The sequence below is a fragment of the Streptomyces sp. B5E4 genome, from assembly GCF_039871555.1.
In the GTDB taxonomy this organism is placed as follows: Bacteria; Actinomycetota; Actinomycetes; order Streptomycetales; family Streptomycetaceae; genus Streptomyces.
In genome coordinates this window covers 115,343-166,040 of sequence record NZ_JBDPMI010000016.1, presented here as the reverse complement: position 1 = coordinate 166,040, position 50,698 = coordinate 115,343, and the positions used below count along the sequence as shown (strand labels likewise).

At 75.9% G+C, this 50,698-nt stretch carries 25 protein-coding genes and 2 pseudogenes (1 of these 27 only partly in view); 7 read left to right on the top strand and 20 right to left on the bottom strand.

Features of this window, described 5'->3' with window-relative positions; translation table 11 throughout:
- The 8 genes and pseudogenes from ABGA99_RS21445 to pdhA all read right to left on the bottom strand — a co-directional run.
- A pseudogene (locus tag ABGA99_RS21445) lies at positions 1 to 608 on the bottom strand (hypothetical protein); the annotation flags it as partial.
- Between the two features lie 117 nt (positions 609 to 725).
- Complete coding sequence (locus tag ABGA99_RS21440) at positions 726 to 1,703, bottom strand: NAD(P)H-quinone oxidoreductase (protein ID WP_347581581.1); 978 nt, start codon at positions 1,701 to 1,703, stop codon at positions 726 to 728.
- Between the two features lie 271 nt (positions 1,704 to 1,974).
- A pseudogene (locus ABGA99_RS21435) lies at positions 1,975 to 2,979 on the bottom strand (potassium channel family protein); the annotation flags it as partial.
- Positions 2,976 to 4,751, bottom strand: a complete 1,776-nt coding sequence (locus ABGA99_RS21430) for a molybdopterin molybdotransferase MoeA (protein ID WP_347583225.1) — start codon at positions 4,749 to 4,751, stop codon at positions 2,976 to 2,978. The gene ABGA99_RS21430 and the pseudogene ABGA99_RS21435, both read right to left, overlap by 4 nt.
- The gene (locus ABGA99_RS21425; RefSeq protein ID WP_347581583.1) at positions 4,748 to 5,674 is read right to left on the bottom strand and encodes a DUF6457 domain-containing protein; all 927 of its coding nucleotides are present in this window, start codon (positions 5,672 to 5,674) and stop codon (positions 4,748 to 4,750) included. The genes ABGA99_RS21430 and ABGA99_RS21425 overlap by 4 nt, the downstream gene beginning before the upstream one ends.
- A 33-nt stretch (positions 5,675 to 5,707) precedes the next feature.
- Entirely contained in the window at positions 5,708 to 7,210 is a 1,503-nt protein-coding gene (locus tag ABGA99_RS21420) for a dihydrolipoamide acetyltransferase family protein (protein WP_347583224.1), read from the bottom strand.
- Positions 7,210 to 8,247 carry an alpha-ketoacid dehydrogenase subunit beta gene (locus ABGA99_RS21415; RefSeq protein WP_347581585.1) on the bottom strand — a complete coding sequence of 346 codons (1,038 nt, stop codon included), beginning with the start codon at positions 8,245 to 8,247 and terminating at the stop codon, positions 7,210 to 7,212. Before ABGA99_RS21415 ends, ABGA99_RS21420 begins: the two co-directional genes overlap by 1 nt.
- Complete coding sequence (gene pdhA, locus ABGA99_RS21410) at positions 8,244 to 9,389, bottom strand: pyruvate dehydrogenase (acetyl-transferring) E1 component subunit alpha (protein WP_347583223.1); 1,146 nt, start codon at positions 9,387 to 9,389, stop codon at positions 8,244 to 8,246. Before pdhA ends, ABGA99_RS21415 begins: the two co-directional genes overlap by 4 nt.
- Before the next feature lie 161 nt (positions 9,390 to 9,550).
- Between pdhA and ABGA99_RS21405 the strand changes: the two genes are divergently transcribed.
- Positions 9,551 to 10,081 (top strand): Lrp/AsnC family transcriptional regulator, encoded by a 531-nt coding sequence (locus tag ABGA99_RS21405; protein ID WP_347581587.1) that lies wholly within the window; start codon positions 9,551 to 9,553, stop codon positions 10,079 to 10,081.
- A 66-nt stretch (positions 10,082 to 10,147) separates the two neighbouring features.
- Here the strand turns inward: ABGA99_RS21405 and ABGA99_RS21400 are convergent, their stop codons facing one another.
- Positions 10,148 to 10,762, bottom strand: coding sequence for a TetR/AcrR family transcriptional regulator (locus ABGA99_RS21400; RefSeq protein WP_347581588.1), 615 nt, complete (start codon positions 10,760 to 10,762; stop codon positions 10,148 to 10,150).
- Positions 10,763 to 10,854: 92 nt separating this feature from the next.
- Here ABGA99_RS21400 and paaN point away from each other — a divergent pair, with 92 nt between their 5' ends.
- Positions 10,855 to 12,537, top strand: coding sequence for a phenylacetic acid degradation protein PaaN (gene paaN, locus ABGA99_RS21395; protein ID WP_347583222.1), 1,683 nt, complete (start codon positions 10,855 to 10,857; stop codon positions 12,535 to 12,537).
- 2 nt (positions 12,538 to 12,539) lie between these two features.
- Here the strand turns inward: paaN and ABGA99_RS21390 are convergent, their stop codons facing one another.
- Genes ABGA99_RS21390 through ABGA99_RS21380 form a run of 3 tightly spaced genes read right to left on the bottom strand, consistent with a single transcriptional unit; the run spans position 12,540 to position 15,543 of the window.
- Positions 12,540 to 13,331: an RNA methyltransferase gene (locus tag ABGA99_RS21390; RefSeq protein WP_347581590.1), complete on the bottom strand. Its 792-nt coding sequence runs from the start codon at positions 13,329 to 13,331 to the stop codon at positions 12,540 to 12,542.
- A gap of 32 nt (positions 13,332 to 13,363) precedes the next feature.
- Positions 13,364 to 14,716: an HTTM domain-containing protein gene (locus ABGA99_RS21385; RefSeq protein ID WP_347583221.1), complete on the bottom strand. Its 1,353-nt coding sequence runs from the start codon at positions 14,714 to 14,716 to the stop codon at positions 13,364 to 13,366.
- Positions 14,717 to 14,766: 50 nt separating this feature from the next.
- Entirely contained in the window at positions 14,767 to 15,543 is a 777-nt protein-coding gene (locus ABGA99_RS21380; protein ID WP_347583220.1) for a DUF5819 family protein, read from the bottom strand.
- A 163-nt stretch (positions 15,544 to 15,706) separates the two neighbouring features.
- Between ABGA99_RS21380 and paaA the strand changes: the two genes are divergently transcribed.
- Genes paaA through ABGA99_RS21355 form a run of 5 tightly spaced genes read left to right on the top strand, consistent with a single transcriptional unit; the run spans position 15,707 to position 19,626 of the window.
- Positions 15,707 to 16,741 (top strand): 1,2-phenylacetyl-CoA epoxidase subunit PaaA, encoded by a 1,035-nt coding sequence (paaA, locus tag ABGA99_RS21375; RefSeq protein WP_347581593.1) that lies wholly within the window; start codon positions 15,707 to 15,709, stop codon positions 16,739 to 16,741.
- Positions 16,738 to 17,118 (top strand): 1,2-phenylacetyl-CoA epoxidase subunit PaaB, encoded by a 381-nt coding sequence (paaB, locus tag ABGA99_RS21370; protein ID WP_347581594.1) that lies wholly within the window; start codon positions 16,738 to 16,740, stop codon positions 17,116 to 17,118. The genes paaA and paaB overlap by 4 nt, the downstream gene beginning before the upstream one ends.
- Complete coding sequence (gene paaC / locus ABGA99_RS21365) at positions 17,115 to 17,894, top strand: 1,2-phenylacetyl-CoA epoxidase subunit PaaC (RefSeq protein WP_347583219.1); 780 nt, start codon at positions 17,115 to 17,117, stop codon at positions 17,892 to 17,894. Before paaB ends, paaC begins: the two co-directional genes overlap by 4 nt.
- On the top strand, positions 17,888 to 18,532 hold the full coding sequence (locus ABGA99_RS21360) for an iron-sulfur cluster assembly protein (protein ID WP_347581596.1): 645 nt from the start codon (positions 17,888 to 17,890) through the stop codon (positions 18,530 to 18,532). Before paaC ends, ABGA99_RS21360 begins: the two co-directional genes overlap by 7 nt.
- Positions 18,529 to 19,626 (top strand): 2Fe-2S iron-sulfur cluster-binding protein, encoded by a 1,098-nt coding sequence (locus ABGA99_RS21355; RefSeq protein ID WP_347583218.1) that lies wholly within the window; start codon positions 18,529 to 18,531, stop codon positions 19,624 to 19,626. The genes ABGA99_RS21360 and ABGA99_RS21355 overlap by 4 nt, the downstream gene beginning before the upstream one ends.
- A gap of 22 nt (positions 19,627 to 19,648) precedes the next feature.
- Here the strand turns inward: ABGA99_RS21355 and ABGA99_RS21350 are convergent, their stop codons facing one another.
- The 8 genes from ABGA99_RS21350 to ABGA99_RS21315 form a co-directional block, all read right to left on the bottom strand.
- Positions 19,649 to 19,993 carry a rhodanese-like domain-containing protein gene (locus ABGA99_RS21350; protein WP_347581598.1) on the bottom strand — a complete coding sequence of 115 codons (345 nt, stop codon included), beginning with the start codon at positions 19,991 to 19,993 and terminating at the stop codon, positions 19,649 to 19,651.
- Positions 19,994 to 20,060: 67 nt separating this feature from the next.
- A complete protein-coding gene (locus ABGA99_RS21345) occupies positions 20,061 to 20,957 on the bottom strand; it encodes a hypothetical protein (protein WP_347581599.1) in 897 nt (298 codons plus the stop codon).
- 227 nt (positions 20,958 to 21,184) lie between these two features.
- Complete coding sequence (locus tag ABGA99_RS21340; protein ID WP_018840686.1) at positions 21,185 to 21,760, bottom strand: TerD family protein; 576 nt, start codon at positions 21,758 to 21,760, stop codon at positions 21,185 to 21,187.
- Positions 21,761 to 22,077: 317 nt separating this feature from the next.
- Positions 22,078 to 23,592: an FAD-dependent monooxygenase gene (locus tag ABGA99_RS21335; RefSeq protein ID WP_347581608.1), complete on the bottom strand. Its 1,515-nt coding sequence runs from the start codon at positions 23,590 to 23,592 to the stop codon at positions 22,078 to 22,080.
- Positions 23,585 to 29,266, bottom strand: coding sequence for a type I polyketide synthase (locus ABGA99_RS21330; RefSeq protein ID WP_347583217.1), 5,682 nt, complete (start codon positions 29,264 to 29,266; stop codon positions 23,585 to 23,587). The genes ABGA99_RS21335 and ABGA99_RS21330 overlap by 8 nt, the downstream gene beginning before the upstream one ends.
- Before the next feature lie 11 nt (positions 29,267 to 29,277).
- Positions 29,278 to 39,096 carry a type I polyketide synthase gene (locus ABGA99_RS21325; protein WP_347583216.1) on the bottom strand — a complete coding sequence of 3,273 codons (9,819 nt, stop codon included), beginning with the start codon at positions 39,094 to 39,096 and terminating at the stop codon, positions 29,278 to 29,280.
- Positions 39,093 to 45,581: a type I polyketide synthase gene (locus ABGA99_RS21320; protein WP_347583215.1), complete on the bottom strand. Its 6,489-nt coding sequence runs from the start codon at positions 45,579 to 45,581 to the stop codon at positions 39,093 to 39,095. The genes ABGA99_RS21325 and ABGA99_RS21320 overlap by 4 nt, the downstream gene beginning before the upstream one ends.
- A gap of 1 nt (position 45,582) precedes the next feature.
- Positions 45,583 to 50,698, bottom strand: the 3' portion of a protein-coding gene (locus tag ABGA99_RS21315) for a type I polyketide synthase (RefSeq protein WP_347583214.1). It continues 5,552 nt past the right edge of the window; 5,116 of the gene's 10,668 nt are visible here — the last part of the coding sequence; the start codon falls outside the window, past its right edge — the gene reads right to left on this strand; its stop codon occupies positions 45,583 to 45,585.

Here is a 50,698-nt window from a genome sequence, read left to right as displayed (position 1 = left end):
GGGCGGGGGCGACCGGGGTGGCGCCTGCCTTCACCCGCGCCGCTGCCGGCGAGGTCGCCGGGGCGGGGGCGGTCCGGGTCGGGGGCGCGGGTGGCGTCCGGGGAGCGGGCCGCCGTCCGGCGTGCGGCGTCGGCGGCGCGGAGTCCAGCGGCTGCCGCGCCGGGTCGGCCGTCCGCGGCGCCGGGTCGGGTGGCTGCGGTGCGGGAGTGGCCGGCCGCCGGGCGGGGGTGGCCGTCCGCGGGCCCGGGGCGGGTGTATGCGGCGCCGCGGCGGCCGCCTGTCGCGCGGGGCCGTCCGTCCGTCGCGCCGGGGTGGCCGGCCGTCGCGCCGGGGTGGGCGGCCGCGGGACCGCGACGGGCGGCCGTCGCATCGGGACGGTGGGCCGCCGCGGCGTTCGCCGGAGGGTCGGCGATGCGGGCGGGCTTCGCCGCCGCGCCCGGCCGGGTCGCCTCGTGCCGGGTTCCGGCCGGTGCCGCGGTCTTCACCCCGTACGCCGCCGGCCGCCCCGTGCCGGCGCCCGCCGCATCGCTCCCGTACACGACCCCCTGCCACAGCACCACCGCCACCACCCCGGCCGCGAGGCGCAGTCGACGTGCGGGAGCAGCCACGGCGGGGACCCTTCCGTGCCGGCAGTGCTGACGTGAACAGAGTCACATAAACCAACAAAGCCGACATTCGGGACTACGCCGTACGGGTGCCCACCCGCACGGCGTACCGCCCGCCCCTCACGTCGTCAGCAGCAGCTTCCCCACGTGCGCGCTCGACTCCATCACCCGGTGCGCCTCCGCCGCCTGCTGCACCGGCAGCGTCCGGTCCACGATCGGCCGCACCCGGTCCGCCTCCACCAGTGGCCACACGTGCTCCCGTACCGCCGCCACGATCGCCGCCTTCTCGCCAGGCGGGCGACCGCGCAGCGACGTCGCCGTGATCGCGCCGCGCTTGGCCAGCAGCGCGCCGAGGTTCAGCTCCCCCTTCGCGCCGCCCTGCAGCCCGATCACCGCGATCCGGCCGTTGACCGCCAGCGCCTTCACGTTCTGCGCCAGATACGCCGCCCCGACGATGTCCAGGATCACGTCCGCGCCCGCGCCCCCCGTGGCGGCCCGCACCTCCTTGACGAAGTCCTGCTCCCGGTAGTTGATGAGCACGTCCGCGCCCAGCTCGCGGCAGTACTCCAGCTTCTCCACGCTGCCCGCCGTCACCGCCACCCGGGCACCGACCGCCTTGGCCAGTTGCACGGCCATCGTGCCGATGCCGCTGCCGCCGCCGTGCACGAGCAGCGTCTCGCCGGGGCGCAGGTGGGCGATCATGAACACGTTCGACCAGACCGTGCACGCCACTTCGGGCAGCGCGGCGGCGGTCACGGCGTCGTGCCCGCGCGGTACGGGCAGCAGTTGCCCGGCCGGCACCGCGACCCGCTCCGCGTACCCGCCGCCGGCGAGCAGCGCGCACACCTCGTCGCCGACCTGCCAGCCGGTCACCCCCGCGCCGAGTTCGGCGATCCGCCCCGCGCACTCCAGTCCGGGGTACGGGGAGGCGCCGGCGGGCGGTTCGTAGAACCCCTGGCGCTGCAGCACGTCCGCGCGGTTCACACCGGCGGCAGCCACCTCGATCAGCACTTCGCCTTCCGCCGGCACGGGGTCGGGGACCTCGGTCCAGACGAGCGAATCGGGGCCGCCTGGCTCTGAGATGGTGATGGCATGCATGGAGTGGACGCTACTACTCCGCGTCGTCCGTGCCGCCCCCGTCCTCCCCGGGACCGCCGTCGCGGGGCCGGTTCCGGTCCCGGTCGCGGTCCCGGTCCGCGCCGCCCAACTCCCCGTAGGCGCCGTAGCCCCTGGCGCCGCGGGAGTCGCGGGAATCGCGGGAATCGCGGACGTCCTCGTAGTCCCGGTGACTGCGGTCCCGGCGTCCGCCCAGGTCCCAGCCACCCTCGCGGGTGACTATGCGTTCCTTCTCCGGCGTCGTCGCGGGTCCCGCGGCCCGGCTGATCGTGATCAGACGGTCCGTCATCTCCAGTCGGCCGACGTCCGGATCGTCGTACGCCATCAGCCGGTGCCCGCGCTTGACCGCCACCACCAAGTCGTCGGTCTCACGCGGCTGGAGACCCGCCTCCGCCTTGGTCGCCGGGCGCTCGATGAGATCCAGCCCCGAGCCCTGCACGATCAGGTCCTCCAGCACCGTGCCCGCGCTCGGGCTCAGCACCGACAGGCCGAGCAGCCGTCCCGCCGCGCTGGAGCTGGTGATCACCGCGTCCGCGCCGGACTGGCGCAGCAGCGGCGCGTTCTCCTCCTCACGCACCGCCGTCACGATCTTGGCCCGCGGGTTCAACTGCCGGACCGTCAGCGTCACCAGCACCGCCGTGTCGTCGCGCTGCGGCGAGATGACGAACTGCGCCGCCCGCTGCCCCTCGGCGCGCAGCAGCACCGCGGAGCGCGTCGCGTCGCCGACGACACCGGCGTAGCCGTCGGCGTTGGCCGCCTCGACGACCTTGCTGCTCGGGTCGATGATCACGACCTGGCTCTTGTCGAGCCCCTTGGCGCGCAGCGTCTGCAGCGCGGAGCGGCCCTTCGTGCCGTAGCCGACGATGACGGTGTGATCGCGCAATGTGGACCTCCAGCGATCGAGCCGCCACTGCTGGCGGGTGCGCTCGGTGAGCACCTCAAGGGTGGTGCCGACGAGGATGATCAGGAAGAGCACGCGCAGCGGCGTCACCACGAGGACGGTGCTGAGCCGGGTGCCCGGGGTGGCCGGGACGATGTCGCCGTAGCCGGTGGTGGAGAGCGAGACGGTGGCGTAGTACGCGGCGTCCAGCAGGCCGACCTTGCCGCCGGCGTTGTCGTGGTAGCCGTCGCGGCCGAGGTAGACGACGAACACCGCGAGGGCGAGGACGAAGAGCGCGGCCAGGATGCGGCCGCCGACCTGGCGCAGCGGGGCGCGGCGGCGGCGGGGCAGGGCGACGCGTTGGTCGGGGTACTTCACGCGGGGCCTGCCGGGGTGGTCGCGGCCGCGGAGGCGGCGGCCCAGGGGAGGCGGAGGACGCGCACGGGGGCGCCGGCGGGGGCGCCGCCGGGCGGGACGACGGCCAGGGCGTCGGCGACGGCGAGGCCGCGGAGCATGGCGGGTCCGGTGAAGTGCAGGGGGCGTGCGGCGGGGTACGAACCGGCGGCTGCGGCGCGGGCGGGCGCGGCGGGGGCGCCGGGCGCGGGGGTACGCGCCGGGCGCTGGGCGCCCGGGATCGGCGCTGAGGGCGCGGGCGGGTGCGCCACGGAAGCATGCGCGCCGTGCTCTGTCGCGACCGGCACCAGCCGGGTGTCCGTCGGGTGTCCCTTCACGTCCGCGGTGAGCACCGCCTCCGGCGGCTCCGGCACGGCCGCGCCGCCGAGGACACGCACCAGCGGCTCGGCGAGCGTGAGCAGCCCGGAGACGGCCGCCAGCGGGTTGCCGGGCAGCCCGACGACGTGGGCGCCGGTCGGCAGCACCGCGAGCAGCATCGGGTGGCCTGGACGTACCGCGACGCCGTCGACGACCAGGTCCGCCTTGAGGCGGCGCAGGGTGCCGTGGACGTGGTCGACGGGGCCCGCGGCGGTGCCGCCGGTGGTCACGACGACGTCCGCGGTGGACGTGGCGACGGCCTCGTACAGCAGCTCCGCGTCGTCCCCGAGGCGGCGGGTGACGAACGGCTCCGCGCCGCACGCGCGCAGCCACGGCTCCAGCATCGGGCCGAGCGCGTCGCGGATCCGGCCCTCGCGGGGCAGGCCGCGGTGCAGCAACTCGGCGCCGAGGACGAGGACCTCGACGCGGGGTCGGCGGACGACGCGCAGTTCGTCGTGGCCCGCGGCGGCGGCGAGCCCGAGGACGGCGGGGGTGACGCGCTCCCCGGCGGCCAGCAACTCCACGCCGGCGCGGCACTCCTGGCCGCGCGGGCGGATGTCCTGGCCGGTACGGACGTCCTGGGCGGCGGTGGCGCCGGTGGCGTAGAGGCTGCCGTCGTCGCGGAGTTCCGCGTGCTCGGAGCGGAGGACGCCGGTGGCGCCGGGCGGGACGCGGGCGCCGGTGGCGATGCGTACGGCGTGGCCGTCGGGCAGCGGGGGGTGGGCGGCGTGGCCGGCGAGGATGCCCTGCCCGGCGGAGTCGAGCCGCCAGGGCCCGGGGCCCGCGACGGCGTAGCCGTCCATGGCGGAGGTGTCGAAGGGGGGCAGGTCGACGAGCGCCCTGAGCGGATCGGCGAGCACCTGCCCGTACGCCCCGGCCACCGGCACCGCGACGGCGCCCAGCCGCCGCCCGGACCGTACGGCGGCCCGGCGGGCGGCGTCCCAGGACAGCCCGCGCGGATCGCGGGGCTCGCGCCCGGCGCGCGCATCGAGCCCGAGCGCGACGTCCAGCGGATCCCCACCGCGCCCGGAGCCGGTACGCGCCGACGGCCCGTCGCCCTCCGCCGCGGGTTCGGCCCCGCGACGTGCACGGCTGCGGCCCGTCACCCCGCGCGCGGCGGCGCCGGCCGTGGCGTCCCGGTTCGTGCGTGCCGGCTCACCGGACGTACCCGACCGTGCGGGAGCCGCGGGCGGCGGGGGGCCGGCGGGGGTGAAGGCCTCGCCGTAGGCGGCGGCCAGGTCGCGGCGGTCGTTCGCCAGCGCCAGCGCGTCCGCGAACTCGTCGCCGCGGGGCCCGGTTTCGCCGTCGCTCCCGTTCCCGCTCCCGGCTCCGGCGCCCGTCCCGGGAGTGCGCCGGTCGCCGCGCCGATCCGACGTCATGTGTCCGACCGGCCCTCCTCGGCCGCCTCCTCCGCCCACCGCTCCGTCAGCGCCGTGATCTTGCGCGCCGCCTCCGCGACCGCCTCCGGGCCGCCGCCGGCCCGCCCCGCCGCGTAGCCGACGAGGAACGTCGTCAACGGCGCCGCGGGGCGCGCCACTCCGTGCGCGGCGTCGCGCGCGAGGTCGAGCAGGACGCGGGTGTCCACCTCGGTGTCGAGACCGAGTTCTTCCTTGACCGCTGCGAGCCATTCATCCAGCACGTGCCCATGCTCCCTGATCCGGTCCCTGGCCGTGGCCAGATCTTCCCAGGTGTCGCAGTCGAACGTGGCACCGGATGCCGACCGGACGAGCTTCAGCTCCCCGGTGAGCAGCCGCAGCGGCAGCCCGGCGAGCCCTCCGTACTCGACGGCGAGCAGCGCGAGGCCGCGCCGCAGCGACTCGCCGCGGTAGGCCGCGACCAGCGGCTGGTCCCGCCCGGTGCCGTCCACGAACATCGCCCCGTCCACGCCGTCCCCGGCCACCTCTAGCGATTCGCGGAGGGTACGGACCGTGCCGTCGTCCAGGAACGGCAGGTCGGCGGAGAGCAGCACGACGGTGTCGGCCGAGGTCAGCGGCAGCGCGGCGGCCAGCGCGGCGACGGGTCCGCCGCCGGGCGGCGCCTCGCGGGTCCAGGTCACCGGGCGGACCGTGGGGCGCCGCGGCCCCACGACGACCGTCTGCCCGGCGCCGCGGCAGGCGCGCAGCACCCGGTCCAGGAGGGTCCGCCCGCCGACGCGCAGGGCCATCTTGTCGATCCCGCCGAGCCGCCGCGCGGCTCCTCCGGCGAGCACGACGGCGGCGTACGCCCCGGCCGCGCCGGCGCCCGCACCCGCGTGCGCCGCGCCGGACCCCGCCTCGGACCCCGTACCGCCGGACTCCTCCATGGCACGGGACCCTACCCGCCACGCGCCGTTGCGCTAGAGGGCCCTGAGCAGCACCGCGGGATGCTCGACGCAGTCGGCCACGTACCGCAGGAAGCCGCCCGCCGTGCCGCCGTCGCACACCCGGTGGTCGAACGTGAACGACAACTCCACCACGCGCCGCACCGCCAACTCGCCGTCGTGCACCCACGGCTTCTCCGCTATCCGCCCCACGCCGAGCATGCCGGCCTCGGGGTGATTGAGGATCGGGGTCGAGCCGTCGACGCCGAAGACGCCGTAGTTGTTCAGCGTGAACGTGCCTCCGGTCAGCTCCGCGGGCGTCAGCGTGCCGGCCCGCGCCGCTTCGGTCAGCCGCGCCATCTCGGCGGAGAGCCGCTCGGCGGAGAGCGCGTGCGCGTCGCGTACGACCGGGACGACGAGCCCGCGGTCCGTCTGCGCGGCGAACCCGAGGTGGACGGCGGGCAGCCGGACGATCTCGCGGCCCTGCACCCTGGAGTTCAGCTCGGGGAAGCGCGCGAGCGCGGCGGTGCAGACGCGGCCGAGCAGCGCGAGCAGCGACACCGCGGGGCGGTCCCCCGCCGCGGCGTTCATCGCCCGCCGGGCCGCCAGCAGCTCCGTCGCGTCGGCGTCCACCCAGCACGTGACATCGGGAATCTCCCGCCGGCTACGCGACAGCTTGTCGGCGATGGCCCCCCGCACTCCCCGCAACGGCACCCGCTCACCCCCGGCGAGCCCGCCACCGGCGGCGGACCCCACCGTGGCGGCGCCTGCGGTCCGTGCCGCGGCACCGACTGCCGCGTCACCGACCGCCGTACGTCCCGCAGCCGCGGCCTCGACGTCGGCGCGCAGGATCAGCCCGTGCGGCCCACTGCCGGTGAGAGTGCGCAGATCGAGCCCGGACTCCCGGGCGATCCGCCGCACCAGCGGCGAAATGACGGCCACCGGTCCGTCCGCCGGAACCTCCGGCGGCGCCTCAGTCTGCGGAGACGGCCCGCCGGCTCCGGGACGAACCGGGCCGCCGGCATGCGCCGTTCGCGCGGCGCCGGCACTCCGCCGCCGGCGGCGCGTGCCGCCGGTGCTCGTGCCGTAGCCGACGAGGACGTTGCCCGAGCCGCCCGTCTCCTCCCCGGCGAACTCCGCCGCGGCCCGCGCGTCGACCGCCGCGCCGTCGACCGCGCCCGCCGGGCCGCCGCCCGCCGAAGCGCCGTCCGCCGCACCGGCACCCGCACCGCGGATCCGGTCCTCGATCCGGTCCCGGTATCCGCCACCGGCCCCGGATCCGCCTCCGGCCCCGGTCTCCACCGCCACCGTGACCAGCACCGACCCCACCGGCACCTCCGTGCCCGGGTCGCCGTGGCGGGCGGTGACCACGCCGCCGTACGGGCACGGCACCTCGACCATCGCCTTGGCCGTCTCCACCTCCACCACCGGCTGATCGACGGCGATGACGTCGCCGACGTCCACCAGCCAGGTGACGATCTCCGCCTCCGTCAGGCCCTCCCCCAGGTCGGGCAGCGCGAACTCGCGGACCTCCGGCATCAGCCGCCCTCCGTCCACTCGGCCTCCCACTGCAGCCGCGACACCGCGTCCAGCACGCGGTCCACGCCCGGCAGGTGGTGCTTCTCCAGCATCGGCGGCGGGTACGGGATGTCGAGGCCGGCGACGCGCAGCACGGGCGCCTCCAGATGGTGGAAGCACCGCTCGCCGATGCGGGCGGCGATCTCGCCGCCGGGGCCGGCGAAGCCGGGCGACTCGTGGACGACGACGGCCCGGCCGGTGCGCCGTACGGACGCCGCGACCGTCTCCTCGTCGAACGGCACCAGGGAGCGCAGGTCGACGACCTCCAGGTCCCAGCCCTCCTCCCGCGCGGCCTCGGCGGCCTCCAGGCACACCGGCACCGACGGGCCGTATGTCACGAGCGTGGCCGTCGTGCCCGGCCGGCGCACCACCGCGCGCCCGATGCCCGGCACCTCCTCGGGCCGCTCGGCGTCCCAGCCGGCCTTCGACCAGTAGAGCCGCTTGGGCTCCATGAAGACCACGGGGTCGTCGGAGGCGATGGCCGCGCGCAGCAGCCCGTAGGCGTCGGCGACGGTGCCGGGCGTGAGCACGTGCAGCCCGGGGGTGGCCATGTAGTACGCCTCGGAGGAGTCGCCGTGGTGCTCGACGCCGCCGATGCCGCCGCCGTACGGGACGCGGATGGTCAGCGGCATCGGGGTGGCCCCCCGGGTGCGGTTGCGCATCCGGGAGACGTGGCTGACGAGCTGCTCGAACGCCGGGTAGCCGAAGGCGTCGAACTGCATCTCCACCACGGGGCGCAGCCCGTACATCGCCATCCCCACCGCCGTGCCGAGGATGCCGGCCTCGGCCAGCGGGGTGTCCGTGCAGCGGTCCTCGCCGAACTCCTCGGCCAGGCCCTGCGTGATGCGGAAGACGCCGCCCAGCCGGCCCACGTCCTCGCCCATGACGTGCACGGTGGGATCGGCGGCCATCGCGTCGCGCATCGCGCGCGTGAGGGCCTGCGCCATCGTGGCGGGCTTGCGCCCGGCGGCGGTGCCGGCGACGGCGGTCGTCGTCATCGCTCTTCCTCCCCTGCCTGCAGGTCCGCCTCCAGCTCGGCGCGCAGCATGCTCTCCTGCGCGCGGAGCTGCTGGGTCGGCTCGGCGTAGACGTGCGCGAAGAGGTCCATCGGGTCCAGCTCGGCGTCGGCGTGCAGCCGCTCGCGCATGCCCGCCGCCAGCTCCTCCGCCGCCGCGCGGGCCGCGGCCGCGCCCGCCTCGTCGAGCAGCCCGCGGCCGGTCAGCTCGGCCTCCAGCAGCGCGATGGGGTCGTGGCCGCGCCAGGGCTCGACCTCGCTGTCCGTGCGGTACCGCGTGGCGTCGTCGGCGTTGGTGTGCGCGTCCATGCGGTACGTGACGGCCTCGACGAGGGTGGGGCCGCCGCCGCCGGCGGCCCGCTCGACGGCCTCGGTGAGGACCTCGTACGCGGCGACCGCGTCGTTGCCGTCGATGAGGCGGCCCGGCATCCCGTACCCCACGGCCTTGTGGGCGAGGGAGGGGGCGGCGGTCTGCTTGGCGAGGGGGACGGAGATCGCGAAGCCGTTGTTCTGCACGAGGAAGACCACGGGGGCGCGCCAGACGGCGGCGAAGTTCAGCGCCTCGTGGAAGTCGCCCTCGCTGGTGCCGCCGTCGCCGACCATGGCGAGGGCGACGACGTCGTCGCCCTTGAGCCGGGCGGCGTGGGCCAGGCCGACCGCATGCGGGAGCTGGGTGGCGAGCGGGGTGCACAGGGGGGCGATGCGGTGCTCCGCGGGGTCGTACCCGGTGTGCCAGTCGCCGCGGAGCAGGGTGAGGGCCTGCACGGGGTCGAGGCCGCGGGCGACGGCGGCGAGCGTGTCCCGGTAGCTGGGGAAGAGCCAGTCCTGCGGGCGCAGGGCGCGGGCGGCGGCGACCTGGCAGGCTTCCTGGCCGGTCGTGGACGGATAGACGGCCAGGCGGCCCTGCTTGGTCAGGGTGGTGGCCTGTTCGTTGTACCGCCGGCCGGTGACCAGCGCGCCGTACAGCTCGCGGAGCAGTCCGGTGTCTGTCTTCTCGGCGGCGGAGGTGCCGAGCACGCGGTACGGCTCGGGATCGGGCAGCAGGGGGGCCGCGTCGGTACGCGGCTTCCAGGCCGGCGGGGGCGCCGGGTGGTAGGCGCGGCCGGGCTGCTCAAGAACCGTCATGACGTCCACCTCCTTGTGGGCGTGGCTGAGTCCTCTTGCACTCCCTACCGATTGTTCGGTTGACGGCACATTTTGGCTACAGGGAACCCCAGCCTGTGGACAAACGGTTCTGCACAGCTTCCAATGGCAGCAGGTCGTCCAGGAAGGGGAGGCGGTACGGCATGGCGGAAGAACAGTTGGCCGACGACACCCCCGACCTGCCCGCCACCGCCCCGGCGGTGCCCGCGCCGCGCCCGCCGGCCCGCCGCCCGGACTCCGTCGACCGCGAGATCATCCGCATCCTGCGCGCCGACGGCCGCACCTCCGTACGCTCCGTCGCCGAGCAGGTGCACGTCTCCCGCGCCAACGCCTACGCCCGCATCAACCGCCTCATCGACGACGGCGTGATCCGCGGCTTCGCCGCCCGTATCGACCAGGAGCGGGCGGGGCAGGGGACGTCCGCGTACATCACGCTGAAGATCGTCCAGAACACCTGGCGCACGGCCCGCCGCCAGCTCGAACAACTGCCGGGCGCGGCGCACATCGCGCTCGTCGGCGGGGACTTCGACGTGCTGCTGCTGGTGCACACGGAGGACAACCGCGCGCTGCGCGACCTGGTGCTGACCCGGATCCAGTCGATCCCGGAGGTGCTGTCGACGCGCACGCTGCTGGTCTTCGAGGAGACGGACGTGCAGAACGACCTGCTGAGCTGAGTACGCGCCCGGGGCCCCGACCGTCGCGTACGCCCCCGGGGCCCGCCCCGCGCGGGCCGCCCGCCGTCAGGTCCGCAGGCCCGCGAAGGCCAGCGTCACCACGGCCGCCGCGACCTCGGCGTCGTCGTGGGCGTTGCCCGCACGCGGGCGGTACCACTCCGCGATCGAGTTGATCATGCCGAAGAGCAGCCGCGTGGCCAGCCGGACGTCCACGTCGGCCCGCAGGTCGCCGTCCGCCACCGCCTCCTTGAGCAGCGCCGCCACCCGCGCGTCGAACTCGCGCCGGCGCTCCATGGCCCAGCGCTCCGTCTCCGTGTTGCCGCGGACGCGCAGCAGCAGCGTCACGTACGGCAGCTCCGCCATCAGCACCGTGGTCGTGCCCCGGGCGACGGCCTCCAGCCGGTCCACGGCACGGCCGGTGCGCGCGGCGGGCTCGTCGAGGACGCCGAAGAGGCCGTCGAGCGCGCGGCTGACCGCGCGGTGCAGCAACTCCTCCTTGCCGCGCACGTGGTGGTATATCGAGGACTTGGAGATGCCCGCGGCGCGCGAGAGGTGCTCCATCGAGGTGCCGTCGTACCCCCGTTCCAGGAAGACCTCGACGGCCACGGCGAGCAGCGTCTCGGGGGTGTACGTGTCCCGTTTCGCGCCGCTCTGCGCGTCTATCCGCCTGCTCTCGGCCACTTATCCACAGCCTCTCTTGCCCCGACCGATCATTCGGTTACTCTAGCCGCGAAGCCCGATTTCCGCCCAGCTCGACGAGGAGTTGGTTCCGCATGCCCGCCCCCCTCACGCCCGACGCGCTCGCCGAGAAGCACCGCCCGATCCTGGACCAGGCGCTGGACGCAATCCGCACGCGCGCCTTCTGGTCGCCGCACCCCGAGCACCCGAAGGCGTACGGCGAGAGCGCCCCCGCGGACGGCCAGGCGGCCTTCGAGGCGCTGCGCGGCACCCGCGTCGACCTCGGCCAGCCCGGCACGGACGGCTGGGCCGGGGACGAGGTCTCGCCGTTCGGGCTGGAGCTGGGGATCACGTATCCGCATGCGGACCCGGACGTGCTGCTGCCCGTGATGCGGGCGGCGACGGAGGCGTGGCGGCAGGCCGGGCCCGAGCTGCGGGCCCTGGTGTGCCTGGAGATCCTGGCCCGGATCAGCGCCCGCACCCACGAGTTCGCGCATGCGGTGATGCACACGTCGGGCCAGGCGTTCATGATGGCGTTCCAGGCCGGCGGGCCGCATGCGCAGGACCGCGGCCTGGAGGCCGTCGCGTACGCGTATGCGGAGCAGAGCCGCACGCCGCTGGTCGCCGAGTGGTCCAAGCCGCAGGGCAAGCGGGACCCGCTGCACCTGCGCAAGACGTTCACGGCCGTGCCGCGCGGCGTCGCGCTGCTCGTCGGGTGCAACACGTTCCCGACGTGGAACGGCTATCCGGGCCTCTTCGCCTCCCTGGCGACGGGAAACGCGGTGCTGGTCAAGCCCCACCCGCGGGCGGTGCTGCCGCTGGCGCTGACGGTGCAGGCCGCCCGCGAGGTGCTGGCGGAGGCCGGCTTCGATGCGAACCTGGTGTGTCTGACCGCCGAGCGCGAGGGCGAGGGCGTGGCCAAGTCGCTGGCCCTGCGCCCCGAGATCCGGATCGTGGACTACACCGGCTCGTCCGCCTTCGGCGAGTGGCTGGAGGACAACGCCCGCCAGGCGCAGGTCTACACGGAGAAGGCCGGGGTCAACACGGTCGTCGTCGACTCCACCGACGACTGGCGCGGCATGCTCGCCAACCTCGCCTTCTCCCTCTCGCTCTACAGCGGCCAGATGTGCACCACCCCGCAGAACCTGCTGATCCCCCGCGACGGCATCGACACCGACCAGGGCCGCAAGTCGTACGACGAGGTGGTCGCCGGCCTCGCCGCCGCGGTCGACAAGCTCCTCGGTGACGACGAGCGGGCCGCGGCGCTGCTCGGCGCGATCGTCAACCCGGGGGTGCGGGAGCGGCTGGAGGCGGCCCCGGGGCTCGGCGAAGTCGCCCTGGCCACACGCGCGGTGGTCCACCCGGAGTTCCCCGGCGCCACGGTGCGTACGCCGGTGATCGTCAAGCTCGACGGCGCGAAGCCGGAGGCCGAGGCGGCGTACATGGCGGAGTGCTTCGGCCCGGTGTCGTTCGCGGTCGCGGTCGACTCGACGGGGGACGCGGTGGAGCTGCTGCGGCGCACGATCCGCGAGAAGGGCGCCATGACGGTCGGTGCGTACACGACCTCGACGGAGGTGGAGCGGCAGATCGAGGAGGCGTGCATGGAGGAGCCGGCGCAGTTGTCCTTCAACCTCACCGGCGGGGTGTACGTGAACCAGACCGCCGCCTTCTCCGACTTCCACGGCTCGGGCGGCAACCCGGCGGCGAACGCGGCGCTCACGGACGGCGCGTTCGTGGCGAACCGCTTCCGGATGGTGGAGGTCCGCCGCCCCGCGTAGCGCTACCGGACCGGCGGGCCGCCGGGCGCCGGGGTGTCCGGGCCGGCGGTCTGGGACCAGTGGTAGAGCGCCATGGCGACGCTGGTGGCGAGGTTGTAGCTGGAGACCTGCGGGCGCATCGGGAGCGAGACGAGCCGGTCCGCGCGCGCCCGCAGGGCCGGGGAGATCCCGTGCCGTTCGGAGCCGAAGGCCAGGAGTACGCCGGCCGGCAGGTGCAGGGTGCGCAGGTCGTCGCCGGCGGGGTCGAGGGCGTAGAGCGGGCCGGGGGCGGCGTCGGGGATGCCGGCGAGCGGGAGGCGGGCGACGGCGGTGGCGTAGTGCAGCCCGGCGGCCCCGCGGACCGCGTGGGGGTGCCAGGGGTCGGCGTCGCCGGTGGTGACGACGCCGGCCGCGCCCATGCCGGCGGCGAGGCGGACGACGGCGCCGACGTTGCCGAGGTTGCGCGGGTTGTCGAGGACGACGACGGGCGCGGAGCGCGGCGCGCGCAGCGCGGCGCGGACGGCGGCCGGTTCCGGCCGGTCGGCCAGGGCGGCGACGCCGGTGGGGTGCCGCCGGGGCACCAGCTCGCGCAGCTCCCTGTCGGGCACCTCGGCGAGCAGGGCGTCGAGGCGGGCGGCGAGGTCGGGAGCCAGCTCGTCGGCGAGGGCGCGGGCGTCGGCGCGGGAGGCGGTGACGGCGATCCGGACGCGGGCGCCGAAGCGCAGGGCGTGCTTGAGCGCGTGGAAGCCGTCGAGCAGCACGGCGCGGTCGTCCGCGACGGCCTCGCGCCACTGCCGTACGACGTCCCCGCTCATGCGCCGAGCCTACGCGTCCCGGCCCGCGGCCCTCAGGCCCGGCCGGCGTCCGCGTGCGCTTCCGGGGAGCCCGCCTGGGCCGGGATCGCGGGGTCCGGCCCTTCCGCCTCCGGCCGCTGCGGCGGGTGCTTGGCCGGCGGGGCCGTGCCCGGCACCCGGCCGAGGAGCAGGTTTTTCAGCCCCGTGACCTTGGCGCCCGTCCACACCAGGAAGATCGTCGGCAGGAACACCAGGTCCGCCGAGATCATCGCCGCCGAGAAGAACGGCAGCCCCATGATCACGGCGATCGACGCGTGGTCGATGATCATGATGGTCAGCAGCACGTTCTTCAGCCGCCGGTTGAACAGCGTGAACGGGAAGGCGACCTGCACGATGACCGTGCCGTAGCCGAGCAGCATGATCATGGTCCCGTTGCTCGCCATCATGTCCGCGAGCCCCGGCCAGGGCGTGAAGTAGTCCAGCTTGAGCGGGTAGTAGACGGCGGTGCCGTCCTGCCAGCGGGTGCCCTGGACCTTGTACCAGCCGGCGGTCGCGTAGATGAAGCAGACCTGGGCCATGATGACGAGCAGCCCGGCGTTGTGGGCGAGGTTCGCCAGCACGTCGCAGACCGTCCGCGGCTCGGCGGACCTGGCGCGCTGCGCCGCCCACCAGACCGCGTGCGCGACCCACAGCCCCCAGAAGATCAGCGCCCAGCCCCAGGTCAGATGCCCGAGCACGGTGACGACGGCCAGCGCGACGCCGGTCACCGCCCACAGCACCGTCCCGACCCGGTCTTGCGCCGGACCGGCCGCACCGCGCTCCGCCTGCCGCCGCGCCCGCCGGGCGTCGAGCGACCACACCTGGCCGCAGCGCGTGACCACCAGGTACGTGGCCATGAGGTGGATGACGTTGTCGCCGCCGTCGCCCATGAAGATGCTGCGGTTCTGCAGCGACAGCACGCCCACCATGAACAGCACGGACGCCGTCCGCGTCCGCCACCCCAGCAGCAGCATCACGCTGGCGACGACGGCGAGCAGGTAGACGATCTCGAACCAGAACTCGCTGCGCGACCACATCAGCAGCGTGAAGGCGTCGGTCTCGCCGATCAGCCGCTTGCCGAGGTCGAAGCTCCACGGCCCGTCGGGACCGTACAGCTCGTGCCGGTGCGGCAGTTCGCGCAGCAGGAAGCAGAGCCAGGTGAACGCGAAGCCGATGCGCACGACGGCCGTCTGGTACGGGCCGAGCGCGCGCGTCGTGATATGGCCGAGGCCGCGGGTGAGGGCGTCCTCGAAGCGCCGGCGCAGCTCGCGCGCCGAGGGGACCTTCGGGGGTACGGGCGGTCCGCCGGGCGCCGGGGGCGTGGCGGACGCGGTGGGTGCGGGGGGTGCGGGGGGCGACGGAGGCATGGCGGTCGGGGGAGGCTCCGGGGGCGTGGGGGGTGTGTGCGGTGCCGAGGTCACTGGGCGCTCTCCTCCCACACCTCACGGTCGCTCTCCATCAGGTCCTCCCCCGTGACGATCCACCAGGGCAGCTCGCGGTAGACCGGCGCGGTGTCCCACTGCTCGCTGCTCCACGGCGGCGGAGCGATCCGGCGGCTGGTCTGGCGGAGCTGGATCTTCTCGACCCGGCCGTCGTTCAGGACGGGCCCCAGGCGCCGCATCACGATGCGCTTGACGTAGTCCTCGGCGAGGTCGGCGCGGTCGGAGATGGCGCGGTTGTCCTCGTCGTGGGTGTCGGTCCAGTAGTCCCAGCCGCGGCGCAGTTCGTTCTGCACGGTGTGGCTGGGGGCCGGGTTGCCCTTGATGTTCTCGTGGTCCATGGCCGTGAGGTCGACCCAGCCGGTCTCCTCGGTGCCGCCGTCGGGCGTCTGCAACTGGGCGCGTACCTCGACGTGGATGTTGGTCTGCAGCGGGTTGGGCGCGAAGAGCCGCCAGTTCTGCTCGAACTCGGGGAAGACGATGCGGTCGATCGTCTCGTCGTGCTTGTTGCTGAGCGTGTTGGCCGGGGCGACGTGCAGGAAGCCGGCGCCCAGGTGCACGGTGACGACGCCGACCAGCACTGCGAGGGCGAGCGCGACGACGATCCGCGACAGCGGCGACAGCCCGTCGACGCCGAGCACCGGCCGCGGCGCGGCCTCCGGCGCGGGCTCCGCCGACGCCTCTTCCTCCGCCCCCGTGGCGCCCCCGCCGTCGGGTATGCCGGCGCGGCTCTCGTCCGGCTGGCGCGATTCCATAACCCCCGGGCTCCCGTCTCCTCCGGTCCTTAGGACCGGCACGCTACCCACCCCGACCGCCTCCGCGCAGCGTGCGGGGGCAGAAACCGACCTTGACAGGGTAAGGCCGGGCAAGGAGCATGGAACCGAACGATCGGTCGGTAGGGAAGGCACGGGAGCCGCGATGCCGGAGACGATCACCGAAAGAGGCCGCCGGTCCGGAGCCGAGTCAGGTTCCGGATCTCGTACGGGCAGGGGGGCGCCCGACGCCGCACCGCAGGCCACCGCCGCCTTCGAGGCGAAGATCGCCGCGGATGAGCGCATCGAGCCGCGCGACTGGATGCCCGATGCCTACCGCGCGACGCTCGTGCGCCAGATCGCCCAGCACGCGCACTCCGAGATCATCGGTATGCAGCCGGAGGCGAACTGGCTGACGCGCGCCCCCTCCCTGCGGCGCAAGGCGATCCTGCTCGCCAAGGTGCAGGACGAGGCGGGTCACGGCCTGTATCTCTACAGCGCCGCCGAGACCCTGGGCACCGGCCGGGACGAGCTGCTGGACAAGCTGCACGCCGGCCGCCAGAAGTACTCCTCGATCTTCAACTACCCCACGCTCACCTGGGCCGACGTCGGCGCCATCGGCTGGCTCGTGGACGGCGCCGCGATCATCAACCAGGTGCCGCTGTGCCGCTGCTCCTACGGCCCGTACGCGCGCGCGATGGTCCGCATCTGCAAGGAGGAGTCCTTCCACCAGCGCCAGGGGTACGAGCTGCTGCACGCTCTCGCGCACGGCACCCCCGAGCAGCACGCGATGGCGCAGGACGCCGTCGACCGCTGGTGGTGGCCGTCGCTGATGATGTTCGGCCCGCCCGACGACGAGTCGGCGCACTCGGCGCAGTCCATGGCCTGGAAGATCAAGCGCCACTCGAACGACGAGCTGCGCCGGCGCTTCGTCGACATCTGCGTGCCGCAGGCCGAGATCCTGGGCCTGACGCTCCCGGACCCGGACCTGCGGTGGAACGAGGAGCGGGGGCAGCACGACTTCGGCGCCATCGACTGGACGGAGTTCAAGGAAGTGCTCCGGGGGAACGGGCCGTGCAACGAGCAGCGGATAGGCCGCAGGCGGCAGGCGCACGAGGACGGCGCATGGGTACGCGACGCCGCCTCGGCGTACGCCGCGAAGCAGGCGCGTGCCGCGGAGTCCGCGGAGGCGGCGGCATGACCGCGGCGGCCCCCGGCTCCGGTGCGGACCCGGGCGCGGACCCGGGTCGTACGGACGCGGAGAAGCGCCCCGGGTCCGACGACGCGGAGGCGACGGCGGCGGACTGGCCGCTGTGGGAGGTGTTCGTCCGCAGCAGGCGCGGCCTGTCGCACGTGCACGCCGGCTCGCTGCACGCCCCGGACGCCGCCATGGCCCTGCGCAACGCCCGCGATCTCTACACCCGGCGCCAGGAGGGCGTCTCGGTGTGGGTCGTGCCGTCCGCGGCGGTCACGGCCTCCTCGCCCGACGAGAAGGACCCGTTCTTCGCGCCCGCCGCCGACAAGCCCTACCGGCACCCCACGTTCTACGAGCTGCCGGAGGGGGTGCGGAACCTGTGAGCACCGCCCCGGACCCGGCCGCCACCGACCCGGCCGCCCTCGATCCGGCCACCCTCGATCCGGCCGCCGCCGCGGGTGCGCTGGCGCTGGGGGACGACGCGCTCGTGCTGTCCCACCGGCTCGCCGAGTGGACCGGCCACGCGCCGGTCCTGGAGGAGGAGGTCGCCCTCGCGAACATCGCGCTCGACCTGCTCGGCCAGGCGCGCGTGCTGCTGTCCCTCGTCGGCGACGAGGACGAGCTGGCCTTCCTCCGCGAGGAACGTGCCTTCCGCAACGTCCAGTTGGTCGAGCAGCCGAACGGCGACTTCGCACACACGATCGCCCGCCAATTGTACTTCTCCGTCTACCAGGAGCTGCTCTACGGGCAGTTGGCCGCCGGCGGTGAGCCCTCGCCCCTGGCGCCGCTCGCCGCGAAGGCGGTCAAGGAGGTCGCGTACCACCGCGACCACGCCGAGCAGTGGACCCTGCGCCTCGGCGACGGCACCGAGACCTCGCACGCCCGGATGCGGGCCGGCCTCGGCGCGCTCTGGCGGTACACGGGCGAGCTGTTCCGGCCCGTCGAGGGCCTGGCGGTGGACTGGGCCGGGCTGGAGGCGGCGTGGCTGGAGACCGTGGGCGACGTGCTGAAGCGCGCCACGCTCACGCTGCCCGAGGGCCCGCGCGGCACGGGCTGGTCGGCCGGGGCCGGGCGCGAGGGCGTGCACACGGAGCCGTTCGGCCGGATGCTCGCGGAGATGCAGCATCTGCACCGCAGCCACCCGGGGGCGTCATGGTGACGGACACCCCGCCGGACACCCCGCTGGAGGAGCGGCTGCGGGAGCTGGCCGGCAGCGTGCCGGACCCGGAGCTGCCGATGCTGACGCTCGCGGAGCTGGGCGTGGTTCGCGGGGTGCGCAGGACCGGGGCGGCGGCGGTGGAGGTCGAGCTGACGCCGACGTACACGGGCTGCCCGGCCGTGGAGTCCATGGCCGAGGACATCGAGCGGGTGCTGCGCGAGCGCGGCGGGATGGCGGAGGTACGGGTGCGGCGCGTGCTGGCGCCGGCGTGGACGACGGACGACATCACGCCGGAAGGCCGCCGCAAGCTCGCCGAGTCGGGCATCGCCCCACCCCGTACGACGCGCCCCGCCGGGCCGGTCCCGGTCACGCTGGGCCCCCGGCGCGCCCCGGCGCCGGGCCACGCCGGCTCCACGACGCCGGGGACCGCCGTACCCTCCGCGCTACCCCCCGTGGCTGCCGCGGGCACCTCCGGCAGCCGGGCCGCCGCCCCCGACCCCGCCGCGGGCGTCCCGTGTCCCCGCTGCGGCTCCGCCGCGACCGAGTTGCTGTCCCCGTTCTCCTCCACCGCCTGCAAGGCCCTCCGCCGCTGCACCGCCTGCCTGGAGCCCTTCGACCACTTCAAGGAGCTGACGTGACCTCCGCCGCCGCACCCCGGGGGCACGCCGTCTTCCACGACCTCAAGGTCGCCGACATCCGCCGCCTCACGGACGACGCCGTCGCCGTCACCTTCGCCGTGCCGCCCGAGCTGCGCGCGGCGTACGGCTTCCGGGCCGGGCAGCACGTCGCCCTGCGGATCCCCACCGGCACCGACGGCGGCGCCAGCGACCGGCGGACGTACTCGATCTGCTCCCCCGAGGACCCCGAGCCCGCCGAGCTGACGGTCGGCGTCCGCGAGGTCGCCGACGGCGCCTGCTCGCCGTACGTCAACCGGCGGCTCGCGCCGGGGGAGACCCTGCCCGTGCTCACCCCCGCCGGCCGCTTCGGGCTGCGCGGCGCCGCCGTCCCCGGCGGGCGCTACGGCGCGGTGGTCGGCGGCAGCGGCATCACGCCCGTGCTCTCGATCGCCTCGACCCTCCTCGGGCGCGACCCGCGGGCCCGCTTCTGCCTCGTCCGCAGCGACCGGTCCACCGACTCCGCGATGTTCCTGGAGGAGGTCGCCGACCTCAAGGACCGCTATCCCGACCGGCTCCAGGTCGTGCAGTCGCTCAGCCGCGAGGAACAGCAGGCCGGGCTGCCCGCCGGGCGGCTGGACGCGGCGCGGCTGGCGGAGCTGCTGCCCGCGCTGCTGCCGGTGGCGGAGGTCGCGGGCTGGTTCCTGTGCGGGCCCTTCGGGCTCATCCAGCAGGCGGAGCGCGGGCTGCGCACCCTCGGCGTGCCGCGCCGCCGGATCCACGAGGAGATCTTCCACGTCGACGACGCCCCGGCCCCCGAGCCCGCGGGCGCCGGGCCCGAGCACAGCACGCTGACGGCCACCCTCGCGGGCCGCTCCGGCAGTTGGCCGCTGCGGCCGGGCGAGAAGCTGCTCGACGCGGTGCTGCGGGCCCGCCCGGACGCCCCGTACGCGTGCAAGGGCGGCGTCTGCGGTACGTGCCGGGCGTTCCTGGTCCGCGGCGAGGTCCGGATGGACCGCAGCTATGCGCTGGAGCCCGACGAGCTGGCCGCCGGATACGTGCTGGCCTGCCAGTCGCACCCGGTGACCCAGCAGGTGGAGCTGGACTTCGACCGCTGACCCGGGGCGGGCCGCGGCCGCGTCAGAGCACGTGCCCCGGGGCGCCCTTGTCGTCCACGACCGGCCGCCCGGCGGCGGCCCACGCCTCCATGCCCCCGGCGACGTTGACGGCGTCCATCCCCTGCTGCACGAGATACATCGCCACCTGCGCCGAGCGCCCGCCGGAGCGGCAGATCACGTTGATCCGGCCGTCCTGCGGCGCCGCCTCGGTCACCTCGCCGTAGCGCGCGGCGAACTGGCTCATCGGGACATGCAGTGCGCCCTCGGCGTGACCGGCCTGCCACTCGTCGTCCTCGCGGACGTCCAGCAGGAAGGCGGCCTCCGCCAGCTCGTCGATGCCGACCGTGGGTACGTGACCAAAGCTCATGCCCCGACGCTACCGGACCGCCGTCCGGTGCTCCCGCGCCGCCGCCGGTCCCGTCGCCGTGCCCGCGTCAGCCGCGGGCCAGCTCCGCGAGTGCCGCTTCCTTCTCCGACACCCGTGCCAGCAGCTCCTCGGCGATCTCCTCCAGCAGCCGGTCCGGGTCGTCGGGCGCCAGCTTCAGCATCTGGCCGATCGCGCCCTCCTCCAGCTGCTTCGCGACCGACACCAGCAGCTCTTTGCGCTGCGCCAGCCACTCCAGCCGCGCGTAGAGCTCCTCGGCGCGGCTGCGCCGGGGCTCCTCGGGCGCGGGCCCGGCCTCCCACTCCGCCTTGAGCGCGGTCAGCGCCTCGACGTCCCCGGAGGCGTACGCGGTGTTCACACGGGCGATGAACGCGCTGCGCCGGTCCGACTCGTGCTCCTCCTGGGCGAGGTCGGGGTGCGCCATGCGGGCCAGCTCGCGGTAGAGCCGGCGGGCCTCCTCGCTGGGCCGCACCCGCGGCGGGGGCGACACGGGCCGGCCGGTGAGCATGTCGGCGGCCTCCGGCGAGAGCCCGTCGGAATCGAGCCAGCCGCCGAACAGCTCCTCGACACCGGGCATCGGCATCACCAGCGCCCGCGCCTCGTCGGCCAGGCGCTTGTCCTCCGGGTCGCCGGTCCGCTCGGCCTTGGCCTCGGCGAGGAGGGCGTCCAGTTCGTCGAGGCGGCTGTACATGGGGCCGAGGCGCTGGTGGTGCAGCCGGGAGAAGTTGTCGACCTCGATACGGAACGTCTCGACGGCCACCTCGAACTCGATGAGGGCCTGCTCCGCGGCCCGTACGGCGCGCTCCAGCCGCTCGGCGCCCGTGTCGGGACCGGTGTCGCCGCCGTCCGCTTCCTTGGCGTGCTCGCCGCCGCTTCCTGTCCCGTCGGCGCGCGCGTGCTCGTCGTCGGGGGGCGTCTGCTCGTCGGGTTCCGCGGGTTCCGTCACCCCGCCAGCGTACGGGGTGGGCCCCGGGGCGAGACGGCCAGTTCCGCGAGGAGTGGCCCGCCGCATACGAACCGCGCCGGGCGGCGGCCGTGACCGGCCCCGGAGACGGCGAGACCGGCGACGGCTCTGCCGTCGCCGGTCCGCTGATCGGGCAGGGCGGGAGGACCCCGGGCCCGGGGGTCCGCGGGTCCACCGCCTCAAGAGCCGTTACCGGCTCGGACGTTGACTCAGACGTTGACGCCGAAGTCCTGCGCGATGCCGCGCAGCCCCGAGGCGTAGCCCTGGCCCACGGCGCGGAACTTCCACTCGGCCCCGTTGCGGTACAGCTCGCCGAAGACCATGGCGGTCTCGGTCGAGGCGTCCTCGCTGAGGTCGTAGCGGGCGATCTCGTTGTTGTCGGCCTGGTTGACGACGCGGATGAACGCGTTGCGCACCTGGCCGAAGCTCTGCTGGCGGCTCTCGGCCTCGTAGATCGACACCGGGAAGCTGATCTTCTCGATCTCGGCGGGCACGCCCGCGAGGTTCACCTTCACCTGCTCGTCGTCACCCTCGCCCTCACCGGTGAGGTTGTCACCGGTGTGCTCGACGGAGCCGTCGGGGCTCTTGAGGTTGTTGAAGAAGATGAAGTGCTGGTCCGAGAGGACCTTCCCGTCGGCGCCGAGCAGCAGTGCGCTGGCGTCGAGGTCGAAGTCCGAGCCGGTGGTGGTCCGCACGTCCCAGCCGAGGCCGACGATGACGGCCGTAAGACCCGGCGCCTCCTTCGTCAGTGAGACGTTTCCACCCTTAGCGAGGCTGACACCCATGACTTACCCTGCCCCAATCCGGCGCGGGCCGCGCCGCTTGACGAACATTGCTGGGCCCGGCTGACCGTGGCACCCATTGGTGCAACGAGCACCCCGGGACCCCGGTTCCCGCCAGCGTACGGCGACGAATCGGACCTCGTGCCCTCGGGTCTACCACCTTCGCCGATCGCCCCGGAACCCCCCGGGCGGCGCGTTACGCCGTCCGGGCGTTTCACGTGAAACAAGACCCCGGCCACCCGGCCGGGACCCGTCGCTCACCGCAATCGTTTCACAGCTCGCTGACCAGCGCTTCGGATCCCACCAGGTCGCGGCCCCGGTCAGGGTCCCGGGACGACCCGCGCGAGCAGCCCCTCGATCCCGGCGAGCTGCGGTGCGCCCTTGCCGGACGCGGCGACGAACCCGTCCGGACGCAGGAGCAGCCAGCCCGTCCGGCGGTGGGTGACATGCGCGTACGTGAGCACGTCCGGGTGGCGGGCCGCCAGGCGCTCGGCGGCCGGCCGCAGGGCGCCGGCGTCGCCGGGGCCCAGCGTGAGGAGACGGAAGCCCTCCTGCCCGGGGCCGGCCGCCGGGACCCACGCGGGCGTACGGCTGCCGGGGGCCGGCAGCCCGCGGGGCGGCTTGGGCGTGGGAGCGCCGAAGAGCACGTCGGGGTAGCGGGTGAGCCGGCCGGCCAGCATGGGCGCGTACCAGCGCCGCAGCGTGCCCGTGGCCTGCATCAGGGCCCACACGCCGTTGCGTACGCGGGAGGCGAACGGCCCGGCGGCGGCCTGCCGGATCATGCGGCCCGTGGTCTGCACGACCTCCTCGGCGATGGCGCGCCGCTCGGGGCCGTAGCTGTCGAGCACGGCGGGGGACAGGGTGCCCTGGATCACGCCGGCGAGCTTCCAGGCCAGGTTGCGGCCGTCCTGGATGCCGAGGTTGAGCCCCTGCCCGCCGACGACGGAGTGGACGTGGGCGGCGTCGCCGGCGAGGAACGCGCGGCCGGAGCGCAGCGTCTTGGCGATCCGCTCCTGGCTGGTGAACGAGTCGATGGAGGTGGCGGAGACGTAGCGCAGCCCGGCGGGGGCGCGCTCGTCGAGCATCTGCTGCACCGCCTCGCGCGTCATCGGCATGTCGGGCGGGACCGGGCCGGAGATGCGGACCAGACCGCCCGGCAGCGGCGACAGCAGCACCGCGCCCTTGTGGCCCAGGAAGTACTGCACCGCGTCCCGGCCGAAGTCGCCGGTCACCTCCCCCTCGGCCAGCACGAACGTCATCGGCACGCTGCCGCCCTCGAAGGGGATGCCGAGCTTCTGCCGCACCGTGCTGCCGACGCCGTCGGCGCCGATGAGCCAGGGCGCGGTGACGGTCCCGGTCGCGCCGTCGGGGCCCTCGGTGGCGAGGGTGACCGTGTCGTCGGCGGTGGTGACGTCGGTGACGCGGACCCCGTACTCGACCCGGCCGCCGAGCTTTTCGAGCACGCCCAGCAGCAGTTGGGTGGTCTCCTGCTGCGGCAGCAACAGCGGTTCGTTCGCCTCGCCCAGCGCGACGCGGAGCGTCTTGCCGTCCGGCATGTGGTACGCGAGGGCGGCCGGCCGCACGCCGCGTGCCAGTGCGTCGTCGAGCATGCCGAGCCCGTCGAGTACGTCGAGCGTCGGCGGCCAGAGCAGGACGGCCCGGGAGCCGGTGTGCGGTTCGGTGTCGGCCTCCAGCAGCCGGGTGGGCACGCCGAGCCGCAGCAGCTCGCAGGCGATCACCAGCCCGCACGGGCCGGCACCGACCACGACGACGGGATCGTCCGAGGCCGAGTCCTCGGCGGCGGCATTGCGGCTGTGGTCCTGGGCGTTACTCATCGTTCGTTCTCCAGACGTTGCTCAGCCATGCGCTCACGGCGGCGGCGGTCGTCGCGGCGTGGTCCTCGATCAGAGTGAAGTGATCGCCCGGTACGACGACCTCGGTGTGCGGCAGCGGCCACGGCACGGGCCGGGCCGGGATCGGCCGCTGCGCCGCGGCGAGGAGCGTGGGGACGTCGGCCGGCGCCGGGCGCAGGGTGTGCAGCAGTTCCAGATACCGGCCCATCGCCGTGAGCCGGGTGTCGTCGATGACGTCCATCCGCGCGGCGACGCCGTCGAGCAGTTCCGGATGGTCCGCCGGGCTGTACTCGGTGAGCGGCCGGCTGTCGAGCAGCACCACCGCCGCGGCCCCCAGCCGCTCCGCGAGGGCGTGCGCGAGCAGGCCGCCCGAGGAGTACCCGGCGAGGGCGAACGGCCCGTCGCCCGCCGCGCGTGCGGCGGTGGCGGCCAGGGTGTCGAGCAGCGCCGGCAGGCTCGCCGGCAGCGGCTCGCCGGCGCGGAAGCCGGGCAGGGGCAGCGCCGTCACCCGGTAGCCGTCGCCGCGCAGCGCGGCGGCGAGCCGCGCGAACTGGTGGGGTCCGGACGCCGCCAGCGCGCTGGGCAGCGCGATCAGGTGCGGCCCCGCGCCCTCCGCCGTGAGCGGGACGGGCGCGGTGAGCGCGCCCGGGTCGCCGGGGCCGGTGAAGGCCGTACGGAACGAGGCCGCCGTGCCGAGCATGTCGATGAACTCCCGCGACCGTCCCTGTTCCAGCGCCCCCCGGAACATCGCGGACAGGAAGCCGCCGCCCGTGTCGTCCGCACCGGGCGGGCCGGCGGGGGAGGGGGACAGCTCGGCGTACAACTGCTCGGTGAGCGCGGCCAGGTCGGGATTCCGTGTGAGGACGGCCGCCGGGAGGCGGGCGCCGGTGGCGCCGCCCAGCCGGTTGCGGAGTTCGACGGTGGTCAGCGAGTCGAAGCCCAGCTCCAGCAGCCCCCGGTCGGCCAGCGCTCCGGGGTCGGTGTGGCCGAGGACGGCGGCCACCTCGGTCCTGACCAGGTCGGCCAGCAGCGCGCGCAGCTCGTCGCCGGTGGCGTCCGCAAGCCGCTGCCGCGGGGCGGTCCCGGCGGAGTCTTCGGAGCGTACGGGGACGTCGGAGGCCAGCTCGGCGAGCAGGGCGCCCGGGCGGGCCGCGCCGTACGAGGCGGCGAAACGCTCCCAGTCGATCTCCGCCACCACCGCGCCCGGCTCGTCCTCGTCGACGACCCAGCGCACGCCGTGGAGCATCCGCGCGGGGTCGAGCGGACCGAGGCCCGCCCGGGCGAGCCGCTGCTCCCCCTGCCCGGCGCCGCTCCAGGGCCCCCAGGCGACGGACGCCGCCCTCAGCCCGAGAGCCGTCCGCATCCCCTCGACCAGCGCCTCGACGTGCGCGCAGACGGCCGCGTACGCCCCCTGGCCGACGCCCCCGAAGGTCGCGGCGACGGAGGAGAAGCACACCAGCGCCTCCAGCGGCACGCCCTCCAACCCGGCCAGCAGCGCGCCGGCTTCCCCGGACGCGGCGAAGGTCTCCGACAGCCGCGCGGGGGTGAGCCGGTCGATCGGCACGTCTCCCGGTGCGGCGCCGGTGTGCACGACGGCGGTGAGCGGCAGGTCCGGCGGCAGGGCCGCCAGCATCTCGTCGTGGCCCGGGCGGGTGGCGAGTGCCGTGGCCGGGATCCCGGCGGCGGTCAGCTCCGCCGCCTCGGCCTCGGTACGCGCGGGGGTGCCGCCGGCCAGCAGCACGTGCGCGGCGCCCCCGGCCGCGAGCAGCCGCGCGGTGGCGGCGCGCGGGCTGTCGTCGGCGCCGGCGACCAGGACGGTGCCGTGCGGCTGCCAGGGGGCGGGTGCGCGGCCGGCGGTGCCGGGCCGGTCGGGGCGGGCGCGGACGAGGCGGCGTACGAACGCTCCGGCGGGGCGTACCGCGATCTCGTCCTCGCGCCGCTCGGCGGCGCCGGCGAGGGCGAACGCGAGCGCGTCGGCCAGCCCGGACCACGCCCCGCCCTCCGGCAGTTCCCCCTCCGGTACGGCCGCCCCCGGTGCGGGCTCCTCCGGCGCGGCCCCTCCCGGCGCGGCCTCCCCTGGCGCGGCCTTCCCTGGCGCGGCCTTCCCTGGCAGGTCCACGAGTCCGCCCCACTGCCCCGGGTGCTCGTGGGCGACCGCCCGGCCCAGGCCCCAGACCGCCGCCTGATCTGCCCGCGGCGCTGCGTCGTCCCGGTCCACGGCGACGGCGCCCCTGGTCACCACCCACAGCGGGGCGTCGAGCGCGGCGTCGGCCAGGCCCTGCGCCAGCGCGAGGGTGGCGGTGGTGCCCACGGTGAGGTACGGCTCGCCGGGCGCCGTCGCGCCGTCGAGCGCCAGCAGGGACAGCACCCCCGCCGCGCCCGCCGGGGCGGCGTCACGCAGGCGCCCGGCCAGCGGCTCGCGCGCGGCCGCGGCGGTGTCCACCTCCAGCAGCCGGCAACGCGCGCCGCGCTCCGTCAACGCCCGTACGACCGCGCCGGATGCTCCGGGAGCGTCCGCGGGAGCGACGACCAGCCAGTCCCCGTCGATACGCGCCGCGTCCCCCGGCTTCGCCGCCGCGCGCCACACCACCCGGTACCGCAGCCGCTCCGCGGCGTCGCTCTCCTGTCCCCGGGCCCGCCACTCCGCGAGCGCCGGCAGCACGGCGTCCAGCGCGGCCGGTGCCACGCCGAAGGCCTTCGCCAGGGTCGCGGCGTCCCGCTGCTCGACGTAGTCCCAGAACCGGTCGTCGGGGACCGTCCGCCCCGTCCCCTCGGCCGCCGGGGCGAGCCAGAACCGCTCGCGGCGGAAGGGATAGGTGGGCAGCTCGCGGCGGCGGGCGCCGGTGCCCGCGAACAGCTCCGGCCAGGCGACCGGCAGCCCGGCCGCGTACGCCTCCCCCAGCGCGGTGAGGAAGCGGTCGGCGCCGCCGTCGTCCCGCCGCAGCGTGCCGAGCACCGCCGCGTCCGGGCCCGCACCCTGGGCGTCGAGGACTTCCTGCACCGCCGCCGTGAGCACCGGATGGGCGCCCACCTCGACGAACGCCCGGTGGCCCGAGCCGGCCAGGGCGCCGACCGCGGTCCCGAAGCGGACGGTGCTCCGCGCGTTGCGGTACCAGTAGCCGGCGTCCAGATCCGCGGTGTCGAACGGCTCCCCGGTGACCGTCGAGACGAACCGCACCCGTCCCCGCCGCGGCCGGATGTCCCGCCAGCCCGCGAGCAGCCGGGTGCGCAGGGGTTCGATCTGCGGCGAGTGCGCGGCGAAGTCCACCCGTACCCGGCGCGCGTCCACGTCCTCGGCCGCGAGCGCGGCCAGCAGTTCGTCCAGCGCCTCGGTCTCGCCGGAGACCACGACCCCCGCGGGGCCGTTGACGGCCGCGACCGTCAGCCGCCCGGCCCAGGGGGCGAGCCGGTCGGTCGCCGCCTCCTCGGGCAGCGGTACGACGGCCATGCCGCCCTGCCCCGCGAGGGTGGCCAGCACGGCGCCCCGGTGGGCGATGACGGCGGCGCCGTCGTCGAGGGAGAGCCCGCCCGCGACGACGGCCGCGGCGATCTCGCCCTGCGAGTGCCCCACCACGGCCGCCGGCCGCACCCCGCACGCCTGCCACAGCTCCGCGAGCGCCACGGCGACGGCCCACTGCGCCGGCTGGACGACGTCGGCCCGCTCCAGCTCGGGCCCTTCGGCGTGCCGGAGTACGTCGCCGAGGGACCAGTCGACGTGCGGCGCCAGCGCCTTCTCGCAGGCGGCGATGTGCTCGGCGAACACCGGCGAGGCGTCGAGCAGTGCGCGTCCCATCCCGGCCCAGTGGGACCCGCCGCCGCCGAAGAGGAACACCGGGCCCGCACCGGCGGCGTCCGCGGCCCGCGCCCGGCCCCGTACGACACCCGCCGCGGAACGCCCGTCGGCCAGCGCGCGCAGGCCCTGGGCGAAGCCGTCCGCGTCCGCGGCGGTCAGCACCGCCCGGTGCGGGAACGGCCGGCGGCCGGTGGCGAGCGTGAACCCGGTGTCCAGCACCGCGGGCGGATCGGTGGGGGACGCGGCGGTGACGTGGGCGTGGAGGCGGGCGGCCTGGGCGCGCAGGTCGTCTTCGGTACGGGCCGACAGCGGCCACGGCGTCACCGGCCCGGCGCCGGTGCCCGTGCCGATCACGAGCGGCGACCGGCCGCCGGTGTCGCCGTCCCCGGCTTCCCCGGCTTCCCCGGCTTCCCCGGCTTCCCCGGCTTCCCGCACCGCCGACGGCGCCTCCGCGGGCGCCTCCTCGACGATCAGGTGCGCGTTGGTGCCGCTGACCCCGAACGCCGACACCCCCGCCCGGCGCGGCCGGTCCGACTCCGGCCACTCCCGGCGCTCGGTGAGCAGCCGCACCTCCCCCGCCGCCCAGTCGACGTGCGGTGTCGGCTCGTCCACGTGGAGGGTGGCGGGCAGGTGTCCGTGGCGGAGCGACTGGACCATCTTGATGATCCCGGCGACGCCGGCCGCCGCCGCCGTGTGGCCGACGTTCGACTTCAGCGAGCCGAGCCACAGCGGCCGCTCCGCCGGCCGCCCGCCGCCGTAGGTGGCGAGCAGCGCCTGTGCCTCGATGGGGTCGCCGAGCCTGGTGCCCGTGCCGTGGGCCTCCACGGCGTCGACGTCCCCGGGCGCCAGGCCGGCCGCGGCGAGGGCGGCGCGGATGACGCGCTGCTGCGAGGGGCCGTTGGGGGCGGACAGGCCGTTGCTGGCGCCGTCCTGGTTGACGGCCGAGCCGCGGATCACCGCGAGCACCGGGTGGCCGTGCCGCCGCGCGTCGGACAGCCGCTCCAGCAGCAGCATCCCCACGCCCTCGCCCCACGCGGTGCCGTCGGCCGCCGCCGCGAAGGACTTGCAGCGCCCGTCCGGCGCCAGCCCGCGCTGCCGGCTGAACTCCACGAACCCGGCGGGCGTGGCCAGCACCGTCACCCCGCCCGCGAGCGCGAGATCGCACTCCCCCGCGCGCAGTGACCCCGCGGCGAGGTGGGTGCTCACCAGCGACGACGAGCAGGCGGTGTCCAGCGTCAGCGCCGGGCCCTCCAGACCGAGGGTGTACGAGAGCCGCCCGGACAGCACGCTCGCGGCGTTGCCCGTCATCACGTAGCCCTCGACCCGGTCGGCGGTCGTCGTCGTGAGCATCCCGTAGTCCTGGCCGCTGGTCCCGACGAAGACGCCGGTGCGGCTGCCCGCGAGGGACGAGACGTCGATCCCCGCCCGCTCGACGGCCTCCCACGCGGTCTCCAGCGAGAGCCGCTGCTGCGGATCCATGGCCAGGGCCTCGCGGGGCGAGATGCCGAAGAACTCGGCGTCGAAGTCCCCCGCGTCGTACAGGAATCCGCCGTGCCGTACGTAACTGGTGCCCGGGTGGTCGGGGTCGGGGTCGTACAGCCCGTCGAGGTCCCAGCCGCGGTCCGCGGGGAACCCGCCGATCGCGTCCCGCCCCGCGGCCAGCAGCTCCCACAGCTCCTGCGGCGTCGTCACCCCGCCCGGGAACCGGCAGGCCATGCCGACGACCGCGATCGGCTCCCGCTCGCGCAGGTCGGCCCGGCGCAGCCGGCGGAGCGCCTCGTGCAGGTCGACGGTCACGCGCTCCAGGTAGTCCCGGAGGCGGGCCTCGTTGCCCGGGTGCGTCGTGTCCGCGGTGTTCGCCATGGCGGTCCTCATTACTGGCCGCGGCCGGACCCGAAGGTGCCCAGCCGCTCGTCGATGAACGCGAACAACTCGTCGTCGGTGAACCGCGCCACGGCCCGCGCGACCTCCGGTCGCGAGTCGAAGGCGGGGTCGTAGCCCGTGGCGTCGTAACCGGGCTGCGGTGTGTCGGCGGGTGCGTCGGCCGGTGCGGTGCCCAGCAGTTCGCCGTCCAGGAACCCGGCGACGGCCGCCGGCGTCGGGTGGTCGAAGACGAGGGTCGCCGGCAGCCGCAGGCCGGCGGCGTCGCCGAGCCGGTTGCGCAGCGAGACGGCGGCCAGGGAGTCGAACCCCAGGTCCTGGAACGGCCGGTTCGGATCCACCGCCTCCGCCCCGGGGTGGCCGAGCACCTCGGCGGCGGCCGTACGCACGAGGGTCAGCAGCTCCGCCCCCCGCTCGTCGGGGTCGAGTCCCGCCAGGCGCGCGACGAGCGCCGACCCGCCGGCGTCGCCCGCCGGCTCCGCACCCTCGGCGCCGTCCCCGCCGCCGCCCGGTGCGCCGGTCGCCTCGGGCAGGGCGGCAAGGAGAGGGCTGGGGCGTACGGCGGCGAACACCGGCGCGAGGCGCGCCCAGTCGACGTCCGCGACGGCGACGAAGGTCTCGTCGTGGTCGAGCGCCTGCTGCAGCGCGGCGAGCGCCGGCCCGGTCGGCAGCCCGCCGAGGCCGCGCCGCGCGAGCTGCGCCTGCCGGTCCTCGTCGACGGTGCCGTCCGGTGCACCGACCGACACCTCCGCCCACGGCCCCCAGGCGAGCGACGTGGCCGGCAGCCCGGCGGCGCGCCGGGCGTGGGCGAGCGCGTCGAGGGACGCGACGCCCGCGGCGTGGGCGCCCTGGCCGGCACTGCCCCAGACGCCGGCGACGGAGGAGAAGAGGACGAACGCGACCGGTTCCAGGTCCAGTTCGCCGGTCAGTTCGTGGAGCAGCCGGGCCCCTCCGGCGCGTACGGACAGGACGCCGGCGAGGTCGTCGGCGGTCAGGTCCGCCAGCGGGGACCAGGTGTCCGCCTCCTCCGTGTGGACGACGGTGACCAGGGGCCGGTCGGGCGGCAGGGAGGTCAGGAGGGCGCGTACGGACGCGCGCTCGCGCAGGTCGGCCTCGGCGACGGTGACGGCACCGGCGCCCAAGGCGGTGAGTTCCGCCGTGAGTTCGGCCGCGTCCGTCTCCGTGCCCGGGGGACGGGTGAGCACGAGGTGGTCGGCTCCGGCGCGGGCGAGATGCCGGGCGACGAGCAGGCCCATGCCCGTCGTTCCGCCGGTGACCAGGGAGGAGTCGCGGAAGTGGTACGTGGCGGGGGAGGGGCCGGCGTGCGGTGCGCGGGTGAGGCGGGGGACGTACGCGGCGTCGTCGCGGATGGCGAGCTGGGTCTCGTGGGTGCGGTGCGCGGTGGCGAGGTGCCGGACGAGGCGGGCGTAGTGGCCGGGGCCGGGTGCGCGGGGCAGGTCGACGAGTCCGGCGACGTGGTCGGGGTGTTCGAGCACGGCGACCCGCCCGAGGCCCCAGGTCCGCGCGTGGTCGGGGTCGGGCGGGCCGTCGTCGGGGCCGGTGCTGACGGCGTGGGTGGTGAGGGTCCAGAGCGGGGCGGGGACGGGCTCCGGGCGCTGGAGGTACCGGAGGGTGGCCACGGGGTCGGGGTCGAGGTTGAGGACGCCGGCGAGACCCGGGTGGCCGGGGTCGGTGGTCACGGCGGCGCCGGCGGTTTCGAGGGCGGCGGCCAGGTCGGCGGGCGGGGGCGCGTCGGGTGGGGTGAGGAGCAGCCAGGTGCCGGTGAGGGCGGGAGCGGTGGCGGCCGGAGGGAGGTGGGGCTGCCAGGTGAGGGCGTAGCGCCAGGAGTTGAGGGTGTCGCGCGTGACGGTGGCCTCGGGCGGGGCGAGCCAGTGGTGTCGCCGCTGGAAGGGATAGGTGGGCAGGTCGGCGAGGCGGGCGGTGGGGAGGAGTCCGGGCCACCCGGGGGTGGCGGCGTGGTGGGTGTGGAGGGTGGCCAGGGCGGCGAGGAGGGTGGGCACCTGGTCGCGGGTACGGCGTTGGAGAGGGACGGTCAGGCTCGGGGTGCCGTAGAGACATTCCGTGGCCAGGGAGGTCAGCGCGGCGTCGGGTCCGGTCTCCACGTACGTCGTCACACCCGCGGCGCGGAGCGCGTCGATCGCCGCGGCGAACCGGACGGGCTCGCGGACCTGCCGTACCCAGTACTCCGGATCCACCAGGCGATCGGCATCCGTCGCCATCGGTATCCGCGGCGGGTGGAACGTCAGCGTGCGGACGACCTCACGGAACGAGGCCAGCATGCCGTCCATGTGCGGCGAGTGGAAGGCGTGGCTGACATGCAGCTCACGGGAACGGAACCGCTCGGCCACCGCGCGGGCTTCCGCCGCGTCGCCCGAGATGACCGTAGCCGCCGGGCCGTTGAGCGCCGCAATCGTCACACCCCCGGTGAGGAACGGGACGACCTCCTCCTCCGCAGCACGCAGCGAGATCATGACGCCCGTCGCGGGCATCTCCTGCATCAGACGCGCCCGGGTGGCGACCAGCAACGCCGCATCCGCGAGATCGAGGACGCCCGCGCAGTGCGCGGCGGCCACCTCCCCCACCGAGTGACCCGCCAGCCAGTCCGGTGTGACACCCCACCCCTCCAGCAGCCGGAAGAGAGCGACCTCCAGCGCGAAGAGAGCAGGCTGCGCATACCGGGTCCGACCCAGCACCCCCGCCTCCGCCCCGAACATCACCTCACGCAGCGGACGGTCCAGATGCGGATCCACCGCCCCCGACACCTCGTCCAGCGCCCCGGCGAAAGCCGGGAACACCTCATACAACTCCCGCCCCATCCCCGGAAACTGACTGCCCTGCCCCGTGAACAGAAAGGCCAGCTTGCCGGGCACGGGCTCCTCGCCCGGTCCGGTGATCAGACGGGGATGGGAGGCGCCCTCCGCCAGCGCGGCCAGCGCCGCCCGGTCGCCGTCCAGGACCACGGCGCGGTGCCGGTGCCCGGCCCTTGCCGTCGCCAGCGTGTACGCGACGTCGGCGGCGGGGAGTCCGGGCTGAGCGTCGAGTCGCCGCCCGAGGCCGGCCGCCTGCGCCGCCAACGCGCCCGGGGTCTTCCCCGACAGCGGCCACAGCAGGGCCCCGGGACGTACCGCAGGGGCGTCTTCCGCCTGCTCGTCCGGGGCCTGTTCCAGGATCACGTGCGCGTTCGTGCCGCTGATGCCGAACGACGAGACCGCCGCCCGCCGCGGCCGGTCCGCCTCCGGCCACGCACGCGCCTCGGTCAGCAGCCGCACCGCGCCCGCCTCCCAGTCGACGTGCGGTGTCGGCTCCTCGGCGTGCAGCGTCGCGGGCAGTTCGCCGTGCCGCATCGCCTGGACCATCTTGATGATGCCCGCGACCCCGGCCGCCGCCTGGGCGTGGCCGATGTTGGACTTGATCGAGCCCAGCCACAGCGGCCGGTCCTCCGAGCGCTCCCGCCCGTACGTCGACAGCAGCGCCTCCGCCTCGATCGGATCGCCCAGTTCCGTACCCGTGCCGTGCGCCTCCACGGCGTCGATGTCCCCCGGTACGAGCCGGGCGTTGTCGAGGGCGGTGCGGATGACGCGCTGCTGCGAGGGCCCGTTGGGCGCGGTCAGCCCGTTGCTCGCACCGTCCTGGTTGACCGCCGAGCCACGCACGACCGCCAGCACCGGGTGCCCGTTGCGCCGCGCGGCGGACAGCCGCTCGACCACCAGCACGCCGACACCCTCGGCCCAGCCCGTGCCGTCCGCACCCGCCGCGAACGACTTGCACCGGCCGTCGGGCGCCAGCCCGCGCTGCCTGCTGAACTCCACGAACGTCCCGGGACTGGCCATCACGGTGACACCACCCGCGAGCGCCATCTCGCACTCACCCGTACGCAGCGACTGCGCCGCCAAGTGCAGCGCCACCAGCGACGACGAACACGCCGTGTCCACCGTCACCGCAGGACCCTCCAGCCCGAACGCGTACGACACCCGCCCCGACGCCACGCTGCCGGTGTTGCCCGTGCCCACGTAGCCCGCGACCTCGTCCGGCAGCTCCGGGAGCCAGGCGGCGTAGTCGTGGTACATCAGGCCCGTGAAGACGCCGGTGCGGCTGCCGCGCACCGAGCCCGGGTCGATGCCCGCCCGCTCGAACGCCTCCCAGCTCGTCTCCAGCAGCAGCCGCTGCTGCGGATCCATCGCCAGCGCCTCCCGCGGCGAGATGCCGAAGAAGTCCGCGTCGAAGTCGCCCGCGTCGTGCAGGAATCCGCCGTGGCGCGCGTAACTGGTGCCGGGGTGGTCGGGGTCGGGGTGGAAGAGGGTGTGCAGGCCCCAGCCGCGGTTGGTGGGGAAGCCGCTGACGGCGTCCCGGCCCGCGGCGACGAGCTGCCACAGCTCCTCCGGGGAGGTGACGCCGCCGGGGTAGCGGCAGGCCATGCCCACGATGACGATCGGGTCGTGCTCGGCTGCCGCGGCGGGCGGTGGTGCGGTGGGCGCGGACGCGGCGCGGTCGCCGAGGAGTTCGGTGCCGAGGTAGTCGGCGAGGGCCCGGGGGTCCGGGTAGTCGAAGACGAGCGTGGCGGGCAGCCGCCGGCCGACGGTGTCGGCGAGACGGTTGCGCAGATGGACGGCCGTCAGGGAGTCGAAGCCGAGATCCTTGAAGCCGCGCGTCGGCTCGATCGGCGTGGTGCGCGGATGGCCGAGCACGGCGGCCACCTCGCCGGCCACGACGTCGAGCAGCGCCGCCTGCCGTTCCTTCGGGGCGAGTCCGGCGAGCCGGTCGGCGAGGGGCACGCCCGCGGTGTCGCCCGGCGTCCGCGCGGCGCGGCGCGGGGCGGCGGCGGGGGCCGGGGCGAGCGCACGCAGCGGCGGGGGCAGCGTCGCGTCCCGGGCGCGGGCGCGGAGGGCGGCGGGCTCGAAGCGTACGGCCGCGAGAGCCGGCGCCGGGTCGCCGATCGCGGCGTCGAAGAGATCGAGGGCCTGCTGCGTCTTAAGGGGCCGGAGGCCGTGACGGGCCATCCGCGCGATGTCGTCCGCCGTCAGATGGGCGGTGATGCCGCTGGTCTCCGCCCACAGCCCCCAGGCGATCGCCCGGGTACGGGGCCTGGCGGTGGCCAGGGCGTCGAGGAAGGCGTTGGCGGCGGCGTAGTTGGCCTGGCCGGGGGTGGCCAGGGTCGCGGTGGCGGAGGAGAAGTGGACGAAGGCCACGTCGGGGAGGTGGGCGGTGGCCCGGTGGAGGTGGAGGGCGGCGTCGACCTTCGGGCCGAGGACCGCGTGCAGCCGCTCCGGGGTGAGGCGGGTGACCGGCGCGTCGTCGACGACCCCGGCGGTGTGGATCACGGCGCGGAGGGGGTGGCCGGGGTCGATGCCGTCGACGAGCGCGCGGACGGCCCGGGGATCGGTGAGGTCGCGGGCGGTGACGGTGACGGTGGCGCCCAGGGCCGTCAGTTCGTCGCGCAGGCGGGCGGCGTGGGGGGCCCGGTCGCCCTGGCGGGAGACGAGGTGGAGGTGGCGGGTGCGGTGGCGGGTGACCAGATGGCGGGCGACAAGGCCGGCGAGGGTGCCCGTTCCGGTGAGGAGGACGGTGGCGGCCGGGTCGGCGGCCCAGGCGGGCGGAGCGGCTGCGGGTTCCGCGGTGTGGCGGGTCAGGCGGGGGGCGGTGAGCCGCCCGTTCCGTAGCGCCACCTGCGGCTCTCCGGCGGCCAGAGCGGTTCCGACGAGATCAGGCGCCGGGGTCGCGGTCGCGTCCAGGTCCAGGAGGACGAAGCGGCCGGGGGACTCCGACTCCGCGACCCGTACGAGCGCCTGCACCGGCTCCCGTACCAGCGCCGGCACGTCCTCCCCGGCGACCAGCACGAGCCGGGCGTCGGCGAAGCGGTCCTCCGCCGCCCAGGACCGGACGAGGGACAGGGCCTCCGCGCAGGCGGCGTGGACCGTCCCGGCCCCGGGCTCCGGATCGCGGGCGGTGGTGAGGGGCGCGAAGACCGCGGCGGGCGGCTCGATACGGCCGGCCGCCACGTCGTCGGCCAGGCCGGCGAGGCCGGCGAAGACGGGCCCGTCGAAGCCGGGCCAGGGGGCGGTGCCGAGCGCGGCCCACCGGCCCGTGTCCGGCCGCGGGAGGTCGGGCAGCGGGATCCACTCCCGGCGGTACAGCATGTCCCGGGCGGCGGCCGTACGCGTCGTGGCCCCGGGTGCCCTCGCGCGCAGGGTCAGCCGCTCCACGGTGACCACCGGCTGCCCGGTCGGATCGTCGGCGTGGAGGGTGACGGCGTCGGGTCCCGCGGGCGTGAGGCGTACGCGCAGGGTGGTGGCGCCGGTGGCGTGCAGGCGGATGCCCGCCCAGGCGAAGGGGAGGCGGACCGCCGCGCCGGTCCCGGCGGCTTCGGCGGTCTCGACGGCTTCGGCACTGAGGACGAGGCCGTGCAGGGCGGCGTCCAGCAGAGCCGGGTGCACGCCGAAGGCGTCGGCGTCGGTGAACGCGTCCTCGGGCAACTCCACGTCGGCGTAGACCTCGTCGCCGTCGGCGGCTCGCCACAGCCGGCGGAGTCCGCGGAAGGTGGGCCCGTAGTGGTAGCCGCGCTCGGTCAGCGCCTGATAGGCGCCGGTCAGGTCCACGGCGTGCGCACCGGCCGGCGGCCACGCGGTGTCGGCGGGGGGCGCGGGGCGGCTCTCGGGGGCGGGGAGAAGCGTCCCCTCGGCGTGGCGGGTCCACGGTGCGCCGTCGCCCTCGCCTGCCGGGCGGGAGTGGATGCTGACGGGCCGCCGGTCCTCGGCGTCACCCGCTCCTACGGCGACCTGGAGGTCGAGCGCTCCGGTCGCCGGGACGCGCAGCGGGACGGCGAGGGTCAGCTCGTCGACGTGGCCGCCGCCGAGTTGCCGGGCCGCGTGGAGGGCCAACTCGACCATCGCGGTGCCCGGGAGGAGGACGGTGTCCGCGACGGCGTGGTCGGCGAGCCAGGGGTGGGTGGGGAGGGAGAGGCGGCCGGTGAGGACGAGGCCGTCGGCGGTGGCGTCGGCGAGTTCGACCACGGCGCCGAGGAGGGGGTGATCGGTGGCACCGAGGCCGGCGTGGGTGACGTCCCCGGTGGTGGCTGCGGGGGCGAGCCAGTGGTGCCGGTGCTGGAAGGGGTAGGTGGGGAGTTCGGTGAGGCGGGCGTCGGGGAGGAGTACGTCCCAGGCAGGGCTGGCGGCGTGGTGGGTGTGGAGGGTGGCCAGGGCGGCGAGGAGGGTGCGGACCTGGTCGCGGGTACGGCGTTGGAGAGGAACCGTGAGGACGGGGACGTCGGCGTCGGTGAGGCACTCGGTGGCGAGCGTGGTCAGCGCGGCGTCGGGTCCGGTCTCCACGTACGTGGTCACACCGGCGGCGCGGAGCGCGTCGATCGCCGCGGCGAACCGGACGGGCTCGCGGACCTGCCGTACCCAGTACTCCGGATCCACCAGGCGATCGGCATCCGTCGCCATCGGTATCCGCGGCGGGTGGAACGTCAGCGTGCGGACGACCTCACGGAACGGGGCCAGCATGCCGTCCATGTGCGGCGAGTGGAAGGCGTGGCTGACATGCAGCTCACGGGAACGGAACCGCTCGGCCACCGCGCGGGCTTCGGCCGCGTCGCCGGAGATGACCGTGGCCGCCGGGCCGTTGAGCGCCGCAATCGTCACACCCCCGGTGAGGAACGGGACGACCTCCTCCTCCGCAGCACGCAGCGAGATCATGACGCCCGTGGCGGGCATCTCCTGCATCAGACGCGCCCGGGTGGCGACCAGCAACGCCGCATCCGCGAGATCGAGGACGCCCGCACAGTGCGCGGCGGCCACCTCCCCCACCGAGTGACCCGCCAGCCAGTCCGGTGTGACACCCCACCCCTCCAGCAGCCGGAAGAGAGCGACCTCCAGCGCGAAGAGAGCAGGCTGCGCGAACCGGGTCCGACCCAGCACCCCGGCCTCCGCCGAACCCTCCCCGGCGAACATCACCTCACGCAGCGGACGGTCCAGATGCGGATCCACCGCCCCCGACACCTCGTCCAGCGCCCCGGCGAAAGCCGGGAACGCCTCATACAACTCCCGCCCCATCCCCGGAAACTGACTGCCCTGCCCCGTGAACAGGAACGCCGTCAGGTCCCGCGGCGAGGCGACGTGCCCCGGCCGCTCCGCCTCCCCGGCCGCCACCTCCCCGAGCCGGCGCACCAGTTCCTCGCGGTCGCTCGCCAGCAGCACCGCGCGACTGTCGAGCGTCGCCCGTGTCGTCGCCAGGGACCGCGCCAGGGACGCGAGGTCCGGCGCGGCCTGCCCGTCCTCGACGTGCGCCAGGAGGCGGGCCGCCTGGGCGCGGAGAGCGGCGTCGGACTTGGCCGACAGCGGGAGCGGGAGCGGAGCGGAGTGCGCGGGCGGCGGGGCCGGCGCCGCCGGGGTGTCCGGGGCGACCGGGGCCTGTTCCAGGATCACGTGGGCGTTCGTGCCGCTGATGCCGAACGAGGACACCCCGGCCCGGCGCGGCCGGTCCGCCGCACGCCACTCCCTCGCGTCGGTCAGCAGCGCGAGGGCGCCCGAGGACAGGTCGACGTGCGGTGTCGGCTCGTCCACGTGCAACGTCCGCGGCAACTCCCCGTGCCGCATCGCCTGGACCATCTTGATGATCCCGGCCATCCCCGCCGCCGCCTGGGCGTGCCCGATGTTGGACTTGACCGACCCCAGCCACAGCGGCCGCTCCGCGGCACGCCCCTGCCCGTACGTCGCGAGCAGCGCCTCCGCCTCGATCGGGTCGCCCAGCGGCGTGCCCGTGCCGTGCGCCTCCACCGCGTCGACGTCCCCCGGGCGCAGCCCGGCGTTGTCGAGCGCCGCACGGATGACGCGCTGCTGCGAGGGCCCGTTGGGCGCGGTCAGACCGTTGCTCGCACCGTCCTGGTTCACGGCGGAGCCGCGCACCACCGCCAGCACCGGGTGCCCGTGGCGCCGCGCGTCCGACAGCCGCTCCAGGGCGAGCACGCCGACGCCCTCGGCCCACCCCGTGCCGTCCGCCGCCGCCGCGAACGACTTGCACCGGCCGTCGGGCGCCAGCCCGCGCTGCCTGCTGAACTCCACGAAGACACCGGGGCTCGTCATCACCGCCACGCCGCCGACGAGCGCCGTCTCGCACTCCCCGGCGCGCAGCGCGTTCACCGCCAGGTGCAGCGCGACCAGGGACGACGAACACGCGGTGTCCACCGTCACCGAGGGCCCTTCGAGGCCGAAGACGTACGAGACCCGCCCCGACTGCACGCTCGCCGCGATGCCCGTCAGACGGTGGCCCGCCACGTCCGGCACGGTTTCGTGCAGCGCGGGCCCGTAGTCCTGGCGTACGCCGCCGACGAAGACGCCGGTGCGGCTGCCGCGCAGCGACGCCGGATCGATCCCGGCGCGCTCGAACGCCTCCCAGCTCGTCTCCAGCAGCAGCCGCTGCTGCGGGTCCATTGCCAGCGCCTCGCGCGGCGAGATCCCGAAGAGCTCGGCGTCGAAGTCCCCGGCGCCGTCGAGGAATCCGCCCTCGCGTACGTAACAGGTGCCCGGCTTGTCCGGGTCGGGGTCGTGCAGGGCGTCGAGGTCCCAGCCGCGGTCGGTGGGGAACGCGGTCACCGCGTCGCGGCCGGCGGCCACGAGGTCCCACAGGTCCTCCGGCGAACCGACGCCGCCGGGGAAGCGGCAGGCCATGCTGACGATCGCGATCGGCTCGCGCGCGGCCTCGGTGAGCCGCTGGTTCTCCCGCTTGAGCTGCTTGCCTTCGCGCAGCGACTTCCGCAGGGCCTCGACGAGGCTTTCGGTCGACGGTGCGCTGCTCATCGCGTCTCACCCGGGCCGGAGTCGGCGTCGTCGTCGCCCAGGGCCAGGGCGATCAGGCTCTCGGCGTCCAGGGAGTCCAGATCGACGTCGTCCCTCTCGTCCCCCTGATCCGTCTCCTCCCTCTCGTCCGGCGACGGGGGCGGCGGGTCCTGCGCCGCAAGGGCGAGCAGCGCGTCCAGCAGCCCGGCCTCCCGGAGCCGCGCGGGCGACAGGCTCGCCAGCGCGGCGCGCACCGCCGCCTCGTCGGCCTCCGGGGTCTCGTCGGCGGCCGGCTCCGCGGGGGCGGACGCCAGCAGGGCGGCGAGGTGTTCCGCCAGCGCGTGCGGCGTCGGCCGGTCGAAGAGCAGTCCCGCGGACAGCCGCAGCCCGGTCGCCCGCGCGAGCCGGTTGCGCAGCTCCACCGAGGTCAGCGAGTCGAACCCCAGCTCCGCGAACGCCTCGTCCGGCGCCAGCGCCCCGGCGTCGGCGTGCCCCAGCACCGCCGCCGCCTCCCGGCACACCAGGTCGAGCACGGTCTTCCTGCGCTCGGCCGCCGTCGCCCCGGCCAGACGCCGCGCAAGGGCCCCGGCGGGCGGCGCGGCCTGCTCGGGTACGGGCCGCCGGCTCCCGCCCACCGCGCCCTGCACCAAATCGCGCAGCAGCGGCGGCACGTCGTCCCCCCGCCCGCGCAGCGCCGCCGGGTCCAGCTTGACCGGGAGCGACACGGCCTCCGTCACCCCCAGCGCCGCGTCGAACAGCCGCAGCCCCTCCGTCTCCGACAGCGCCCCGGATCCCGCGCGCGCCAGCCGCGCCCGGTCCGTCTCGCCCAGCCCGGCGTTCATCCCGCCCGGCTGCTCCCACAGCCCCCACGCCAGCGACACCGCCGGCAGCCCGCGCGCCCGGCGGTGCCGGGCGAGGGCGTCGAGGAAGGCGTTGGCCGCCGCGTAGTTGGCCTGTCCCGGCGCTCCCAGCGTGCCCGCCGCGGACGAGAACAGCGCGAAGAGCGCCAGATCGGCGTCCCGCGTCAGTTCGTGCAGCGCCCACGCCGCGTCGGCCTTCGGCGCGAGGACGGTACGCAGCCGCTCCGCCGTCATCGACGCGAGCACGCCGTCGTCCAGCACCCCCGCGGTGTGGACGACGCCGGTCAGCGGGTGGGCGGCGGGCACGCCGGCGAGCAGCCCGGCCAGCGCCTCCCGGTCGGCGACGTCGCAGGCGGCCACGGTGACCGCGGCGCCCAGCCCCTCCAGTTCCGCGACGAGTTCGGTCATGCCGGGCGCCGCCGCGCCGCGCCGTCCGGCGAGGAGCAGGTGGCGTATGCCGTACGCGCCGGCCAGGTGGCGGGCGATCAGCCCGCCGAGCGCCCCGGTGGCGCCGGTGACCAGCACCGTGCCGTCCGGTTCCGGCGGACGCGGCACGGTCAGCGCGACCTTCCCGCGGTGCCGGGCCTGGCTGAGGTGGCGGAAGGCCTCGGGGGCGTCGCGTACGTCCCAGACCGTCAACGGCGGCAGCGTGAGCGCGCCTTGCTCGAAGAGGGCCCTCACCTCGCCGAACATCTCGGCGATGCGCTCGGCCCCCGCGTCCATGAGGTCGTACGCCGCGTACTCCACCCCGGCGTGCGCGGCGCGTACGGCGTCGGCGTCCCTGATGTCCGTCTTGCCCATCTCCAGGAACCGGCCGCCCGGCCGCAGCAACCGGAGCGAGGCGTCGACGAAGTCGTGGGCCAGCGAGTTCAGCACCACGTCGACGCCGCCGCCCGCGGCGCGGAAGGCGGCCTCGAAGTCGAGCGTGCGGGACGAGGCGACGTGGTCGGCCGGCAGTCCCAGCGCGCGCAGCGCGGCCTGCTTGCCGGGGCTCGCCGTGCCGTACACCTCGGCGCCGAGGTGCCGGGCGAGCTGCACGGCCGCCGTCCCGACGCCGCCCGACGCCGCGTGCACCAGCACCGACTGTCCCGGCTTGAGGGCACCGAGGTCCACCAGGCCGTAGTAGGCGGTGAGGTAGACGACCGGGACGGTGGCGGCCTGCGCGAAGGTCCAGTCGCGGGGCATCGGTGCCAGGAGCCGCCGGTCGGCCGTCGCGAGCGGGCCGGCGGCGCCCCGTACCATCCCGAACACCCGGTCCCCGGGCGCCAGATCGGTGACGTCGGGCGCGGTCTCGACCACGATCCCGGCGGCTTCGCCGCCGATGGTCACCTCGCCGGGGTACATGCCGAGGGCGCCCAGCGCGTCGCGGAAGTTCAGGCCGGCGGCGCGTACGGACAGCCGGACGTGGCCCGGTGCCAGGGGCGCGGTCGCCTCGGGGGCGGGCAGCAGCGCGAGGTTGTCCAGCGACCCGGGCTCGGTCACGTCGAGCCGCCACGGTCCGGCGTCGTCCTGCGGTACGAGCGCGGGGGCGGCGGCGCGGGCGAGGCGGGCCGCGAGCGGTTCGCCGGCGCGGACGGCGAGTTGCGGCTCGCCGGAGGCGACGGCCCGCGGCAGGGCGCGCAGGGACGCGGGGTCGCCGTCGGTGTCGACGAGGACCAGCCGCCCGGGGTGCTCCGCCGCCGCGGCGCGCGCGAGGCCCCAGGCGGTGGCGGCGGCGAGGTCGGGGTCCTCGTCGGCACCGACGGCGACGGCGCCGCGGGTGAGGACGACGAGGCGGGTGGCGGCGAGGCGGTCCTCGGCGAGCCACGCGTTGATCGTGTCCAGCGCACGGACGGCGACGGCGTGCGCGGCGGCGGGTGCGGGCCCGGGTACGTCGTCGGTGGTGACGGGGAGCACGAGCAGGTCGGGCGCCTCGGGCAGCGCCGCGGCGCCGGGCCCGGGTACGGAGCGGGCGGCGGGCAGCGCGGCGAGCAGGTCGCCGGCGTCGCCGGTGCCGAGGACGGCCCAGGTCGCGGTGGTGCCGGTCGCGGTGGTGCCGGCGGCGGTGGGCAGCGGCGGCCAGGTGAGGCGGTGCAGCGAGTCGGCCGGGGCGGCCGCGAGCGGGCGGAGCAGCAACGTCCCCACGGTGACGACGGGTCGGCCGGTCGCCGGGTCGGTGGCGTCGAGCGTGACGGCGTGGGCGCCGGTGGGGACGATCCGTACCCGGAGGGCGCGCGCCTGCGTGCGGTGGACGTGGACGTCCGTCCAGCCGAAGGGGAGGAACCCGGTCGTGTCCTGTGCGTCGCCGGTGAGGGCGACGGCGTGGAGGGCGGCGTCGAAGAGGGCGGGGTGCAGCGCGAACCGGTCGGCGCCGGGGGTGGCGCCGGCGTCGTCGGGGAGGGCGACCTCGGCGAGGATCGCGTCGCCGTGCCGCCAGGCGGCGTGCAGCCCCCGGAAGGCGGGGCCGTAGCGCAGGCCGGCGGCGTCGAGGCGTCCGTACAGCTCGGCCGGCGGGACGGGGACGGCGCCTGCCGGGGGCCAGGCGCCGGTGGCCGGGTCGGGCGCCGGGGCCGCGGTGTCCGTCGCGGTGCCGTGGGCGTGGCGGGTCCAGGGCGCGCGGTGGCCGTCGTCCCCGGCGGGACGGGAGTGGACGGCGACCTCGGTGCCCTCGACGGTGACCTGCAGCTCGACGGCGCCGGTGGCCGGAATCGCCAGGGGGGCGGTGAGGACGAGTTCGTCCAGCGCGGTGCGCCCGGTGTGGCGGACTGCGTGGAGGGCGAGTTCGAGGAACGCGGTGCCGGGGAGGAGGACGGAGTCCCCCACGGCGTGGTCGGCGAGCCAGGGGTGGGTGCGGAGGGAGAGAGTGCCCGCGAAGACGGTCGCGCCGTCGCGGTCGGCGAGCGCGACGGCCGGGCCGATCAGCGGGTGGTGGCCGGCGGTGGCGAGGGCGGGGGGCGCGTCGAGCCAGAGGCGTTGGCGCTGGAAGGGGTAGGTGGGGAGGTCGGCGAGGCGGGCGCCGGGGACGAGGGCGTCCCACCCGGGGGCCGCCGCGTGGTGGGTGTGGAGGGTGGCCAGGGCGGCGAGGAGCGTGGGGACCTGGTCGCGGGTACGGCGCTGGAGCGGGACCGTGAGCGGGTCGGTGCCGGTGTCGGTGAGGCATTCCGACGCGAGCGTGGTGAGGGCGGCGTCGGGCCCGGTCTCCACGTACGTGGTCACGCCCGCGGCCCGGAGCGCGTCGATCGACGCGGAGAACCGGACCGGCTCGCGCACCTGGCGCACCCAGTACTCCGGATCCGCCGGCCGGTCGGCGTCGGTCGCCAGCGGTATCCGCGGCGGTTGGAACGTCAGTGTGCGCACGACCTCGCGGAACGGGTCCAGCATCCCGTCCATGTGGGGGGAGTGGAACGCGTGGCTCACGTGCAGCTCACGCGCGCGGAACCCCGCGGCGACCGCACGAGCGGCGTCGGCGTCACCGGAGATGACGGTGGCCGTCGGGCTGTTGAGAGCCGCGATCGTCACACCCTCGGTGAGACGGGGACGGACGTCCTCCGCGGACGCCTGGAGGGAGATCATGACGCCCGTGGCGGGCATCTCCTGCATCAGCCGGGCCCGGGTGGCGACCAGCAACGCCGCATCCGCGAGATCGAGGACGCCCGCGCAGTGGGCCGCCGCCACCTCCCCCACCGAGTGCCCCGCCAGCACGTCGGGTGTGACGCCCCACCGCTCCAGGAGCCGGAAGAGGGCGACCTCCAGCGCGAACAGGGCGGGCTGGGCGTACCGGGTCCGGCCCAGCACCTCGGCTTCCGCACCGAACATCACTTCGCGCAGCGGACGGTCGAGATGCGGGTCGAGCGCCGCCGTCACCTCGTCCAGCGCCTCGGCGAAGGCGGGGAAAGCGGCGTACAGGTCCCGGCCCATGCCCGGGTACTGGCTGCCCTGCCCGGTGAAGAGGAAGGCCAGCTTGCCGGGGACAGGGATGGCGTCGGGGCCGGTGATCAGATGGGGGTGCGCGCCGCCCTCCGCCAGCGCGGCGAGCGCCGCCGGGTCGCCGTCCAGGACCACGGCGCGGTGCCGGTGCCCGGCCCGGGACGTGGCGAGCGTGTACGCCACGTCGGCGGGGTCCGCGTCCGGGTGCCGCTCGACGTACGCCGCCAGCCGCGCGCCCTGGGCGGCCAGCGCCCCCGGCGTCTTCGCCGACAACGGCCACGGCACCGCCCGGGGACCCGACGCCCGCGCGTCCTCCTCCGCTTCGTCCGGGGCCTGTTCGAGGATCACGTGCGCGTTGGTGCCGCTGATGCCGAACGACGAGACCGCCGCCCGCCGCGGCCGGTCCGCCTCCGGCCACGACCGCGCCTCCGTCAGCAGCCGTACCGCGCCCGACTCCCAGTCCACGTGCGGCGTCGGCTCGTCCACGTGCAACGTCCGCGGCAACTCCCCATGCCGCATCGCCTGCACCATCTTGATGATCCCCGCCACGCCCGCCGCCGCCTGCGTGTGCCCGATGTTCGACTTCACCGACCCCAGCCACACCGGCCGCTCCGCGGCACGCCCCCGCCCGTACGTCGCCAGCAGCGCCTCCGCCTCGATCGGATCGCCCAGCTCCGTACCCGTACCGTGCGCCTCCACCGCGTCCACGTCCGACTCGGCGAGCCCGGCGTTCACCAGCGCGTCGAGGATGACGCGCTGCTGGGAAGGCCCGTTGGGGACGGTCAGCCCGCTGCTCGCGCCGTCCTGGTTCACCGCGGAACCACGCACCAGCCCCAGCACCCGGTGCCCGTGCCGCCGCGCGTCCGACAGCCGCTCCAGCAGCAGCAGCCCCGCGCCCTCCGCCCAGCCCGCGCCGTCGGCCGCCGCCGCGAACGACTTGCACCGGCCGTCCGGCGCCAGCCCGCGCTGCCGGCTGAACTCCACGAAGGTGTCCGGCGTCGCCATCACCGACACCCCGCCCGCCAGGGCGAGACCGCACTCCCCGAGCCGCAGCGCGTTCACCGCCAGATGCACGGCCACCAGGGACGACGAGCACGCCGTGTCCACCGTCACCGCCGGGCCTTCGAGCCCGAGCGTGTGCGCCACCCGGCCCGTCGCCACGCTGCCCGCGCTGCCGCTGCCGACGTACCCCTCCAGGTCGGCGGGGAGTTCCGCCAGCCGGGAGCCGTAGTCGTGGTACATCAGCCCGGCGAAGACGCCGGTGCGGCTGCCGCGCAGCGACACCGGATCGATCCCGGCGCGCTCGCACGCCTCCCAGCCCGTCTCCAGCAGCAGCCGCTGCTGCGGGTCCATCGCCAGCGCCTCCCGCGGCGAGATCCCGAAGAAGGCGGGGTCGAAGTCGGCCACGTCGGGCAGGAAGCCGCCGCTTGTGGTGTACGTCGTGCCGCTCGCCTCCGGGTCGGGGTCGTAGAGCGCGTCGAGATCCCAGCCGCGGTCGGCGGGGAACGGGCCGACGGCGTCGCCGCCCCGGGCGACCAGGTCCCACAACTCCTCGGGGGTGTCCGCCCCGCCGGGGAAGCGGCAGGCCATCCCGATGACCGCGATCGGCTCGCGCACCCGGTCCTCGGCCTCGCGCAGCCGCTGCCGCGCGTCCTGGGCGTCCGCGATGGCCCGCTTCAGGTAGTCGCGGAGCTTCGCCTCGTTCTGGGGACCGCTCACCGGTCCGCTGCGCTCTGCCATGTCAGGAGTTCCCCAGGTTCTCGACCAGGTCGAACAGGTCGTCGTCCGTCGCGGCGTCCAGATCGCCGCGGCTCTCCGGCTCCGTGGTGCCCGGGTCCTGCGGCTCGTCGTGCCAGCGCGCCAGCAGGCCGCGCAGCCGTACGGTGATGCGGCCGCGGTCGGCGCCGAGCGCCGCGGCGGACCCGGCGAGTACGGTCAGGCTCTCCTCCAGCCGGTCCAGCTCGCCGAGCAGGGCCTGTGCCGGGCCGGCGGTGCCCAGGTCGAGCCGTTCCCGGAGGTGTGCGGCGACCGCCGCGGGGGCCGGGAAGTCGAAGACCAGGGTGGCCCGCAGCCGGGTGCCGGTGGCCCGCTGGAGGCGGTTGCGCAGCTCCATCGCCATGAGGGAGTCGAAGCCGAGGTCCTTGAAGCCGCGCTCCGCGTCGATCTGCGCGCGGTCCGCGTGCCCGAGCACGTCCGCCACCTGGGCGCGTACCAACTCCAGGAGGGCCGCTTCCTGTTCCGCTTCTGGCAGCGCGGACAGCCGCGCGACCAGGTCGTCCGCCGGCTCGGCCGCCGCCGGGGCCGCGCCCGGCGCCGCGGGCGCCTGGACCAGCCGCCGCAGCAGGGCGGGCAGTTCCCCGGCGGCGGCGAGGGCCCGCAGCCTGGCCGGTACGAGCCGCACGGGCGCCAGCGCGGGAGAGCGCCGTCCTTCGGGGAACGCGAGCGCGGCGTCGAAGAGGGCCAGGGCCTCGGCGGTCGCCAGCGGGGCGACGCCGGTACGCCCGATCCGCGCCCGGTCCGCCGCGTCGAGCGCGCCGGTGATGCCGGAGGCGGACTCCCACAGCCCCCACGCCAGCGAGGTCGCCGGCAGCCCGGCGGCGCGGCGGTGGTGGGCGAGGGAGTCGAGGAAGGCGTTGGCGGCGGCGTAGTTCGACTGGCCCGCGGAGCCGCCCGTACCCGCGAAGGACGAGAAGAGGACGAACGCGGCGGGCGGCCGGGGCAGTGCGCGCGTCAGCTCGTGCAGCGCCCAGGCGGCTGCGGCCTTCGGCGCCAGCACCCGGTCGACGGCCTCCGGCGTCAGCGAGTCGAGCACGCCGTCGGCGACCGTGCCGGCCGCGTGCACGACGGCGGTCAGCGGACGGCCGGCCGGAATGCCGGCCAGCAGAGCGGCCAGCGCCTCGCGGTCCGCGACGTCGCAGGCGGCGACGGTGACGTCCGCGCCCAGCTCCGTCAGCTCGGCCACCAGGGCGTCCGCGCCGGGCGCTTCCGCCCCGCGGCGGCTGGTCAGCAGCAGGTGCGTGGCGCCGTGTTCGGCGACCAGGTGCCGGGCGACCAGCGCGCCGAGCGTGCCGGTGCCGCCGGTGACGAGGACCGTACCGTCGGCGTACCCCGGGGCGGGGGGTGCGGCGGGGTCCGGCCGGAGGGGGACGCGGACGAGGCGCGGGACACTGAGCGCGCCGCCGCGGAGGGCGAGTTGCGGCTCGCCGGAGGCGACGGCGGCGGTCAGCGCGTGCCGTGACTCCTCGCGGTCGTCGGTGTCGACCAGCACGAGGCGGTCGGGGTGTTCCTCCTGCGCGGAACGGACGAGGCCCCAGACCGGCGCGTGACACAGGTTCGGCGACTCGTCGCCGAGGGCCACCGCATTGCGGGTGACGACGGTCAGGCGCCGGTCTGCGTTCTGCTCGTCGGCCAGCCAGGTCTGGAGCGCGCCCAGGGTGCGCAGCAGGACGGCGCGGGCGGCGGTCGGTACGTCGGCCGCGTCCTCCTCGTCCCCGACGACGAGGAGGGGATGGTCGTCGTCGCTTCCGGCGGGGGTACGGGCGCCGGGGCGGCTCGGGGGCGCCGACCACTCGACCTCGTAGAGCGAGGTCGCGCGGGTGCGCAACTCCGCGACGGGCAGCGGACGCAGGGCGAGCCGGTCCACGAAGACCGCCGGGGCGCCGTCCGCGTACGTGGCCGCCAGGGCGACCGCGTCGGGGCCCGCGGGGGTGAGGCGGGCGCGCAGGGTGGCCGGTCCGGGGGCGGCGGGGGCGTGGAGGTGGACGCCCTGCCAGGTGAAGGGCAGGCGGGGCGCGCCGTCCGGGCGGTCGCCGGGGCGGCCGTCGAGGCCGATGGCGTGCAGGGCGGCGTCGAGCAGCGCCGGGTGCACGGCGAACGGGGCCGCCGGGTCGGCGAGGTCGGGGAGCGTCACCTCGGCGAGGATGTCGCCGCCGTGCCGCCAGGCGGCGCGGAGCCCCCGGAACGCGGGGCCGTAGGTGAGCCCGGTGGCGTCGAGGTGCGCGTAGAGCGAGGTGAGGGAGAGGGGGGTGGCGTCCGCGGGCGGCCAGACGGCGGCGGGCGGCGGCGGGGCCTGCGGCGAGTGGGGCTGGACGGTGGCGGTGGCGTGCCGCGACCAGGGCTCGCCCGCTGCGTCCCCCCGGGGCCGCGCGTAGACGGCGACGGTACGCCGCCCGCCCTCGTCCGCGCCGCCCACGGTGACCTGAAGGTCGACGGCGCCGTCGTCCAGGAGGACGAGAGGAGCCTCCAGGGCGAGTTCGTCCAGGTGGGCGCAGCCGGCGTGGTGGCCGGTGTGCAGGGCGAGTTCGAGGAGCGCCGTCCCCGGGAGGAGGACGGTGCCGGCTACCGCGTGATCGGCGAGCCAGGGGTGGGTGCGGAGGGAGAGGCTGCCGGTGAAGAGCAGGCCGTCGCCGCCGGCGAGTTCGACGGGCGGGCCGACCAGGGGGTGGGACGCCGGCGCGGCGGGCGCGGCGGGGGTGGCGTCGAGCCAGAGGTGCTGGTGCTGGAAGGGGTAGGTGGGGAGGTCGGGCAGGTGGGCGGGGGGCGGAGTGGATGCGCGGGTGGCGAGCCCGTGGGCGTGGGTGTGGGCGCGTGCGAGGGCGAGGCGGTGGGGGCTGTCGTCGTCGCGGTGGAGGGTGGCGTGGGTGACGGCTTCGGCGTCGGCCGCGTCGACCGTTTCCTCGATGGCGGTGAGCAGGCCGGGGTGGGGGCTGGGTTCGAGGAAGTGGCCGTAGCCGTCGGCCAGCAGCGCTTGGACGGTCTGGTGGAAGCGCACCGGGGAACGCAGATTGGTGAACCAGTAGCCGGCGGTGAGGGTGGTGGTGTCGACCGGCCCGGCGGTGACGGTGGAGTAGAAGGGGATGTCGGCGGCCCTGGGCTGGATCCCCGACAGCCGCTTGCCCAGGTCCGCTTCGAGAGGTTGGACGAGGGCCGTGTGCGAGGCGTACGTCACCGGAACCCGCCGGTGCCGGATGTCGTGGGCGGCACAGTGCTCCTGCACCGCGTCCAGCGCCGCCACCGGGCCCGCGACGACCACCGCCGCGGGCCCGTTGAACGCCGCGACCGACACGTCTCCCGAAACACCGCAGTTCTTCAGCAGCCCCTCCGCACCGGTCTCGTCCAGCGCGACGGACAGCATCCCGCCCGTACCGGCCAGGGCCGTCAACGCCCGCGACCGCAGCGCCACCACCCGGGCCGCGTCGTCCAAGCTCAACGCACCGGCGGCATGCGCGGCGGCGATCTCGCCCTGCGAATGCCCGATCACCGCATCCGGACGCACGCCGTGGTGCTCCCACCAGCGCGTCAACGCCACCATCACCGCCCACAGCGCGGGCTGCACCACCTCCACCGGCTCCAGCACCGCAGGATCATCGCCGGTGAGCACCTTGAGCAGGTCGAAGTCCGTGTACGGGGCCAGAGCTTCGCCGCACTCCGCGAGCGCGTCCGCGAACACCGCGGACTCTTCAAGCAGCCGGGCACCCATGCGGACCCATTGGGACCCCTGCCCCGGGTACACGAACACCGTCTTCCCCGGTACGACAGTCCCCTGCACCACACCGTCATGCGGCGCACCCGCGGCCAGCGCCTCCAGACCCGCCGCCAACTCCGCCCGCTCCGCCCCGACGACCACTGCGCGCTCGTCGAAGCGGGCCCGTGCACTCAGCGCGTCGGCGACCCCGCTCAGTGACACGTCCGGATGGTCGGCCAGATGCGTGTGCAGCCGCCCGGCCTGGGCGCGGAGCGCCGTCGCCGTGTGGCCGCTCAGCGGCCAAGAGGTCACCCCCGGCGCCTCGGCGCGCTCCTCCACACCCCGCTCTTCGGCCTGTTCGAGGATCACGTGGGCGTTCGTGCCGCTCACCCCGAACGACGAGACCGCCGCCCGCCGCGGCCGGTCCACCTCCGGCCACGACCGCGCCTCGGTCAGCAGCCGTACCGCGCCCGACTCCCAGTCCACGTGCGGCGTCGGCTCGTCCACGTGCAACGTCCGCGGCAACTCCCCATGCCGCATCGCCTGCACCATCTTGATGATCCCCGCGACCCCCGCCGCCGCCTGCGTGTGCCCGATGTTCGACTTCACCGACCCCAGCCACACCGGCCGCTCCGCGGCACGCCCCCGGCCGTACGTCGCCAGCAGCGCCTCCGCCTCGATCGGATCGCCCAGCGTGGTGCCCGTACCGTGCGCCTCCACGGCATCGACATCGGCGGCACCCAGCCCCGCGTGGGCCAGCGCCGCACGGATCACCCGCTGCTGCGAAGGACCGTTGGGCGCCGTCAACCCGTTGCTCGCACCGTCCTGGTTCACCGCCGAACCACGCACCACCGCCAGCACCCGGTGCCCGTTCCGCCGCGCCGCCGACAACCGCTCCAGCACCAGCACACCGACCCCCTCGGCCCAGCCCGTGCCGTCCGCCGCCGCCGCGAACGACTTGCACCGGCCGTCGGGCGCCAGCGCCCGCTGCCTGCTGAACTCGATGAACGCCTGCAGCGCCGACATCACCGTCACCCCGCCCGCGAGCGCCAGGTCGCACTCGCCCGTACGCAGCGATTGCGCCGCCAGATGCAGCGCCACCAGCGACGACGAACACGCCGTGTCCACCGTCACCGCAGGACCCTCAAGCCCGAAGGTGTACGCCACCCGGCCCGTCGCCACGCTGCCCGCGCTGCCGTTGCCGAGGTAGGGCTCCAGCTCCGCGGGCGGACGGCTCACCCTGGCCGCGTAGTCGTGGTACATCAGGCCGGTGAACACGCCGGTGCGGCTGCCGCGCGCCGACTCCGGGTCGATGCCCGCCCGTTCGAAGGCCTCCCAGCTCGTCTCCAGCAGCAGCCGCTGCTGCGGATCCATCGCCAGCGCCTCGCGCGGC

Bases quoted from the DNA above. Each gene is read 5' to 3' on its own strand.
- ABGA99_RS21440 (WP_347581581.1), bottom strand. From the start codon at position 1,703: ATGCATGCCATCACCATCTCAGAGCCAGGCGGCCCCGATTCGCTCGTC.
- ABGA99_RS21430 (WP_347583225.1), bottom strand. From the start codon at position 4,751: ATGACGTCGGATCGGCGCGGCGACCGGCGCACTCCCGGGACGGGCGCC.
- ABGA99_RS21425 (WP_347581583.1), bottom strand. From the start codon at position 5,674: ATGGAGGAGTCCGGCGGTACGGGGTCCGAGGCGGGGTCCGGCGCGGCG.
- ABGA99_RS21420 (WP_347583224.1), bottom strand. From the start codon at position 7,210: ATGCCGGAGGTCCGCGAGTTCGCGCTGCCCGACCTGGGGGAGGGCCTG.
- ABGA99_RS21415 (WP_347581585.1), bottom strand. From the start codon at position 8,247: ATGACGACGACCGCCGTCGCCGGCACCGCCGCCGGGCGCAAGCCCGCC.
- pdhA (WP_347583223.1), bottom strand. From the start codon at position 9,389: ATGACGGTTCTTGAGCAGCCCGGCCGCGCCTACCACCCGGCGCCCCCG.
- ABGA99_RS21405 (WP_347581587.1), top strand. From the start codon at position 9,551: ATGGCGGAAGAACAGTTGGCCGACGACACCCCCGACCTGCCCGCCACC.
- paaN (WP_347583222.1), top strand. From the start codon at position 10,855: ATGCCCGCCCCCCTCACGCCCGACGCGCTCGCCGAGAAGCACCGCCCG.
- ABGA99_RS21390 (WP_347581590.1), bottom strand. From the start codon at position 13,331: ATGAGCGGGGACGTCGTACGGCAGTGGCGCGAGGCCGTCGCGGACGAC.
- ABGA99_RS21385 (WP_347583221.1), bottom strand. From the start codon at position 14,716: ATGCCTCCGTCGCCCCCCGCACCCCCCGCACCCACCGCGTCCGCCACG.
- ABGA99_RS21380 (WP_347583220.1), bottom strand. From the start codon at position 15,543: ATGGAATCGCGCCAGCCGGACGAGAGCCGCGCCGGCATACCCGACGGC.
- paaA (WP_347581593.1), top strand. From the start codon at position 15,707: ATGCCGGAGACGATCACCGAAAGAGGCCGCCGGTCCGGAGCCGAGTCA.
- paaB (WP_347581594.1), top strand. From the start codon at position 16,738: ATGACCGCGGCGGCCCCCGGCTCCGGTGCGGACCCGGGCGCGGACCCG.
- ABGA99_RS21360 (WP_347581596.1), top strand. From the start codon at position 17,888: ATGGTGACGGACACCCCGCCGGACACCCCGCTGGAGGAGCGGCTGCGG.
- ABGA99_RS21350 (WP_347581598.1), bottom strand. From the start codon at position 19,993: ATGAGCTTTGGTCACGTACCCACGGTCGGCATCGACGAGCTGGCGGAG.
- ABGA99_RS21340 (WP_018840686.1), bottom strand. From the start codon at position 21,760: ATGGGTGTCAGCCTCGCTAAGGGTGGAAACGTCTCACTGACGAAGGAG.
- ABGA99_RS21335 (WP_347581608.1), bottom strand. From the start codon at position 23,592: ATGAGTAACGCCCAGGACCACAGCCGCAATGCCGCCGCCGAGGACTCG.
- ABGA99_RS21330 (WP_347583217.1), bottom strand. From the start codon at position 29,266: ATGGCGAACACCGCGGACACGACGCACCCGGGCAACGAGGCCCGCCTC.
- ABGA99_RS21325 (WP_347583216.1), bottom strand. From the start codon at position 39,096: ATGAGCAGCGCACCGTCGACCGAAAGCCTCGTCGAGGCCCTGCGGAAG.
- ABGA99_RS21320 (WP_347583215.1), bottom strand. From the start codon at position 45,581: ATGGCAGAGCGCAGCGGACCGGTGAGCGGTCCCCAGAACGAGGCGAAG.